Source organism: Arthrobacter sp. 10T425, assembly GCF_056393985.1.
On sequence record NZ_JBFTGZ010000011.1, the window covers coordinates 1 to 55554 of the forward strand.

Sequence of the window (55554 nt, forward strand, 5' to 3'; positions counted from 1 at the left end):
CGCCAGTACGAGGACCGGTACAGGAACTGCCAGGTGTCCTCGATCCGGTGCGGGTCCTTGCCGATCAGCAGCTGCGCGACGTGCTCCTTCAAATAGGCGGCCACGGCGAGCTCGCGCCCGTTCAGGGTCGCGTCCCCGATCCCGGTCACACCGTCCTCGGTGGTGATCCGCAGGGTCACGAAGTTCCGGGAGGGGCTGGTGACGAACACTTCAGCGGCAATGATTTTCACAACAGGTCCAGGCTTTCTTGGTCGGTGAATGTCGGGCGCGCCGGATAGCCGCCAGTGTGGTTCAGCACGGGTGGTTCAGCACGGGGGGCTTAGCGCTGGGTGGTTCCGCCCGGCGTGGTCGCGAGCAGTGCCAGCTCCGCACGGCCGGGCAGGCCTTCCCAGTCCCCCTCGGTGCTGACGGCGAAGGCTCCCGCCAGGGCGCCGCGCTGCAGGCGGCCGGCGACGTCGGCGCCGTCGAGCAGGGCGGACAGGTAGCCGGCGGTGAAGGCATCCCCGGCGCCCACGGTATCGATGCTGGTCACAGGCACGGCGGGCACTTCCCACCGCCCGTCGGCGGTGTGGACACCGGCGCCGGCGGCGCCGCGCTTGACCACGACTTCGCGGACGCCGCGCTCCAGCAGTTCGGCGGCCATGGCTGTTTCGGCGGTATCTGCATCTGTATCGGCATCGCCGGGGTGCGGTGATCCCTCCGGGCCAGCTCCCACCGGGTCAGCGACCAGCCCGAGCTCATCGTCGGAGGCGATCACGATGCTGGCGTGCCGGGCGAGCGGCGAGAGCGCGGCGCGGGCCTCCTCCCGGGTCCAGAGCTTGCTGCGGTAATTGACGTCGAGGGAGACCTCCATGCCTTCGGCGGCGGCGCGCTCGGCCGCGTACTCCACGGCCTTGCGGGCGTCGGGGCTGAGGGCGGCGGTGATGCCGGTCAGATGCAGGATCCGGGCCCCGGCCGCCAGGGCACGGTCCAGGTCCTCCCGGCCGAGGGTGGACCCGGCGGATCCGGCGCGGTAGTAGAAGGCCCGGGTGACATCCGCGGTGCGCTGTTCAAGGAACATCACCCCGGTGTTCCTTGCCGCGTCAATCCGGTGCCGCAGCCCGATCCCCTCGGCGCGCAGCTGCCGCAGAATGTACTCCCCGTGCGGGTCAGCGCCGACAACCCCGGCCCAGGTGACGCTGTGCCCGAGCCGGGCGACCCCGACGGCCACGTTCGATTCGGCCCCGGCCACGTGCATGCCGAGGCTGCCGCCGGCGGACAACGGGCCGGTGGACCGCAGCGAGACCATGGACTCGCCAAACGTCAGCAGGTCGACGCCCTCCCCAGCCAAAGCCGGGCCGACGGCGGCCATCACCGCAGGCTCTCCGCGCGGGGGCGGCCGAACCCGGCGGCCAGGGTCACGAAACCGCGGGCCCGCTCCCGCATCGGGGCGAGGTCGCCGCCGGAGCCGGCATCGCCGAACAGCGGTCCGCCGAGCCCCACGGCAATGGCGCCGGCTTCCCAGTAGCCCTCGGCTTCATCCAGCCCGACGCCGCCGACGGCGATGAACGGGATCCCGGGGAACGGGTCGCGGAGCGCCTTGAGGTAGCCCGGACCGCCGATGGAAGCGGGGAAGAGCTTGACGGCCGTGGCGCCGCGGTTCATGGCTTCGTGGGCTTCGCTGGGTGTCAGCGCACCGGCGAGCACAGGCAGTGCCAGCCGGGCCGACTCGGCAATCGACTCTGCCAGCGACGGGGTCACCATGAACTGGCCGCCCGCCTCGGCGACGCGGGCAACGTCCCGGGCCGTCAGCACCGTTCCGGCACCGACGAAGCAGCCCGCGGGGGCGGCCGCGCGGACTTCCCGGATGGCTTCAAGGGCCCGCGGCGTGGTGAGCGCTATTTCGACATACCGGAAGCCCTCCTCCATCGCCGCGAGGGCTGCCTTCGCGGCGGCCGCGCCGTCCGTGCCGCGCACAATGGCCACCAGCCGGCTTTCCTGGATCCCGGCCAGCAGCAGTTCGGGCGTCAGGGTGTTCTCCATGTCAGGCTTCTCCTTCGGGGCAAATACGTCAGGGCAAATACGCCGGGGCAACAGGTCCGGTCCCAGCGTTCCGGCGTTCACCACTCGGCGAAGGCGCCGTCGGGGTGCCGCCAGACGGGACCGCGCCAGGCATGCCCGCGCTTGTCCGCGGCCCGGACCACGGCCTCGTCAATCTCGATGCCCAGGCCCGGGCCGGTGAGCCGTTCGATGTGTCCGTCCACGAACTTCAGCGGGGACTTGTCCACCACGTAGTCCAGGACTTCGGCGCCCTGGTTGTAGTGGATGCCGATGCTTTGCTCCTGGATCAGGAAGTTGGGCGTCGCGAAGCCCACCTGCAGGCAGGCGGCGAGCGCCAGCGGGCCCAGCGGGCAGTGCGGGGCGAGCTGGACCTCGTAGATTTCGGCGAGCGAGGCGATTTTGCGGACCTCGGTGATGCCGCCGGCGTGGGAGAGGTCCGGTTGGGCCACGGCGATGCCGGCCTGCAGCGCGGGCAGGAATTCCTGCCGGCTGTAGAGCCGCTCACCGGTGGAGACCGGCGTCGTCGTGGAGGACGTGAACTCGCCCAGCAGGTGCGTGTTTTCCGGGACCACCGGCTCTTCGAGGAAGAAGGGCCGGTACGGTTCCAGCAGCGGCGCCACCCGGCGGGCGTTGGCGAGGCTGAAGCGGCCGTGGAAGTCCACGGCGACGTCGCGGTGGTCGCCGAGGACCTCGCGGGCGGCGGCGACGCGGCGGACGACGCCGTCGAGCTCGGCCACGGAGGCGATGGGGCTCATCCGGCCGCTGGCGTTCATCTTGACCGCCGTCAGCCCGACCTCCAGCTGCGCGCTGATCTGGTCCGCCACCTCATTGGGCTCATCCCCGCCCACCCAGCCGTACATCCGGATCCGGTCCCGGACATGGCCGCCGAGAAGCTGGTGCACGGGGGTGTTGAAGTGCTTGCCGGCGATGTCCCAGAGGGCCTGGTCCAGGCCGGACACGGCGCTGGCCAGGATGGGCCCGCCGCGGTAGAAGGACCCTTTGGTCATGACCTGCCAGTGGTCCTCGATCCGGAGCGCGTCGTTGCCGATGAGCAGCTCGGAGAGCTGGTCGACGGCGGTGCGCACGGTTTCGCTGCGGCCTTCGCAGCTCGCCTCGCCCCAGCCGACGATCCCGCTGTCCGTCTCGATCCGGACGAAGAGCCAGCGCGGAGCGACGAGGAACGTTTCAATCCTGCTGATGAGTGTCATCTGTTGCCTAGCCCTTGGTCGCGCCAGCGGTCATGCCGGAGACGATGTACTTCTGCGTGAAGAGCGCAATGATCATGATCGGAATGGTGACCACGGTGGCGGCCGCCATGAGTCCGCCCCAGTCGATACTGGCGTAGGAGACGAAGTCGAAGATCGCGACCGGCAGGGTCTTGGTCTTGGAGCCGGAGAGCACCAGGGCGAACATGAAGTTGTTCCACGAGAAGATGAAGGACAGGATGCCGGCGGTGGCCATGCCGGCGACGGAGAGCGGCAGGGTGATGCGGCGGAAGGCGCCGATCGGGGTGAGGCCGTCCACCTGGGCCGACTCCTCCAGCTCCAGCGGCAGGGAATCGAAGTAGCTCATCATGATGTACACGATCAGCGGCAGCGCGACGAACATGTGGCTGAGGATCAGCACCTCGAAGCCGCCCACCATCTTCAGGTTGGAGAAGACGTAGTACCAGGGCACCAGCAGGGAGACGCCGGGGATGACGCGGGCCATCAGGACCACAAGGGCCGAGCGGTGCATCGTGAACCGGCTCATGGCGTAGGCGGCGGGCACGCCCAGGACCAGCGACAGGGCAGTGGAGACGAAGGCCACCCAGAAGCTGTTGAAGATGAAGACGAAGTAGTTGTTCCGCTGCAGCACATTGGCGTAGTTCTCGAACGTCGGGGTGAACAGGAACGACCTGCCGGTGTCGTAGATGTCCACGTTGGTCTTGAGGGAGGCCAGCAGCATCCAGAACAGCGGGGCGATCAGGAACAGCACCACCGCCACCAGTGCCGCCACGCGGAACACTTTGTACGCGCGGGTGCCCAGCGGCTTCCGGGGGCGCGGCGCCGGTGTGGGCCGGGCGGGGTCTGCGGTCCGGGGTTCGGTGTTTTCTGTGTTTTCTGTCAGTACGGTCATTTGCTTACCGCTTTCTTGCGCATGGTCAGCAGCCACATGGAGCCGATGATGATCATGAAGAACAGGATCAGCACCGCGGAGGAGAGCCCGTACTGGTTGTAGTCGAAGCTCAGCCCGTAGGCGTAGACGTTGAGCGTTTCCACCTCGTGGAAGGACCCGCCGCCCTTGCCCTTGGTGGCGTAGAGGATGTCGAAGGTCTTCAGGGCGTCGATGCCCCGGAGCAGGATGGCGACGATCACGGTCGGCATCATGAGGGGCAGCGTGATGAAGAAAAAGCGCTGGAAGGCGTTGGCGCCGTCCATCCGGGCCGCCTCGTCGGGTTCCTCGGAGAGCGAGGTCAGTCCGGCCAGGAGGATCAGGACCACCATGGGGGTCCACTGCCACACGTCCATGAAGATGGTGGTGCCGAGCGCCGTGTCCTGGCCGGAGAGCCAGGGCTGGGCGGGAATCCCGACCATGCCGAGCAGCTGGTTGACGAAGCCGATGTTGGGATCGAAGATCAGCCGCCACATCATGCCGACGGCCACGGGAGTGGCTACGAGCGGGAGCAGGATGGCCACGCGGACCCATTTTTCGCCGCGGAACGGGCGCCACAGCAGCAGCGCAATGCACATGCCGAGGACCACTTCGCAGACAAGGGCAACGCCGGTGAAGCTCAGCGTGCGGCCGACGGCGGGCCAGAAGCGTTCGACGTCGGAGAGGACCGTGAGGTAGTTCTGCACGCCGACAAAATCGGAGGCCGCCCGGACCGAGCCCTGCGAATCGGTCAGGCTCAGGTACAGGGTCCAGCCGAGGGGGAAAACGATCAGGACGCCGACGAAGATCATGGCGGGGGCGGCGAAGAGCCATTTGCGGTGCCGGTTGGCCCAGCCGGAGAAGTTCTCGCGTGCACCGGGGGTGCGGGCGCCCTTGCGGCCGGACGGCGGCTGGGTCTGGGCGCTGCGGGGAGTGGTCAATACAGACATGGTTCACCTAAGGAGTTGGGGGTGAAGTGAAAAGCTGGCCGCGGCGGGACGGCATCGGACCGCCGTCCCGCCGGGCTGTTTGGTGCTCAGGCGCAGTGCTCAGGCGCGAAGCCTGGCTGGCGCGCCGGGGGCGCTACTTCTTTTCGCTGTCCAGGAACTTCTGGAAGGCGTCGTGCGCCGTGTCGGCTGCGGCGGACGAGTCAGAGCCGGTGATAGTGGCGACGATCGGGCCGCCCACGATTTCGCGGGCCTTGCCTACGGTGACAACCTCGGGACGGTCGTGCCCGACGCCGTTCTTGGCGCTGGCGGAGATGGCCTCGGCGAGGTCCTTCGGGTAGGTGGAGGTGCCGGCCTGGTCCGCCCAGACCGAGGCGCGGGGTCCGGGGACTCCGGCCTTCTGTGCCTCGAGGGTGCGTTCCTTGCTGGTGGCCCACTGGATGAACTTCCAGGCGTTGTCCTGGTTGCTGGATGCCTGGTTGATGGCGAGGCCCCAGGACGGGATGTTGTACGGCTTGGAGCCGGCGGGGCCGGCGGGCAGTGCGGCGAAGCCGACGGTGTCGGCGACCTTGGACTTGGCCGGGTCGGTGGCGTTCTTGTAGAGCGAGTCGGCCTCCGTGTAGAAGGCGGCCTTGCCCTGGGTGAAGATCGCCATTGCCTCGGGCCAGCTCATGTCGGTGCTGACGTTGGCGGGGCCGTAGTTCTTGATCAGGCCGCCGTAGAACGCGTAGGCCTTCTTCGCAGCGTCGGAGTTGACGGCGGACTTGCCGCTGGCGTCGGTGAAGTCGCCGCCGAAGCTGTACAGGAAGCTGGAGAACTGGGTGACGGCGGCGGACTTGCCGGTGCGGGCCACGAAGCCGGCCGTGCCCGGGGAGGAAGCCTTGATGGCCTTGGCCGCGGCTTCGAGCTCGTCCATGGTCTTGGGAACCTCCAGGCCGGCGGCCTTCAGCAGGTCCTTGCGGTAGTAGAGGACTTCGCGCTCGGTGATGATCGGGACGCCGACCACCTTGCCGTCAGCGGTGGTGGCCTTGACCGGGCCCTCCTGGTAGTCCTTCCAGTCCCACGCGGCGTCCGAGGAGACCTTGGACGTCAGGTCCGCGAGGTAGCCGTTCTTCGCGAACGCCTTTCCTTCCTGGAGCGGGCGGTACATCATGACGTCGATCTCGTCGCTGCCGGCGTTGAGCTTGACGTTGTACTGGTCCGAGAGCTGGTCTTCGCCCAGCTGGGTCAGTTCGACCTTGAGCCCGCTGGACTTCTCGAATTCCGGAATGGCTGCCTTGATGCCCTCGGTCCAGACGTGGTTGGCGAGGGTGACCCGTACGGTGCCGGAGGTCTTGGCGTCGGCGCTGCCGCTGGCCCCGCCGCAGGCAGTCAGGCCCAGGGAAAGGACGGCGGCGACGGCCGCGTACTTCGCAATTGAACGTCGCTTCATTACGACTTCCTTTGGTTTTCAGGGCTGGGCGTCTCTGTCCAGCCGGCTGCAAATGCATCTTTACATCTGCTCTGGAAGTGATCTTAGGTAAATAAAGCAGATTTATACAAGACCTTGGGGGCTCCCAGTATGATTTATTTATGAAAACTCCAAAGGCGGAGCCAACAGCAGACCTGCACGCCGTGCTGCTCCAGAACCTGGGGCTTGCCATCGCCGAAGGGACGCTGGCACCGCACTCGATCCTGCGCCTGGACGAGATTGAGACCCGGCACAACGTCTCCCGGTCCGTGGTGCGGGAAGCCACCCGCGTGCTGTCCTCCAAGGGGATGCTGGAGTCGCGGCGGCGGCTGGGGACGGTGGTGCAGCCGGAGGAATCGTGGAATGCGTACGACCCGCAGGTAATCCGCTGGCGGCTGGCCTCGTCAAAGCGGCTGGAGCAGCTGCAGGCCCTGAACGAGCTCCGCGGGGCAATCGAACCGGCGGCCGCCCGCCTCGCCGCCGGGAGGGCTTCCTGGGATGCCGGGAGCGACCTCGTCTCGCTGGCCGCACGGCTGTGGGCATCCGGCCAGCGCGGAGACCGGGACGAGTTCCTGCGGCTCGACATCGAATTCCACGCGTCAGTACTCCGGGCCTCCGGCAACGCCATGTTCGCCCAGCTGCATAACCTGGTCACTGAGGTCCTCACCGGGCGCACCCAGCACGGCCTCATGCCGCACTTGCCACACCATGAGGCCCTGCAGCTGCACGTCGATGTGGCCAGCGCCATTCAGCGCGGCGAGGCGGACGCCGCGCACGCCGCCATGAGCAGGATCGTGGAGCAGTCCACGGAGGAAATGGGCGACATCTGGTCCAGCTATCATGCCGGCGGCCCCGCCTCCCCGGAAGGGCAGCACTCCCCCGAATGACAGCGCGGGGTCACTTCCGGCCCATTTGCGCCCCCCGGACCGGCGCTAAGTGACCCCGCGTTGCCTTGTTAGCCCGTTGCCTTGTTAGCGGCCGCCCTCGAGCTTCCGGCTGCGCTGTTCCTGGGCCATCGGCCCGTACGGATAGACTCCGACGCGCGGCCGGCTGGCCTCGGTCAGCCGCTCCGTCTCCCCCGCGGTGAGCCGCAGATCCGCGGCCGCGAGATTGTCCGCCAGCTGCGCGGTGGTGCGGGCGCCCAGGATCACCGAGGTGACCGCCGGCCGGTCCGCCAACCAGGCCAGCGCCACCTGGGAAGGGCTCACGCCGTGGCGCCCGGCGGTCTGCTCCACCTCGGCAATCACGTCCCAGGTGCGGGGATCGGCGTTGCGGGCCGCCCAGGCCTCCATCCCCCGTTTCGGGTTTTCGCCCAGACGGGTGGCCCCGGCCGGCGGCTGGTCGCGCTTGTACTTGCCGGACAGCCACCCGCCGCCCAGCGGCGACCACGGCAGCAGCCCGATCCCGGCGTCGAGTGCGGCCGGCACAATTTCCGACTCGATCTCACGGACCAGCAGGCTGTACTGCGGCTGCAGCGTCACCGGGGCATTCCAGCCATGTGCCTTCGCCACATGGACCGCCTTGGTCAACTGCCAGCCCAGGAAGTTGGAGAAGCCGTAGTAGGCGATTTTGCCGCTGGTGACGGCGTCGTGCAGGAACCGGAGTGTCTCCTCGAGGGGCGTAACAGGGTCCCACGCGTGCAGCTGGTAGAGATCGATCTGTTCTACGCCGAGCCGGCGCAGCGAGTCATCGAGTGCCCGGACAAGGTGCCGGCGGGAGGTTCCGACGTCGTTGGGGGCCTGGCCCATCGGGAAGCGGCCCTTCGTGGCCACCACCGCCCGGTCCCGGACCTCGTCCCGGTCCGCCAGCCACCGGCCGATGATTTCCTCCGAAACCCCCGAGCTGTAGACGTCGGCGGTGTCGATGAAGTTGCCGCCCGCCGCGAAGTAGTCATCCAGGATCGCGCGGGATTGCTCCTCGGTGGCCTCGGCGCCAAAAGTCATGGTGCCCAGCGCATAGTTGGAGACGACGGCGCCGCTGTTGCCCAGGGTGCGGTATTGCATGGAGCTCCTCAAGTTGGGGTCAGTCTTCCGTGGGGGTGGTGCGCAGCGGGTGGTAGTTCCGCCAGGTGTGCTCCGGCGCGTAACCCAGCAGCCGTTTGGCCTTGTCGATCGAGAGCATGGTCTCGTGCTCGGCCAGGTCCTTGACCACTTTGACGTTCGGGAACACCTCGGCGGCCAGGCTGGCGCTGGAGCGGCTCATCACCGTGTCCTCGTTGGCGATGATGAACGCCTCGAACCCGGGCTTGCCGTGCTCCAGGGCTCGGGCCACGGCCTGGGCGCCGTCCCGGCCGTCAATGTAGCCCCAGAGATTCCACTTGCGCGCCCGCGCGTCGTGGTCGAAGGAGGGGAATTCCTCATAGTCCTCCGGGTCCATCACATTGGAGAACCGCAGGCCGGTGATGCTCAGGACCGGGTCCCAGCGGGTCAGCTGGATGGCCATCTGCTCCTCAAGGTGTTTGACCAGGGAGTACGTGCTTTCCGGCCGGGCGGGGTAGTCCTCGTCCACCGGGATGTAGGGAGGGTCGACGTCGAAAGGCAACCCCAGCACCGTCTCACTGGACGCGTAGACGATTTTCTTGATCCCGGCCCGCCGGGCAGCCTGGAACACGTTGTAGGTGGACTGCATGTTGTTCTCGAAGGTGGCGGCATCCGGGGCATGTCCCGGTGCGGGAATCGCGGCCAGGTGCACCACGGCGTCAAAGCCGGCATGGCGGTCCTCCAGGCCGAGGAACACGTCCACCACCTGGCCGTAGTTGCGCAGGTCCACCTCCGTGAAGCCCGGGCCGCGCACACCGGTGCGGTCAAGGTTGGTCACCTCGTGCCCGTCATCGCTGAGCCGCCGCACGACGTTTCGGCCCAGCTTTCCGCTTCCTCCGGTAACAGCAACTTTCATCAGGAACTCCTCGGGTGGCAGGCTCGGCTGACCGTCATGGTCAGGCCGGGGGGCCGGCACCTGCTCCGGTGCCGGCGGTCACCGTTCCACCCTAAGCGGAGGCGGCCACGGTGCCCAGCCCCGCGTGACTTTCGGCCCTAGGCAGTCCCGGGGGCAGGGGCAAGGCTGGGGACCATGAACGGTGATCAGCGCATTGTCGTGGGTGTGGACGGTTCCGAGTTTTCGACGACGGCGCTCCGCCTCGCCGGGCGCATGTCCACCGCTCTGAACATCCCGTTGGAAGTCATCACATGCCTGGGAACTTCCGATTTCTTCCTGGCCTCCCACCTGCCCGAGGACAGAACGCCCACCCTCGATGAGCTGGAGGAGACCGCCGAACGCCTCGTGGACCAGGCACTGGAGCGGGCCTTCGGCGAATCGCGTCCGGAAGGACTTACCCGCTCGGTCAAGTTCGGGGCGCCCGCCAAGGTCCTCGTCGAGGAAAGCCAGCACGCCGAAATGCTCGTGGTGGGCCGGCGCGGCAAGGGCGGCTTCCTCCATCAGGTCATGGGCTCGGTGAGCGCGGCCGTAGCGGCCCACTCCCACTGCCCGGTGGTGGTGGTCGGGCCGGAATCGGACGACCCCAGGGGCCGGACCAGCGCATGAGGTCCCTCGCGTGAACGGTCAGCACGTCCCCGGCCGGTTGCGCGGACCGCTCGCGGCGCTGGCTGCGGCATCGGCGGGCGCAGCCTACGTCCTGGCCGTCCGGCCGCGGCTCCTGCGCTGGGGGGCTACCACCCAGGAGGCCGCCGGCCCGCTCGCCGGGGACGAGATCGTGCCCGCCCCGCGCATGCAAAGCACCCGCGCGATCACTATTGCGGCCCCGGTGGCAGAGGTCTGGCCGTGGCTTGTCCAGATGGGCGCCGGGCGGGGCGGCTTCTACTCCTACGACTGGCTCGAACGCGGCGCGGGTCTGGGCATCCGGAGTGCGGACCGGATTCTCCCGGAGCTGCAACGCCTGAAAGTTGGCGACGTCGTTCCGCTGTCCCCCGACGGCGGCCTTCCGGTCCGGCTCATCCAGTCCGGGGCGGCGCTGGGGCTGGGCGGAACCATCGATCTGCGCACGGGGAGGATGTCGCCGGCAGGGGTCCGTCCCATCGGGCGCCGGCTGGACGTCGGCTGGACGTTCGTGTTGCGACCTGCTGGGCCCCAGGCCACCAGGCTGCTGTCCCGCACCCGGTACGACTTTTCGCCCCTGGCGGAGGGTCTGGCCCTGCGTGCACTGCTGGAACCGGTGCAGTTCATGATGGAACGGCGGATGCTCCTGGGGATCCGGTCCAGGGCAGAGGGCCGCCGGCGCTAGGGTCCGCGGGATTCGTGGTCCCGGCCCTCCCCGGTTCTGGCCACCTCAGACGCCCGCGGCCCCTCAGACGCCCGCGGCCCGCGCGCCGGCACCGTTCGGGGGCAGCAGGTAGTCGACAAACCAGTCCCGCGCCAGGATGGCCGCCGCCGCGAGCGTGCCCGGCTCTTCAAACAAGTGCGTTGCCCCCTGCACGACGGCGAGCTGGCTGGGACTGCGCATCATCGCCTTCGCCCGGCGGTTCAGTTCCAGGACCTCGTGGTCCAGGCTCCCCACAATCAGGAGCGTGGGCGCCTTGACGGCGGACAACCGCGGGCCGGCGAGGTCGGGGCGGCCGCCGCGGGACACGACAGCCGCGATCCGCGCCGACGGCTCCGACGCCGCCCACAGCGCAGCCCCGGCTCCCGTGCTCGCACCGAAGTACCCCAGAGCGCAGGAGGCCGTGTCCGCCCGGGTGGAAAGCCAGTCCGTTGCCGAGGACAGCCTGCGGGCCAGGAGTTCGATGTCAAAGACGTTGGCGCGGTGGCGCTCCTCCGCCGGCGTCAGCAGGTCCAGCAGCAGCGTGCCGAGACCGGCCTGCTGCAGGACGCCGGCCACGTACCGGTTCCGGGGGCTGTGGCGGCTGCTGCCGCTGCCATGGGCGAACAGCACCACGGCGCTGGCCGGCACCGGAAGGTGCAGCTGGGCCTGGAGCCGCACCGCGCGGGACGGGATCTCCACTTCCTCGTCGACGTCGGCGGCAGTGCCGGCGCGGGTCGCCGTCGAGGTCCAGAAGGGCGGCGGTGCGGCCTCGACGCGTTTGGCCGCAAGATCGAGCAGGCGCAACACCTCGTCGTCGTCAGTCGGCGAGAAGTCCCGGTAGTGGTATCCGACGGCGGTGAACTGGCGCGGCGTCGCCAGGCAGACCACTTCGTCCGGTTCCGTCAGGTCGGCGAGGGTCTCGGCGGGGGCAACCGGAACGGCCAGGATCACGCGGGCCGCACCCTGTTTGCGGGCGACCCGGCAGGCCACGCGGGCGGTGGAGCCGGTGGCGATCCCGTCGTCGACGATCACCGCGATGCGTCCGGTCAGGTCGTGCCGGGTCCGGCCCTTCCGGAACAGGACCACCCGGTTTTCCAGCACGCCGCGTTCGCGTTCTTCAACAGCCTGGAGTTCCGCACCGCTGATCCGCGCATGGGCCAGGACCTCCTCGTCCAGGACTTTGGCGCCGCCTTCACCGATAGCCCCCATGGCGAGCTCGGGCTGGTAGGGAAGCCCAAGTTTCCGCACCACAATCACATCCAGGGGAGCATCCAGGGCTGCGGCGACTTCGAAGGCCACAGGCACGCCGCCGCGCGGCAGGCCCAAGACCACAATGTCCTGGCCACGCAATTCCGCCAGACGCCTGCCGAGCTGCCTGCCGGCGTCGACCCTGTCTTCAAAAATGCTCATGGGCTATGGCTTTCAAGTCGAAGCGTGGGCCATCGGCCATCAGTCGTGTGCTGCTGAAACTGGTGCGCTCCTACGGGTTCCCCTAACCCGAACAGGACCAGGTGGCCGCTGACTCCAACTATCCGCCCGCGCCCGAAACCCTGTGAGGGCCTTTATGCCCGAGTTTGCGTCGGCGGCGCCAGCCCGGGCCACGGTGGACGAGCAGCGGCCTGGCCGCCGGGATGCTGAAGCGGGCGGCCCGGCGGCCGATGCGGTGGGTCTGGCCGCGGTGCCGGAGCGCCGCCGGCTCGCGTGAGACAGGCTGCTGGGCGGCCCGGGAGTAGAACCAGACTTTCGCCATTTCCACCAGCACCAGGTACACCACTGCCATCCCGAGCAGGGCGAGGAAGAATGGCACAGGCAGCGGATCGAAGCCCAGCACGCCGGCCAGGGGCGAGAACGGCAGGTACACCCCGAGGGCCACCACGCCCAGGGAGGCCCCGACCAGGCCCAGCGACGGCCTGCTCCGGAAAAAGGGCACGCGCCGGGTCCTGATGACGAAGATGATCAGCGTCTGCGTCACGATGGACTCGATGAACCAGCCGGCCCGGAATTCGCCCGGAACCGCGTCGAAGACGAAAAGCATGAGGGCGAAGGTCGCGAAGTCGAAGATGGAGCTGATGGGGCCAAACAGGAACATGAAACGCCGGATGAAGCCGATGTCCCAATGCGATGGGGCCACCAGCTGTTCCTTGTCCACCCGGTCGCCCGGAATGGCCAGCTGGCCGGCATCGTAGAGCAGGTTGTTGAGCAGAATCTGGCCCGGCAGCATGGGCAGGAAACTCAACACCACGGAGGCCGTGGCCGCGCTGAACATGTTGCCGAAGTTGCTGGACGTGCCCATGAGAACGTACTTGATGGTGTTGGCGAAGATCCGCCGGCCTTCCATGACGCCCTCGGCCAACACCCCCAGGTCCTTGTCGAGCAGCACGACGTCGGCAGCGTCCTTGGCGACGTCGGTGGCGCTGTCGACCGAGATGCCGATGTCCGCGGCATGCAGTGCGAGGGCGTCGTTGACGCCGTCGCCCATGAACCCGACGGCGCCGCCGCTTAGCCGCAGCAGCCGGATGATCCGCGCCTTCTGTTCGGGCGACACGCGGGCGAAGATGCTCGCCTCCCGTGCGGCGGCGGCCAGCTCCGGATCGGACATGGCCTCCACGGCGGCGCCGCTGAGGGTCCCGCCGGAGAGCACGCCGAGTTCGTCACAGACCTTTTCGGCGACCCTGGCGTTGTCGCCGGTGGCGATCTTGACCGTAATGCCGAGCGCCTCGAGCTGGTCAAGGGAGGCCCGTGCATTGGCTTTGGGCCGGTCCAGGAAGATGAGGAAACCGGCAAGGACCAGGTCCTTCTCGTCGGGCGGCGTCAGGTCCTCCAAGCCGCCAGCGGGTCGCGTTCCGACAGCCACCACCCGGGATCCGGCGTCGAACTGCTTGTCCAGCACCGCCTGCACGTCCGCCGGCGTGCCCACGCAGAGGGCCAGGACGTCTTCCGGCGAGCCCTTTGTGATGATGCGGGCAGGTCCGTTCGCTTCGCGCACCAGCACGCTGGTCCGGCGGCGCTGGTGGTCGAAGTCTATGACGTCCAGGCGTTCGTAGCGCTCCGGCCGGAAGCCCGCCGCGTCGGGTGATTCCCAGAGGGCGGCATCCAAGGGGTTCAGGCCGACCGTAGAGAGCCTCGCCTCGGCGTATTCGGCCTCTGTCGCCAGCAGTCCGAGCGTGAGCAGCTCAGCGGGCTCGATGCCCGCGCCGACGGGCAGCGCGGCGGTGAAGCTGATCCGGCCCTCGGTCAGCGTCCCGGTCTTGTCCGTGACCAGGATGTCCATGTCGCCCAGGTCCTCGATGCAGACCAGGCGCTTCACCAGGACCTTGCGCCGGGCCAGCTGCCGGGTGCCCGTGGCCAGGCTGGTGCTGACCACCGCGGGCAGCAGCTGCGGAGTGATGCCGACCGCGATCGCCAGGGAGAACAGCAGGGATTCGATCACGGGCCGGTGCAGCAGCAGGTTCGCGACGAAGATGAGCGAGCTCAGTCCGATGGCCACCTGCAGCAGCAGGAAGGAGAACCGCTTGAGGCCCAGCTGGAACTCGGTCTGCGGCTGCCGTTCGCCCAGGCCCAGTGCAATCCGGCCGAATTCCGCCCGGCCTCCGGTGGCTACCACCACTGCCGTGCAGCTGCCGGACTGGAGCACGGTCCCCATGAAGACGCAGCTGGTCAGGTCCGCCAGCGGGGCATCCTGCGGCACGGGCGCAGGATCCTTGGCGACCGGCAGCGATTCCCCGGTCAGGATGCTTTCATCACACAGGAGGTCCTTGGCCGTCAGCACCCGCATGTCCGCCGGAATGATCGCGCCGATCCCCAGGTGGACGACGTCGCCGGGCACCAGCGCGGTGACGTCGATTTCGCCCGGACTTCCGTCGCGGACGACGACGGCGCGGTGCGTGACGCGGGAATGCAAGGCCTCCGCAGCGCGTTCGGCCCGGTATTCGTTGCTGAACCCCAGCCCGACGCTGACCAGCAGGATCACGCCGATGACGATCGCGTTCGTGGCGTCCCCGAGAAACAGTGAAAGCCCGGCGGTGATGAGCAGGAGGAGCAGGATGGGGCTTGCCAGCTGCCGGCCCAGCACCGACCACCCGCTGGCCATGTGGGTCCGCACCGCATTCGGCCCGATTTCCGTCAGGCGCCTGCCCGCTTCGGCACCCGTCAGTCCGTTCCCGCCCGAGCCCAGCTCGGCCAACACGGCGCCAACAGGCCGGCCCGCGGCGCGGGCGATCGCCAGCGGGGCGGAGGGTAAGTCCTTGACGTCCAGCTCTGGCATACGGAATCCGTTCGCGACATTTCGCCTAAGGCACAGCTTATGCCCGGGACGAACGGTTCAGGAGCCGTCCGGCCCGGAGCCCTGTGTGGAACCTGCGTTTCCCGGATGTATATACTCTCCCGGTACGGTTTTGCAGCGAGCCGTTGGATTGTTCTTCGATCCGGCCGCTGCCGTATCCGCCCCTTGCCGCGGTGGGAAGCTCGGCCGGGTCGTCTTGACCTGAGTGAAACGGCACAACAGATAAGTGGTCAGCGAGTCAACCGCAAATTCAATAAACCAGCAGCTGCATGAACTGGTGCTCAGCAGCTCCGACGTCGAGGACTTCCTCGGGGAGCTGGCCCGCGTATCCGCGCGCAGCCTGTCCGAGCCCGGGGACGAGATCCTGTGCGGCATCACGCTTCTTCGGGAAAAGAAGGCGGCCACCGTCGCGAGCAGCAGCCCCGCCGCGCAGGCCATGGACGAAATCCAGTACACCTTCGGTGACGGCCCTTGCATGACGGCTTCCCGGGAACAGGTAACCGTCCACGTTGGGGACCTTGAACTCGATGGCCGTTGGCCGCAGTACGCCGCGGCGGTGCGGGGGCACGGCTTCCGGTCGATCCTGGCGCTGCCGTTCCTGCTGGAAGGCGAGACCCGGGCCGCCCTGAACCTCTATTCGCACCGGCCGGGCCGGTTCGATCACCGCGCCACGGAGCTGGCCCGTGACTTCGTCCACCAGACGTCCATGGCGCTGCGCCTCGCCGTCCGGTTCGCGCACAGCAGCGATACAGCCGCCAACCTCAAGGCCACTCTGGAGACGCGGACCGTGATCGACGTCGCCGTCGGCATCATCATGGCGCAGAACCGCTGCAGCCAGGACGAGGCGTTCGAGCTCCTGAAGTCGGCCTCGAGCGCCCGGAACATCAAGCTCCACGCCGTCGCGGCCGGGGTGGTCGAGTCACTCGGGCAGGGCCCCACCCGGACCCACTTCGACGTCTAACCCCGGCCCCGAGCAGCCAGTGCGGTCAGGCCGGGCTTCCGGGCAGCGGCTCGCCCGCCGCCGCGCCAAGGCCCGTAAACGCCAGAATGCCGTCCCGCACTTCGAGGGCCCGGTTGTGCTGGACGACATGCCCGGTTCCCTGCACTTCCAGCAGCCGCCCGCGGCTGGCGAGCCCGGCCAGCCGGCGGCACCAGTCTGCATCCGCGATGGGGTCGTTGGCGCCGCGCACCACGAGGACCGGTGCGCTGACGCCGGCGATCTTCTGTTCCATCGGGTACTCCATCATGACCTGCAGGGTCTTGAAGTACCAGGACGGGCCGCAACGCAGGTAGTCGGTGAAAACCAAGGCGTTCGAGGAGGGACTCTCGTAGAACAGGCAGTCACGGCCCAGCGCCAGGCCCATCTGTGCCACGGATCCGTGCCTGGGGTCCACCACGGGACCCATCAGCACCACATTCGAGATCTGTTCCGGCTGCTGAAGGGCCGCTTCCAGAGCCATCTGTGTTCCCATTGAGTGCCCCACCAGCACTATTTCCGCCACGCCAAGCTGTTCCATGGCGCCGAGGATGTAACGGGCGTGGTCGGCAATGGACAGCTGGTACGCGGGCTTGGGGGTGGCACCGAATCCCGGCAGGTCGATGGAGTAGGTCTCCCTCGACCCGGCCAGGAGCCGGTGCAGCCGGCGCAGGTAGCGGTGTGACGCGCCGATTCCGTGGATGAGCACGACGGCGGGCGCGGACCCGCCGGCCATTTCGCGCGAGGCGAAGACGTGGCCGGCGTGGCCCGCGGCTGAAATCTCCAGGCGGACCGGACCGGTCATGCTGTAAACGACCGCGGCGGGGAGCACGGGTACAGGAGGGACCGCGTGGCAGCTGCCGGGGTCATGAAGGGCTCGTTTCGTCGCCGGGTGGTCAGCCCAGTCTAGTAAGCCTGCTGGCTAGAACCCTGACGCCGTGCGGGGCGGCCGGCCCTTCAGGATGATCGGGCGGATCAGTTGTCCCGTTTGTCCCGCTCCTCGAACTCCTCATCGAGGTCATAGTGCCGGAATTCCGTCTCCGGATTCGGCTCCCCCTCCACCACGTACTCATAGTCCAGTTGGCGCTCGACTTGGCTGTCGAGTACCTGAAGATCCTTGTCCGGCAACTTGCTGAGATCCTCCGGGAAGTCATCTTCCGGGCTGAGGTGCAGCTTCTCGGTCATTGCATGGCTCCCTTGGCCAGGGGTTGGACTCGCGCTTGCACTGTCCTGGCTGCATTCAGGATAGCCCTTACTGCCGGCGCGGCCGAGGGCCCGTTTTAGGCGGGCTCGGAGCCTACGTTTACCAGCCAGTCCACACCAAACCGGTCCTTGCACATGCCGAAGACGTCGCCCCAGGGTGCCTTCTCCAGCGGCATGGCGACTGTGCCGCCATCGGCCAGCTTGTCGAAGTAGCCGCGGAGCTCAGCTTCGTTGGATCCGCTCAGGGACACGGAAAAGTTGTTGCCCGCGGTGTAGTCCATGCTGTTGGGCGTGTCCGCGCCCATCAGCACCATGCCGGCGTCCGTCCTGAGCTGGGCATGCATGATTTTCTCCTGCTCCGCCGGGTCTTCGCTGGCGTGGTATTCGGCGAAGGTACTCATGGTCAGTTCCCCGCCGAACACCGACTGGTAGAAGGTCATGGCGTCTTTCGCGTTGTCGCGGAAGCCGAGGTAGGGATTGAGCGTAGTCATGTCCGAAACTCCTTGCTGTTGGGGGCGCCGGCCGGGCGGCAACGACGACGGTGCACGGTACAGGGCATATCCTGCCGCAAAACCAACAGCGTGGGTAGGTGTCCGGCCGCGGAACCGGGCAGCCCGCGACTAACCAGGTGAACGGCCGGCCGAGGGCGTCCGACGGCGGCCGGTGCCGCCGTCGGACGCTGCGGCGGGAGTGCGGCTACGGCGTCTGGCCTGCGTGCTCGCCTTCGGCGATTTCCTCAAGGAGTTTGGCGTTGAAGGCCGGAAGGTCACGTGGGCTGCGGCTGGTCACCAGGCCCTGGTCCACCACGACCTCCTCGTCAGTCCAGATCGCGCCGGCATTCTTCAGGTCCGTCTGCAGCGTGTGGTAGGAGGTCAGGTTCCTGCCGCTGACCACGCCGGCGTCGATGAGCAGCCACGGCCCGTGGCAGATGGCGGCGACGGGCTTGTGCTGCTCGAAGAAGGCACGCGTGAACGCCTGGGCCTCCTTGTCGACTCTGAGGTGATCGGCGTTGACCACGCCGCCGGGGATGACCAGGGCGTGGAAATCAGCGGCGTCGGCCCGCCCCACGGCGAGGTCGACGGCGAACCGCTGCCCCTTTTCGGTGCCGTCATAGCCCTGCAGCTCTCCGGTCTTGGGCGAGACCAGGGTTGGCACACCGCCGGCTTCCTTGACGGCATCCCACGGGCTGGTCAGCTCCACTTGCTCCACACCGTCAGTCAGCAGGAACGCGACCTTCTTGCCGGAAAGATTGTGCTCTGACATGTGTCCTCCTCGTGCCGGGCGCGGGCCGGGCAATATTCGTTCAGTGCCGGCACCAGCGCAGTGTCCCACTTGGTTTGCAGTCTTAACTCTAGAAAGCCGCCAAGTCGTAAGCAAGCTGATGATGCATTGCAGGGACCCGCCGGCACCGGACGGGAAGCTGAGAGAATGGGCCCATGGAAGTCGCTTTCGGGCTGCTGGCCCTCGTCGCCATCGTCTGTGCCTGCAGCGCACTGGGCCAAAGGATCAACATCTCCGTCCCCCTGCTGCTGGTGCTGGCCGGCGTGGTGTGCTCGTTCCTGCCGTTCGTTCCGACCATCGAGCTGAACCCCGAAATCGTTCTGGTCGGGCTGTTGCCGCCGCTGCTCTATGCGGCGGCGCTGCAGACCTCGCTGTTCGATTTCCGTTCCAACCGCCGCTCCATCGGCCTGTTGTCGGTCGGCTACGTCATTTTCGGCACCGTCAGCGTCGGGCTGGTGGTCGCCTGGCTGTTTCCCGAGATCCCGCTGGCGGCCGCCATGGCCCTGGGCGCCGTCGTCGCGCCCCCTGACGCCGTGGCGGCGACGGCGATTGCGCGAAAGGTGGGCATGCCCCGCCGGGTTGTCACCATCCTGGAGGGCGAATCGCTGGTCAACGACGCCACGGCGCTGGTCTGCCTGCGTGCTGCCATCGCCGCGATCGCCGGAGTTGTCTCCGCCGCGGAGATTGCCGGCGGCTTCGTCCTGGCGGTTGGCGGGGGCGTGGCGGTGGGCGTTGCCGCGGCCTTCGTGCTCACGGCGCTCCGCAAGCGGATCCGCAACGTGGCCATCAACACTTCCACTTCCCTGATCGCCCCGCTTGTCGCCTACCTCCCGGCGGAAGCGATCCACGCCTCCGGCGTCCTGGCCGTCGTCGTCACCGGGCTGATCATGGGGACCAAGGCGCCGTCCATGCCAAACGGGGCGGCCCGGCTGAGCCAGCGCAGCAATTGGCACACGGTCCAGTTCCTGCTGGAGAATTCCGTTTTCCTGCTGATCGGGCTGCAGGTCCGGACCATCATCGAGGGCGTCCGGGATGACTCGCTGGGGCCGGAACGGATCTGGTTCGGCTGTGCCGCCGTGCTGCTGGCCGTGCTGGTCCTGCGCCCGGTCTGGGTCTTCCCCGCAACGTACCTGCCGCGGCTCATTCCCGCGGTCCGGCGCAAGGATCCCGCGCCGCCCTGGCAATTTCCGGCGATCGTCTCCTGGGCCGGCATGCGCGGCGTGGTGACGCTTGCCGCCGTCCTGGTCCTGCCGGCGGAGCTGGAGCACCGGTCGGTCCTGATCCTGATGGCCCTCGTGGTGGTGGCCGGCACGCTGACCCTGCAGGGTTTCACGCTCCCGGCGCTGGTCCGGTTGCTGCGCGTGAAGGGACCGGACCCGCGCGAGGACGCGCTCAACGAGGCGTCGCTGATGCAGATGGCGACGGCGGCTGGCGTGCAGCGGCTCCAGGAACTGCGTTCGGACGCCGATCCCCCCGAAGTCGTGGCGATGCTCAAACGGCGCACCCAGGAGCGCGGGCTGGCCGCATGGGAGCGGCTGGGCCGGCCGTCCGCCGAAGCCGCCACCCCCAGCCAGCGGTACGCCCAACTCCGGCTGGCGATGCTGGACGCCGAGCGCACCAAGGTCCTCGAGCTGCGGCGCGGCGGCGGATACGCGCACGAGGTCCTGGTCAACGTCCTTGACCGCCTCGACGTCGAAGAGTCCATGCTGGACGCCGCACTGGAGGAACCGGACGCGGACGGCGGCAGCGGCGGCGAGGGAATCGCCCGGCCCCGCGGCGTTTGTCCGCACCTGGAGTCCGCCCCCGATCTCACCGTCCCGACTGGTCCCTTCTGCGAGGCGTGCGAACGGGAGGGGACGACGACGGTGCATCTGCGGATGTGCCTGCAGTGCGGCAACGTGGCCTGCTGCGATTCCTCGCCGGGAACCCACGCGTACAAACACTTCCAGCTCAGCGGCCACCCCGTCATGCGCAGCGTCGAGCCCGGCGAGGACTGGCGCTGGTGCTACCCGGACGAGCTCCTGGGCTAGGCCGCAGGCGCCGGCCAGCGCCGTCCGGCCCCGGCATCCGGCGCCCCTGTTCACCGCACCGTGCCCTCCGTAGGCTGGAAGGGGACCTGCTGGAAGTGGACCCTGCGAAGAGAAGACTGCCTGCCGCCGTCGGACGAAAAGAGGACACCATGGACAATCAAGACATCCTGGAGCGCATCAAGGCCCTGGTGGAGGAGGAACACGGCCTCCGCGAAGGCTCAACCCAGTCTGGCGGGACCGGAGGCCCGGACATCCTCCGGCTGCAGCAGGTGGAAGAACAACTGGATCAGTGCTGGGACCTGCTCCGCCAGCGGCGCGCGAAAAAAGACTATGGCGAGAACCCCGACGAGGCGGAAGTGCGGCCGGTCAGCGAGGTCGAAGGCTACCAAAGCTAGCCCCCGGGCCCTGACGTGACAGGCAGGCAGGCAGGCAGTCCATGCTGATCGCGCTGCTGGGAGACGTCATGCTGGGCCGGCTGGTGAACCGGCACCTGGCAGCGGCCAGGCCTGCCTATCCGTGGGGCGACACGCTGGCGGTCCTGAAGCAGGCGGACGTCCGCATCGCCAACCTCGAATGTGTCCTGGCGGCCGGCGGCGAGCCCGAACCCGGCAAGATCTTCCATTTCCGCTCGGACCCGAAGAACGTCGCCAGCCTCCTCGCGGCCGGGATCGACGTCGTCTCGCTCGCCAACAACCACGTCCTGGATTTCGGCCAGGACGCGTTCGGGGAGATGCTGCCGGCGCTGGACGGCTGCGGCATCCTCCATGCCGGGGCCGGCCCCGACCTGGAGGCCGCCCGCCGCCCGGCCGTGTGGCGCGTGGGCGCCGTCGCCGTCGGATTCATTGCCTTCACGGACAACGAGCCCGGCTGGGAGGCGGGCACCGCGGCTCCCGGGGTCTACTACGTCCCGGTGGAGGATGTCCCCGTTGATGACGCCGGCCGGCGCGGCGGGACACGATTGGACGGACTCTTGGAACTGGTCGCCAGGACCAAGGCCCGCGTCCAGGTCCTCATCGTGTCAGCCCATTGGGGCGGCAACTGGGGCCACGACGTCCCGGCCGGGCACCAGGACCTTGCCCGGAACCTCATCGAGGCCGGGGCCGACGTCGTGTTCGGCCACTCGCCGCACATATTTCGCGGCGTCGGCATCCACCGGAACCGTCCCATCATCTTCAGCGCCGGGGACTTCATTGACGACTACGCTGTGGACCCGGTCGAGCGCAATGACCAGTCTTTCGTGTTCATGCTCGACACCGGCGCCGGCGCACCCCGAACGCTTCGGCTGCATCCGACCATCATCGACGGATTCCAGGCGCGCCTGGCCCGCGGATCGGCACCCGGCATTGCCGCCCGGATGCAGCGGCTGAGCGGTCAGCTGGGCACGCTGGGCTACTGGAACGCCTCCGGCCGCTGCCTTGAGATTCCGCTGGACCAAAACTGAATCGCTGTAGTGGGCCAGCCGGCGGGCTGATTGTCAGGCTGGTTGATTGCCGGTCCGGCTGCTTACCAGGGCGGCCGAGACCTCCCTGTTGACGGCGGGCATGATCTCCGTGGCCAGCAGTTCAATCGACCGGGCCGTCTCGGCAAAGGGTAGGCCGCCCAGTCCGATCTGGGCCAGGTATCGCGAGTTCCCCAGAGTCTGGTGGATCTCCAGGAGCTTCTCGGTGATCTGCTGCGGGCTCCCCACCAGCAACCCGCCGCCGGGCTCGGTCCAGGAATCGAAGGTGGATCGGGGGAAGTGGTCTACGGGTCGCGGCATGTTTTGTTCGAAGTAGGCCCGGTAGTAGGGGTAGAACGTGTCGCGCGCCTGCTGTGACGTCGGCGCCGCGTAGAAGTGACCGCCGGCCCCCACCGGCAGCGCGCCGGCATCGTGGCCGGCCTCGGCAGCGCTCTCGCGGTAGAGCTCAACAAGGCGGCGGAAACGGGCCGGCCCTGACAGCAGGGCGATGAAAAGAGGAAGCCCGAGCCTGCCCGCCCGGGAAAAACTCGCCGGAGTGCCACCGACGCCCACCCAGACTGGCAGCTTCGCCTGCACCGGGCGCGGGGCGATGTCCATGTCCGGGATGCTCTGAGTCAGTCTTCCGGCCCACTGCACTGTGGAGTTGTCCGGGGCGTTGTCCCGCAGTTCCAGCAGCAGGCGCAGCTTCTCATCAAACAGGGCGTCGTAGTCGTCGAGCCTGTGGCCGAACAATGGATACGACTCCACGAACGCGCCGCGGCCCGCAATGATCTCGGCCCGGCCGTCGGAGATCAGGTCCAGAGTGGCGAACTGTTCAAAGAGCCGCACGGGGTCCTGGGTGGAGAGCACCGTCACGGCCGTGCCCAGCCGGAGATTGGATGTTTCCCGGGCGATCGCGGCGAGGACGACTTCCGGGGCCGAGAGGGCGAAGTCGCGCCGATGATGCTCCCCCAACCCCAGGAATCCGAGGCCCGCCTGATCGGCCAGCTTGGCGAGTTCGACGATCTCTTTTAGCCGCTGCTGCGGGGACAGCGCGATGCCGGTGCTGCTATCGCGGGTGAGCTCGCCGAAAGTGAAGATACCAAAGTCCATATTTATTGAACATTCAATCATTTGAATTCATTCCTGGCCCACCCGGCAGCATCAAAACCGGCGGGCATATGAGGCCGCGTTTACATTCCTGAAACATGCCGGTCACGCGAACTTCACGCCGTCGCGATTCCCGTAACGTGCCCGCAACTTTTCGCCTCACTGCCGGAAACATGGCTCCGCGAGGATTAAATCCGGATCGGGGGCCGGCGGCGACGTGTCCCGGTACGGAAGACTGACGAGAAGGGACCCGCCGGTGGAGCTCACTGCTGGAAGCGTCTGGATGATTGTGTCGGCAGCGATGGTTCTGCTGATGACCCCGGCCCTGGGCCTGTTTTACGGCGGGATGACCCGGGCCAAGGCCTCGCTCAACATGATGATGATGAGCTTCGTCTCGGTGGGGATCGTCGGCGTGGTGTGGGTCCTCTGGGGCTACTCCATGAGCACCGGGCAAGGTGTCCTCGGCGTGTTCGGCAACCCGTTCGCGAGCTTCGGCCTGAGCAGCCTCATCGGTTCGCCGGACCTGATCAAGGCCGGCTACAGCGCCACTTTTGCCATCCTCACCGTGGCCCTCATCAGCGGCGCCATCGCGGACCGCGCGAAGTTCACCTCCTGGGCCCTCTTCGTCCCCGTCTGGATCACCCTCGTGTACTGCCCCCTGGCCTTCATGGTCTGGGGCGGAGGCCTCATGAGTGCCGGCGGCGCCGTAAGTGCCGTCTTCGGCCAGGTCATCGACTTCGCCGGCGGCACCGTAGTGGAAATCGCGTCCGGAACCGCGGCGCTGGTCCTGGTCCTGATCCTGGGCAACCGGCACGGCTTCGGCAAGGACCCCGGCCACCGCCCCCACAACATCCCCTTCATTATGCTCGGCGCGGGCATCCTGTGGTTCGGCTGGTTCGGCTTCAACGCCGGCGCCGCCACCACAGTGGAGCAGGCCGGCCTGATCTGGGTGAACACCCTGGCCGCCCCTGCCGCAGCCATGATCAGCTGGCTGGTGACCGAGAAGGTCCGCCACGGCCACCACACCTCCTTGGGCGCGGCGTCCGGCGCCGTCGCCGGCCTGGTGGCGATCACGCCGTCGTGCGCCAACATCAGCCCGCTCGCCGCGCTGGGCCTTGGCTTCGTGGCCGGTGCGGCCTGCGCCGTGTTCGTGGACCTGAAATTCAAGTTTGGCTTCGATGACTCGCTCGACGTCGTCGGCGTCCACCTCGGCGGCGGCCTGATCGGCACGCTCGCCCTCGGTTTCATTGCGCTCCCGGTGGACGGTGCCGGCGGCGGGCTGTTCTACGGCGGCGGGCTCCACCAGGTCATCGCGCAGGCCGTGGCCGTCCTCATCACGGTGGCCGTGTCCGGCCTCGGGACCGCGGTGATCGGACTCGCCATCCACAAGACGCTGGGTTTCCGGGTCAGCCGCGAGGACGAACTCGCCGGAGTCGACCGGTCCGAACACGCCGAGACCGCGTATGCCTTTGCCGAGCTCGGTTTCAGCCGGTTCAACCCGTTCGGCCACCACACCGGCGCGGCCCACGCCGCGACGCCTTCCCACGCCGCGACGTCCGCCCACGCGGCCGGCCGGGCACCGGCCGGCCGGGCACCGGAAAATGCCTCCGCGCGCGCAAAGGAAGACAGCCTCGTCTGAGCCGGCCGCTGGGGCCGGCTCAAGTTTTTCCAAAGGGCCCGGGTGTAAGACGCGGTCGGAGGCTTAAGATATGGGCGGGGGGCACTCGAATTAGCGAACTCGCTTAATGGGAGGCCACGATGTTCAGCCAAGCCAGCCGCAAGGCATCAAAACCGAAGCTAACATCGGTGGCGCGGACCCCGCGCAGACACCGGCGCAGCTCCCTTCCCAGACCGGACACATTTTGGTTCGGGCGCGGGCTGGCCTCGCTGGCGGCCTTTGCCCTGGCGGCGGGCGGCGGCCTGGTGGCGGCCGCTCCTTCGAACGCCGCCAACCCGGCACAAAACTACATCGTGGTGCTCAAGGACGGCGTCGTGGACGCCGGAGCGGCGGCGGCCGCCCAGCAAAGCGCCTACGGATTCACGGCATCGAAGGTCTACCGCAACGCTGTGAACGGCTACTCTGCCACCCTGACGGCGGCCCAGGCGCAACGCGTCAAGGCCGACCCCAACGTCGACTTCGTCACGGCAGGCCGGACCTTCCAGCAACCGCGGGATCTTGGAACCGCGGCCACCCAGGAGACGCCGTTTTGGCGCAAGCGGATCGCCGGAACCAGCTCAGACGTCCGGAAGGCCCTCGACCGGGGGCCAAGCCGGATCAACGTCAACGTAGCGGTGATCGACAGCGGCATCGATGCGACCCACCCGGACCTGAACGTCAAGGACGGCGTCGACTGCCAGTCCGGCTCGCCCGTCGATGTGACCCCCGTTGACGTCCTGGGGCACGGGACATTCGTTGCGGGCGTGATCGGCGCCCGGAACAACCGCCTGGGCGTCATCGGGACCGCCCCGGGCACTCCGCTGTGGTCTGTCCGGGTGGTTGACGACAACGGCCTGATCTCCGAGCAGAGCCTGATCTGCGCGATTGACTGGGTGACCTCGACGCGCAAGGACCATGACGACAGCAACGACATCGCCGTGGCCAACATCAGCATCGCCGGCGGCGCCGCGGACACGCCCAACTGCGGCAAGGGCACGGACCCAATGCACTACGCCATCTGCCGCTCGGTCCGGGCCGGTGTCACCTATGCCGTCGCGGCCGGCAACGCCGGTGAGGACTTCGCCAACACAGTGCCGGCCACGTACGACCAAGTACTGACCGCCACCGCCATGGGCGATTTCGACGGAAAGTCTGGCGGGGATGCCGCCCCGATCTGCGGCCCCGACGACTTTTCGAAGTACGGGCAAAAGGATGACCAGCCCGCGTTCTTCTCCAACTTCGCCACCACGAGTGACGACAAGGCCCACACCGTCTCCGGCCCCGGCGTGTGCATGCTCTCCACCTGGCCCGGCGGCTACAACGTAAGCAACGGCACCAGCTTCGCCAGCCCGGCCGTGGCAGGGTCGGTGGCCCTCTGCATCAGCCAGAAGGCCTGCACGGGTTCAGCCGAGCACGTCATGGAGCAGTACCTTGACCTGACAAAGTCGTACTCGAAGCGGCACCACGACTACGGCTTCGGCGGCGATCCCATCCACCCGATCTCGGGGCAGTACTACGGATACCTGACCCAGACGGTGAGCTTCTGACGCTGCGGCGGTGAGGAATCCGGCGGCGCAAGTCGCCGCGCCAGCGGCCCTCGGCGAGTCTCAGCCGGGGGCCCAGCCGGGTTTCGGCCCTGCAGCGGGTTTCAGCCCAGCAGCCGGCGTTCATAGGCGAAGGCCACCAGCTGGAGCCGGGTCCCGAGGCCCAGCTTGCCCAGCACGCTCCTGAGGTGTGTCTTGACTGTCGCCTCGGATACGAACAGGCTTCCGGCGATCTCACCGTTGGCCAGCCCCTTGGCCGCGAGCAGGAAGACATCCCGTTCCCGGACAGACAGCACCTCCAGCGCGGACAGGTCCGGTCCCCCGGCCGGCACGGTCCGGGCGGCATGCTGGAACAAATCCTGCACTGATCCCGGCGCAATCACGGAGTACCCGGAGTACACCGTCCGGATCGCGGCGAGGAGGAACTCCGGTTCGGCGCTCTTGAGCAGGTAGCCGCTGGCCCCGGCGTGCACGGCGTCAACCACCGCCTGGTCCCGATTGAACGTGGTCAGGGCGATGATCTTCGGCGCGCCGGTGCCCGCGGCCTCCGCCTGCCGCACGATCCGCCGTGTGGCGCCGACACCGTCAAGGACCGGCATGCGCAGGTCCATGAGCATCACGTCCGGGCACCGTTCGACGGCGAATGCCGCCGCCTGCGCGCCGTCGCCGGCTTCCCAGGCCATCTCCATGTCCGGCTGGCTCTCCACCAGCATCCGGATTCCCGCCCGGAACAGGGCCTGGTCATCGACAATCGCCACGGTAATGGCCGCCCCGGCATCAGCCACGGTCGCCGGCTTCGGCCAGCGGCATTCCCGGGCGCGCTGCTGGGCTTCCCGCGGGAACCAGGTCCGGCTCCGCGCTGGCGGCGGCAGCGGCAGCGTCGGCGTCGGCCGTCCTTGTGCCGTAGGGGATAAAGACGGTCACCCGGTACTGCTCGCCATCCGGGCCGGACGTCATCCAGCCTCCTGAGAGGTGGGCGCGTTCCCGCATCCCGGCGAGGCCGCGGCCCACCCGCGTTTCGGCGGCGGGGTCCGGGCTGTCCCTGCCTGTGGTCTCCGGGATCCCGGACGCCGCATGCAGGGTCAGCCCCGGGCCGCTCCAGTCCAGGTGCAGCCGCACCGCGGTGCCGCGGCCGCCGTGTTTCAGTGCGTTGGTCAGGCATTCCTGGATGATCCGGAATACGGCGAGCTGCTGCCCGGCGGAAAGCTCGGCGGGTGCGCCGGACTCGCTCTGTTCGATCTCGAGGCTGCCCTGCATGCGCGCCACGAGGGGCCCGACGTCGCTGAGCCGGGGCTGGGGCGTGACCATGCCGTCGTCGTGCACCCCCTCGATGACGCGCTGCGCGTCCACCAGGGCGCTCCGGGCCGACGTCGCAATGTTCTCCAGGGCGTTTAGGACTGCCCTCGGCTGGTCCTTGCTCAGGTAGCGGGTGCCATCCGCCTGCGCCGCGATCACGGCGAGTGAGTGGGCCAGCACGTCGTGCAGGTCCCGGCCGATCCGGGTCCGTTCCTGCTCCACGATCAGGTCCACCTCGGCTTCCCTGAGGCTGGTCTGGGCGATGGTCCTGGCCTGGAACAGGCTGCCGCGTTCCTGATACATCGCCAGCAGAAGTCCGACGGCGGCGCAGGCTGCCGCGATCACCAGCAGCAGCGAAAAGAGTTGCCAGCCGTAGGCTTGAAAGGTCCACCGGTCGCCCATGTACAGCGGAAGGAGCCAGCCGACGCCGTTGCCGTAGCGCCAGGACAGCATCAGGAAGGTCATGGCGCCGGCGAACACCACGTTGGCGGCCGCCGCGATGAAGCGTGTCCTTCGCCGGGCCGTCCATTGGATGAAAGCCAGGGACACGAACGCCCCGAGGTAAATGGCCCAGTGGTTGGCGTGCATCGCGGGAATGGCGTACCCCAGTTGGCCCGCGAGCAGCCCTGCCGTGAATCCGAGCGACGCGTAGGGCTTCCAGGCAGCGCAGGCAATCGCTGCCGTCATGAGGATCAGCGGCCACGTCCCCTCCCAGGTGTGGAGGCCGGGGCCCATCCGCCCGGCCTCGGCCACGCACCGCAGCGTGAAGAAGAGAACGGCCGCCGCGGGGGCGCCCCAATGCCGCAAAACTTTCAGTAGTGGTTCCATGCTGTCACCCTATCCACGGCGGCTGTCACAGGCAGGTCACATCCGGCCGCACTCCACCTTGGGGCCAGAAGATTCATCTTTCGAGCCAGCCCTCCGTCGATAGCGGGCGTAGTATGGCGGCCATGACCAAGGCAGCGGTTGAGGTCACAGCTCCCGCCGAAGCGGTGCCGTACTCCGTGCTGGACAGCGTGTTCTTCGTGGTGGGCGGCGTTGCGGCTGTGTGGCTGACCGCGCTGCTGGTGCAGTTGAGCTTCGAATGGGGCTGGGCGCAGGTCTGGTTCCTCTTCATCTTCTGGGCCCTGCTCGCCTATCTGGTGCTTCCCCGTCTGCACCGGATCCTGACCCGGCTCTACGTTCCGGACTACTTCATCGGCCGGGCGCGCACCAGCGACGGGCTGCTGGGCGATCCCGTGAACATAGCCCTGCTGGGATCGGAACCGCAGATCCATGGCGTGATGCGGTCCGCGGGCTGGACAAGGGCCGATGACGTGACCCTGGCCAGCAGCCGGCGGATCGTCTCTTCCACCCTCCTGCGCCGCAGCTATCTCGAGGCCCCGGTCAGTCCGCTGTTCCTGTTCGGCCGCCAGCAGGATTTTGCCTACCAGCAGGAAGTCGACGGCACCCCGGGCAAACGGCACCACGTCCGCTTCTGGCGTTGCCCGCCCGGCTGGCTGCTGCCGGGCGGGCTGGCCGTCGACTGGTTGGCGGCCGGCACGTATGACCGCAGCGTCGGGCTGTCCCTGTTTACCCTGCAGATCACCCACAAAATCGATGAGAACACCGACGCCGAACGCGACCATGTGGTCGGCGCCATTACCGGGGCCGATCCCGCGGCCGGGCTCAGGGTGATCCGTGATTTTTCCACCGGCTATCACGCGCGCAACGGCGGGGGCGACACCATCACCACCGATGGCAATCTCCCCATCGTCGATCTCAGGCAGACCGTCGCGGAGCCGACCGCTGCGGGCTCGCTTGGGAGCGACACGCCCCCGGGCGAGGGCCGCGCCAGGCGTCCTTCGACCACGATTGTCGGGGCGGTCTTCGTCGGTGCCCGCGCGGCGGCGGCCGCGCTGCTGGCACTGTCCCTGGTGCTCTTCAAGGACGCGCACGTCAGCTCACTGGTGCAGCCCGTAGCCGGCCCGGCGGTCACGGAAGCCCAGGCGGAATTGGCCGTCAGCGCCGCAACGGTGGTTGTCCTGCTCTTTGCCGTGGCCGAGATCCTGCTGGCGTGGTTCGTGTTCCTCGGCCGAAACTGGGCCCGGACGGTGGCCATGGCGCTGAGCACGGCCGCCATCTGCTTCCAGGCCGTCGATGTTTTCCACGGCGGCCCGGACATCACCCTGAAGTCCAATCTCCCCGGCCTGACCCTGGACATCCTGTTGCTTCTGGCGCTCTCCAGCAAGCGGTCCCGCGACTATGCCCTGCGCCCCCGCAAGGAAATCAAACGGGATTCCAGCCGTCCCGGCGGCCGGACGCCCGTCTGAATCCGCAGGATCCAGGGGCCCTTGACAGCTCTCTCGCTGCGGGAGCTAGATGTTCAAATAGCCAGCAATCCACCGCAGGAGCAGCTAAGGAGCGGACATGAGCGACGACTCACAGGCGCCGGAGCGTCACCACAGCGAGACCCCCGCCGAAGGTGATGCAACGGCTGAACCCTTCGACGACCGCGCCCATTCCCAGGACGCGGCAGAAGGCCCGGACACCGACGACGAACCGGGCCCCACGGCCTAGCCTCCCTAGGCGCTAGCCTCTCTACGAGCGAACTCGCCGGAACTCTGCGGGCTCGCCGGAACTTTCCGGCGAGCGGGGAGGCTTCCGGCGATTTGGACTCGCCTGCCCCGACCGGTGTCCTGTCGGTCCCCGGCGCACACAGTCCTGAACCGGCGAAATATCTTCGCTCGCCCGGGTGTTTCTCCGGCATGACAACAATCGGAATCATCGGTGCAGGACACATTGGCGGCCAGATCGCCCGCAAGGCCGTGGAGGTCGGCTACGACGTCGTGATCAGCAACTCGCGCGGGCCGGAAACTCTGGCGGAGCTCGTCGCGGAACTGGGGCCCAGGGCCCGGGCCGCAACGCCGGCCGAGGCGGCCGCAGCCGGCGACTTCGCCGTCGTCACCGTGCCGCTCAGGAGCCTCCCGGACGTCCCCGTGGAACCGCTGGCCGGCAAGATCGTCCTCGACACCAACAACTACTACTGGGAACGCGACGGGCATATCCCGGCCCTGGATGCCGGCGAGGCCACCACGTCCGGCCTGTTGCAGGAGCACCTTCCCCAGTCGAAGGTGGCCAAAGCCTTCAACCACATCATGTACTCCCAGATCACCACGGACGGGACGCCGGCCGGCACCCCGAACCGCCGGGCCCTGGCCACGGCGAGCGATTTCCCGGAGGCGGCTGAGCTGGTGACCAGGCTCTACGACGAATTCGGCTTCGACACCGTCAACATGGGCCCGCTCGCCGAGAGCTGGCGCACGGAACGGGACCGCCCGGCCTACGTGATCCGGCAGAACGCGGCCGAGCTCACAGAGAACCTGGCCAAGGCTCCGCGCACCATCTGACCCGTCCTGCCCCGGGCATCTGACCCGCCCTGGCCCGGGCGCGTGAATTCGCCGGAAGCTTGCGAGGTCGCCGGACTTTTCCGGCGGGCTCGCAGCCTTCCGGCGAATCCGGCCGGGGGTTAGGGGTCAGCGCTGGACGGCGGGCTCGAGCTTGAGCATCTTGGCGATGACGTAGTCGAGCTCGGAGTCGTCGAAGATCTTCTTCCAGTCGTCCTTGATGATGGTGTCCTTGCCATACTGGATGGCGATTTCGCACGCCTCGGAGAACGGGTTGGAGCCGCGCAGGGCGTTGGTCAAGGCGATCTGGACGTGCCCGAACAGCATGGCCTTGGCTGCTTCCTCGGGGACGCCGGCGGTGTGCACGGTTTCGTGCAGGGCTTCCTTGAGCAGGGTCCCGATCATGCAGGCGACGGTCTCCACGAGGGTGGGCTCGAGGATGGCGAGCTGCTTGACGGTGACCCAGTGGACGTCGATCACCGGGGCGTAGATCACCTTGATGGTGGCCTCGGCGGCGGCGCGGGCGGCATCGGTGGCGGCCTCGTCGATCGCGGCAACCACGTTCTGCGGGGCGCCCTGGCCGCCGAAGGTGTCGGCCCATTCTTCCTTGGTGGTGCGCTCGAGGAAGACCGAGGGGTGGCACGGGTGGGCCACGGCCTGGACGACGTCGTCGCGCTTGGCAAGCAGGCCGGCGTAGGCGGCGGCCGGGTCGAGGGTGAGCAGGATGGCGCCGGACTTCATCTGCGGAACCACGCCGTGGGACACGACGCCCAGGACGGTGTCCGGGACCGCGAGGATCACGACGTCGGCGTCCTTGATGGCGTCCTCGGTGGTGCTGATTTCCCGGCCTTCGGCGCGGACGCGGTCCTGGCCTGCCGGCGAGTTTTCGCTGTAGTAGACGGTGTGGGCGCTCTTCTGGAGGTTGGCTGAAACACGCAGCCCCATTTTGCCTCCGGCTCCGATGACGGCCACGGTCAATTGTTCTGCTGACATTTCAGTTACTCCTTAGGAAATCGAGGCTTTGCTGGGTCCACTGCTTTTCGAGGCGGAGGGTCTCTTCTTCGGAGGCCTGCCACGGCAGCCAGTGCTCGATGATCTGGTTGATGTTTCTTTCTTTGGGCTGCAGCTTCCGGGCCATGTAGGCATAGTCCAGGAGGCCTTCGCCGAGGGGAGCGCCGGAATACGTGAACCCGACCCATCCCTCCTTGCGGCTGAACGCAAAGTCTTTGATGTGCATGTTCAGGACATACGGCGCGACGGCGTCAATCACCTCGCGCGGGGATTCCAGCGCCGCCACGGTGTTGGCGGGATCGCTGCAGATGCCCAGGTTCGGGCTGTCCACGCGGGCGATGACCTCCAGGACCCGGGCTGTGGGCACCTGTTCGTAGGTCTCCACGGCGATCTTCACCCCTGCGGCCTCGAATTCGGGCAGGAGACTGGTGAAGATCGCCACGGCCTCGTCCGCGTCCGGGGTGTGGCCCGGGACGTTGAACATGGTCCGCAGCAGCGGCGCGGCCAGGATCCCGGCGATCCGCAGGAACTTCTTCAGATGCTCCGGCCGGATGCCCTTGGTGCCGAGCTCCAGGGAAATCCCCAAGGCATCGGCCGTGGCCCGGACGGCGGCCAGTTCGGCGTCCGTCATGGATTCGAGCGGGGCGTAGTCGCAGATCTGGAAGAGGTCCACGCCCAGGGCCGCGGTATCGGCCAACGCATCCTGGAGGGTCAGCGGCGCGGAGACCTGGTCCGAGAGCTGCCAGAAGAAGGCGTAGCTACTGAGACCGATTCGTGAACCCTGTCCGTTCTCTAAACCCTGCCCGTTCGTGGAGCTCATGGCCGGCCTCCCGCGGTCAGCAGGAGTCCGAATCGGGCGGCAGTTTCGTCCAGGATGGTCTTGAGCGCCTGCGGGTCGTGGGCAAAGCGGCCCAGGAACAGCCCGGCGACGGCGTCGTCGAGCCGGCCGATCAGGCCGGGGCCGGCGCTCCCGCCGTAAATGACCCGGCTCTCGGCCTGGCCGGGAAGGGAACGCAGATGCGCGTCCAGCCCGGTGATGACGGCGCTGATGTACTCCGGGGTGGCCGGTTCGGGGGCACCGATGGCCCACTGCGGTTCGTAGGCCACGATGGTCCGGGCCGCGGGTCCGAGAGACCGCGCCCGGTTGAGGGCGGCGTCGATGTCCGCAGTGCAGTGACGGACAGCCTGCTCCACGGAGCCGGGCTGCAGTTCCCCGACGCAAAGTACCGGCGTGAGGCCGTTGCGGTAGGCGGCGGCGGTCTTGAGGCCGACTGTCCTGTCATCCTCGCCGAAGATTCGGCGCCGCTCGGCGTGGCCCACTTCGGCGTAGCGGCCGCCGAGTTCGGCGACGGTCCGGCCGGAGACCTCGCCGGTGTAGGCGCCCTCGTCTTCCCAGAAGATGTCCTGCGCGCCGGCGCCCGCGCCGGCCACTCCGAGGACCCGGGCTGCCTCGGGCAGCGCGGGCAGGGCCGGCAGGACAAACAGTTCGATCTCGCCGTTCTGCACGGCGGGGTGTGCCAGTGCGACGACGGCGACCTCGCGGCAGTAGTCCAGCGTGCGCTGGTAGCCGAAGTACATTTTCAGGCTGACGCCGATGACGGCTTGCGGCTGCTTTGTACGGGCGGCACGGCCGGCGGCTTCGCCTGTACCGCCTGTGGCGGGGTTAGCAGGAAGTGACACCCTCGTAGTCCTTAATCAGTGTGACCTTCTCGGCCGAGGCGGAGGTTTCGTCGAACGTGTAGGTCAGCCATTCCCGGGCCAACCGGCGGGCCAGTTCCAGGCCGACGACGCGCTGGCCGAACGTGAGGACCTGGGCGTTGTTGCTGAGGATGGCCCGTTCCACCGAGAAGCTGTCGTGCGCCGTGACGGCCCGGACCCCCGGGACCTTGTTGGCGGCGATGGCCACGCCGAGGCCGGTGCCGCACACTAACAGGGCGCGGTCGGCCTCGCCGGAGGCGATGAGTTCGGCGGCCGCGATGGCCACGGAGGGGTACGGGGTGTGGCTGGTGGCGTCGACGCCGACGTCACGGACGGACTCGACGAGCCCGCTGGCTTCCAGGTCTGCCTTCAGGGCTTCCTTGTACTCGAATCCGGCGTCGTCGGCCCCGATGACCAGGCGCAGTTTGGCGCTCATGCGTTCTCCTTGACTGTTTTTCCCTCGACTGTTTCCGCGAGGAGAGTGTTGTGAATTGCTCGGACGATCAGTGCCATGGACACCGCGCCCGCGTCCGGGGTGCCAAGGCTCTTCTCGGCGTGCGGGCGGGCTCGGCCCACGAGCGGCAGGAGCTGGGCGGTGTCTTCTGCGGCCTGCTGCGCAACGGCGGCCGCGGCGCCCCAGGCCTTCGTGAGGGATCCCCCGGCGTCCACGCCGCCGGCGAGGGCGTCGCGGAACGGGACCAGGACGTCCACGAGGGTTTTGTCGCCCGGCGCGGCCTTGCCGAAGTCCATGATGGCGGCCGCGGCGCCGGCGACTCCGGCGGCGACAGCGCCGGCGTCGGGGGCAGCAGTGTTGCCGAGCGCATCCCCGACGGCCCGGAGGGCCATGCCCCACAGTGCGCCGGAGGTGCCGCCTGCTTTGTCGGCCCAAGCGTCGCCGGCAAGGTGGAGGGTGGTGGCTGCGCCGGCTCCGCGGGCGACGGCGGCTGCCGCGGCGTCGACGGCGGCGCGGACGCCGCGCTCCATGCCAATGCCGTGGTCGCCGTCGCCGGCGACCGCGTCGATCCGGCCCAGTTCCTCGGCGTTGGCGTCCACCACGTCCTTCGCGGCTCCCAGCGCGGCCAGGACCCGGACGGCCGTGGCGCGGGATTCGTCGGAGGCATCCGGGATAGCCGCCTCGATCTCGGCGAGGTCGGTGAAGTCCGTGGCTTCCAGGGCCGCCGCCGTGACGGCGCCGCGGCGGAAGGCCGGGGCGTCGGCTTGCGCGTGCCAGAGGGTCTCAAGTTCGTCGTCGAGCCAGAAGAGGGTCAGGGAGGTGCCGGCCATGTCGAAGCTGGTCACCAGCTCACCCACCTGCGGGTCGACGGCTTCCAGTCCGGCCTCGGCCAGGAGCTGGGCGACGCGGCGGTAGACCACGAACAGTTCCTCGTATTTGACGCTGCCCAGGCCGTTGAGGATCGGGACGACGCGCCGTGTCCCGCCGGAAGCCATCCAGCCTTCGACGCCGTCGGGAATTTCGGTGAGGAGTTTCGCGACGAGGAGTTCGGCGAGTTCATCCGCCGTCGGGACGCCTGTTTCGCCGATGCCGGGCTCGCCGTGGATGCCCATCCCGACGGCCATGCGGCCCTCGGGGACGGAGAAGAGCGGGTGGTCCGCGCCCGGCAGGGTGCAGCCGGAGAATGCGACGCCGAAGGAGCGGGTGCGGTGGTTGGCGCGCTCGGCGATCTCGACTGTCTGGTCCATGGTGTACCCGGCCTCGGCGGCGGCGGCGGCGACCTTGAAGACCGTGAGGTCACCGGCGATCCCGCGGCGCTTGGCGTGCTCGGCCGGCGGGGCGGACGAGACGTCGTCGGTGACGGCGATGCTGCGGCAATCGATGCCCTCGGCGCGCAGCCGGGCCTGGGCCTGGTTGAAGTGCAGGACGTCACCGGCGTAGTTGCCGTAGCCCAGGAGGACGCCGCCGCCGTTGCTGGCGGCCTTGGCCACGGTGTAGATCTGCTGGGCGGACGGCGACGCGAACAGGTTGCCCATCGCGGCACCGTGGGCCAGACCCTGGCCCACGAGCCCGGCGAAGGCAGGATAGTGCCCGGAACCGCCGCCGATCACGAGCGCCACGGTGCCCGGGGTGCTCCGGGTGTTGCGGACGACGCCGCCGGAGACACGCCTGACCCAGCGGCTGTGGGAGGCGACAAAGCCCTCGATCATTTCGTCAGCAAAGGCTGCGGGGTCATTGAACAGGCGGGTCATGGGGGTACTCCTGGAAGAGGGAAAGCTGCTTGGTGGGTGCCCGCCGCGGCTGTGTGGCACGCGGCGGGCACCGGATTGTTGGGAGCAGGCTGCGTCCGTTAGCGAACGGCGGCTGACTCCGCGGCCGCTGAGTCTGCTGCTTCAGGGGCGGCCGTTGCGTTGCCGGCGCCGTTGCGGGCCAGCACCATCATGAGGACGGCGGAGAGGAGCATGAAGCCGCCGACGACGAACATGGGGACGGTGTAGCCGCCGGTCCAGTCCTTGAGCCAGCCGGTGACGTAGCCCGCGCTGAAGCCGGCCAGGTTGCCCACGGTGTTGATCAGGGCGATCCCGGCGGCAGCCGCTGCCCCGGTGAGGAACTGGGTGGGGACGGTCCAGAAGTTCGGCAGCGCCGCGAAGATGGACATCGCCGTGAGGGTGATGATCGCGATCGTCGCCGCCGGCGAACCCGCAAAGAGGGCCAGCGGGATGCTCAGGCCTCCGACGAGGGCGGGGACGGCGATGTGCCACGTCTTGACGCCCCGTTTGGTGGCGTCCTTGGACCAGAAGTACAGGGCAAAGGCGGCCGGCAGGTACGGGATGGCCGTGATGAGGCCCTTCTGGACGACGTCGAACTTGGTGCCGTACAGGCCCTCAAAGCCGGAGATGATGGTCGGCAGGAAGAAGCCGAGCGCGTACAGGCCGTAGATGAAGCCGAAGTAGATCAGGGCGAGCATCCAGACGCGGCCGTTGCCGAAGACGGTGCGGACGCTGACGTGCTTGTTGGTGGCGGCGGTTGCGTTCTTTTCCTTCTCCAGCGCGCCGGTCAGCCAGGTCTTTTCGTCCGATGTCAGCCATTTGGCCTTGGCCGGGGAATCCGCGAGGTAGAACCAGGCGGCGACGCCGATCAGGATGGCGGGGATGGCGACACCGAAGTACATGACGCGCCAGCCTTCGAGTCCGAAGAGGCCATGCTGCTGGATGAGGAGGGCGGCGAGCGGGGCTCCAATGACCGTGGTCAGCGGCTGGGCCAGGTAGAACAGTGCCAGGATCTTGCTGCGGTGCCGCGACGGGACCCACAGGCTGAGGAAGAGGATGGCGCCGGGGAAGAATCCGGCCTCGGCCACACCCAGGATGAAGCGCAAAATGTAGAGCTGCTCCACGCTGCCCACCCAGGTGAAGAGCAGGGAGACAATGCCCCAGCTGACCATGATGCGGGCCAGCCACCGGCGGGCTCCGAATTTGTGCAGGGCCAGGTTGCTGGGGACTTCCAGCAGGATGTAGCCGATGAAGAAGACACCGGAGGCGAAGCCGAACTGGGCCGCCGAGAGGGCCAGATCAGTGTTCATGCCGTTGGGGCCGGCGAAGGAGATGGCCGTGCGGTCCAGATAGTTGATGAAGAACATGAGAGCGACAAACGGCACCAGCCGCACTGCCACTTTCTTGATTGCAGATCTTTCGACCACTGATTGCGTGGTGTCCACATTGACTCCTTGATGTCGGGATCCCGCAGCCTCCTGCGCTGGAAGCATGGGGATTGGTCTCATCGCGTAGTTCCAGGGAGCTGGCCAGGCCCAACTAAGCGTGTGATAAAAACCATAAGGCGTCCAACTCGAATTGGTCAACCGGTTGACATGTTTATTTACTGCGGCGGCCGTCGGCATGGCCCGGGCGGTGCGTGTTGTTACGCTTTGAAGGTGTCCGTTAACTCCGCTAACTCCGCCGCTTCGACGGCCAAAATCAGTGCCGCGCTCGGTTCTATGGAGCAAGGCTCTGTCGTGTCCGAAGTCGCGGAACGCCTATTGGGCTACTTCACGAGCGGTGAAATTGCCGTGGGAACCCGTCTGCCGGCCGAGCGCCAACTCGCCGCATCTCTGGGGGTCGGTCGCTCCGCGGTCCGGGAAGCCCTCGCGGCGCTGGAGATCCTCGGGATCGTCATTGTCCGGCCGGGCTCCGGAACGTACCTTCGCGACGGCATTTCCGAGCTCCTCCCCCGCACGCTGAGCTGGGGCCTTATGCTGGGCGCCCCCCGCACGCGCGAACTCGTGGAATTGCGCGGCGGGCTCGAGGTACAGGCCGCCCAGCTGGCGGCGCAGCGGATTACCGACGATGCCCTGGACCGGATGCGCGCCAATCTGGCCACGATGGACGGCAGCCTGGAGGACCTTGTGACGTTCGTGGAGGCGGATGCGGCTTTCCACCGTGAAATCGCCGCAGCCTCCGGCAACCAGGTCCTGCAGGAACTGCTGCAGAGCATCCGGTCGCTGCTGCGCATCTGGGTTGACCGCGCCCTGACGGACGAAGGGCACGCGGCATCGGCCCTGGCTGAGCACCGCGGGATCTTCCTTGCCCTGGAATCACGCGATGAGGCCGCCGTGACGGCGGCCATGCGCTCCCACATGGACACGGCCTCCCGGCGCCTCCTGGCCGGATTCGACGCGGACCAGGGCTCCGCCGGAGGCTGAACCGCCTAACGCCTTCGCCCCTCTGTTACTCCCCCCGACGCGCGAATTCGCCGGAAGCCCGCGAAGTCGCCGGACCTTTCCGGCGCTCTCGCAGCTATCCGGCGAATCCGGACGGGAGCGCGCGGCTACGCCACCGCAGTACCCGGGGAAACCCTGAACGGGGGACGACTCACGGATGGTCATTCCCCTATGCTGTAGTGGATCCATCTGGGGAGATGGGTTGCATGCAACGAGGGGGACAAGTTGCGTTCAGACTTTGGCGACCGGGGCTATCCGACTGCGGACGACTCACGCTTCCATGAAGGCGCCCCACGGGGCGGCGTCCGCCGCTCCGCCAGCGGGCGAATTCCACAGTGGGCAGTCGACGAGGCCCTGGGCAAGCTCGAGGACCCCGCCCCGTGGCGCGAAGTCCCCGGCACTGGCGGCAAAACTCCGAAAATTGTTCGGCCCCGCCGGAAGCGGCCACGGCGGCCACGTCAATGGGGCAAATCCGGCACCTTTGTTGCCCTTGCTCTGATGGTGGGGTTGAACTTCCTCCCTCCGCTGTTCGAGCAGTTTGTAATGGCCCCCGTGCGCCCCTACCTGCCCGGCGCCACCGCGCCGCCGCCCGGGGTTGACGCCGCAAATTCCCCGCTGGGAAGGCCGCCGGTCAGCAGCGGCTCGCATGCTTACGCACTGCATCCGGCTCCGGACGGCGTTCAGGGCTTCGCTGCCTACGACCCCTGCCGGCCGGTCCACTACGTCGTCCGGCCGGACAACGCGCCGCCCGGCGCAGAACGGTTGATCAGCGAGGCTGTGGATGAGGTTTCGGCTGCCACCGGGCTGCACTTCGCGGCCGATGGCGTCACCTCCGAGGCACCCACCGAGCAGCGCAAAACCTATCAGCCGGACCGCCACGGCCGGAGGTGGGCCCCCGTTCTGATCGCGTGGTCTTCTCCGGAGGAAGTCCCGCAGCTTGCAGGAAACGTTGCCGGGCGTGGCGGGAGCACAGCCGTGAGTGTCTCCGGACGCCCCGCCGTCCTGGTGTCGGGCCAGGTGGCTTTGGACGCTCCCGATCTCGCCAGGATCATGCTGCGGCCGGACGGTCCCGCCGATGTCCGCGCCGTCATCCTGCATGAGCTCGGGCACGTTGTAGGACTGGACCACGTGGACGATCCGACCCAGCTGATGCACGCCGAAAACAGTGGGCTGACCGGGTTCGCCGCCGGCGACCTCGCCGGACTGGCTTTGCTGGGCTCCGGACCCTGCGTCCCGGAACTCTGACGGACGCGACGACGACGACGGCGGCTGAACCTCCCGCCGTCGGGGTCCGCTAGCCGCGTCACCTGTCGCGGGCGGTCGCGACCTTCCCGAACCATGCACTGACCAGCAGCCACACGGACCACACGAGGATGAAGACAATCCCAGCGAGTGTAGGAATGGAGTTGGCCGGAGAGAAGCCTTCGGCGCCGACGATCCAGCCCTGCGCGAGGTAGGCGAGCCCGGACAGCGCCATAAGGTAGCCGATCAGCCGGGAGACGCGGCGCGCCCCGACAACCACGGCACCGGTCAAGACCAGGGCCACGCCCAGCACGAAGCTCTGGTAACTGCGCATGCCCCACTCCAGCCAACGGATACCCTCGGCCGTCGCAAACCGCGCAGCTTTCTCCGGTTCCGGAGCCGCAACCCAGGCGTCCACTGCGTGCTTGAGGGCAACGCCGTCGACGGCTTGGAGCGCGGCGTAAAGTGCCAGCGCGGCGACCGCAGCGACAGCGCCGAAGCGGGCCGTCCAGGCCATGGCCCCGTCCTGTGCTTTCAAGATCACCAGCAGGACCAGCAGCCCGGAGATGAGAAGCGCCATGCCGGCGAACTGGCCGAGGTGGACCGCCGTCCAAATACCGCTGCGGGCGTACTCCGCGAACGTCGCCGGGTGGTCATTTGCGCTGGCCGTATCGGCATGGAGCAACCCGGCGACCACGGACAGCGCGAAGCCGGCAAACGCCAGGGTGGCGGCCAGGCGAAGCGGTGCACGGTCTGATGCCGGGCGCCCAGACCCGGCCGAAGCCGCCGGCCGCGGATTATGATCAGTGCCGTATTTCTTCATGGCATCGCCCGTTTCGTGCCGACGCGCGGGTGCGCGAAGTGCGCGCCTAAGCGCAGGCTACGCCGATTGCGTCCCCGGAGCCACGGGCCTTTGACCGGCATGTGGCGGCGGCACGTGTGACCCGGCGGGACCGCCCGTTAATCTGGACACCGCCGCACCCACTAGGACTGCGCTCGTCCGTGGCCCAACCGCGCAGCGAAGCGCGCGACCGCGTCTTCCGGAGTTGGCGCGGGGCCGAAGAGTTCTGCCTGGCGGCTCGTGTTGGCCACGTAGCGGCCGGTTTCGAACCACGCCGCCATGGCTCCCATGTCGCTCATGCGCGAGCCGGACTTTCCCGAAATCTTGCCTATCCTGAGGAGCAGTTCGGTGGGAAGGGAGAGCACCCTAATTTTCTTGTTCGCCAGCCGCGACGCCAGTTCAGCGCCTTCCCGCATGCTGATGGGGCGCGTCCAGCCGATTTCGATGCGTTCGCCGTCGGCGATGTCGGCGTCGACGGCTTCGGCGAGGTAGGTTGCGAGGTCGCTGGTCAGAACGAACGTCAGGGGGACGCTCTTTGAGCCGAGCCAGATGATGCGGCCCTTCTCGAACGGGTCACCGCCGAGCCGGGCAATCTGGTCGAAAAATGCTCCGGGGCGCAGCGCGACGAACGGGACGTTGAGTTCTTCGAGCTTGTCCTCGGCGAGCTTCTTGTGCCAGAAATGCGGCACACCGGGTGTCTGGTCACTCGTGAGGATGCTGGTGAGCACGAAGCGCGGCACCCCGGTTTTGCTGGCGGCGATGGCGAGATTGGCGTTGCCACGCGTGTCGATCTCGTGGGCGTTCTTGTTCTTCCCGGTGTACCCGGCCGCCGTCGTGATCACAGCGGCGGCGCCGGTCATCGCGGCGACGAGCGAATCGAGGTCGAGCATGTCGCCGCGGGCTATCTCGACGCCCTTGGCCTCGAGTTTGCCCGCGTCCGAGCTCGGGCGGACAAGCGCCCGCACCTTCTTGCCCCGGTCAAGAAGCCGGTCGACGACCTGCCCACCGAGCGATCCCGTTGCACCGACCACCAGCACGGGTTCCTGTTCAGACATTGCTATCTCCTAGTTGTTTTCTCTGCGGCAGCTGCAATGGGCCGGCCCTCGAGTAATGAGCCCAAGGAGTTCGACGGCGCCCGTAGCCTGTGAGCGTTTAGTTCGGCGGCGCCTAGCCCGCCCCGCTCCACAGCCGCCGCCACCAGGGCCGCTTCGGCTCCGGCTCCGGAGGGGCGACGGCGGCCGCGGCAGCCCGGCGACCCCGCCAGCGGTCCAGTTCGGCGTCGACGTCCCGCGTTTTGGTGATCACGGGCGGCCCGCCCTGGAGCTGCCGCCGGGCATCGATGACCCGGGCATTGAAGTCCTCCACGATGTCGCGGACCTGCTTTTCGCTGAACTGGGCATCGAGCCGCGCGTCGAGCTCGGCGTCCTCGGTGCGGAGCAGGATCGCCTTCGGGGCCAGCCCGGAGATGTTCTCCCGCTGGATCAGGCCCTTGACCCACCAGTCAGGGTCGTACGCCTCACCCAGCCCGGGAATGGGTTTGCCGGCGTACTTGAGGTTGTCGAACTTGCCCTGCGCCATGGCATCCCGGATCAGGTACTCGGCCTTGGCGGCGTCGTCGATCTTGGCGCGCTTTTGCCGGAGTCCCTCCTCGGCGGCGTTGAGCTCGTCGTTCTCCTGCGCCGTGCTGCCCGAGGCCCGCACGGCCCGGAGTTCCGCGGCACGCTCCACCCGGCGCCGGAAAGAGCTGTTGGAACCACTGACCCCGCTGCTCATCAGTCACCACCGTCCTCGCCTGTCGAAATCGCGGATCTGCCTTCCAGTATGAGGAACAGCCGGGCGGCGGCAAAAGGTCCGCGCGGCGGCGAACCGCGACCGTTGCAACCTGCCCCCTCGCCGAGACGGGATCCTTACACTCCCGTAACCCGGTGTTAACCCACCCGTGCGAAGCTGGGGACTTCGGATAAAACTAAGCATCCTTCCCATCTCTCCTGCACAGCAGATCCCGAGGAGTTGCAGCCGTGAACAGCCAAAACCAGAGCGCGTCCGGAAGCCCCCTACAAACCAGCCGCGAGGAAGCGCCAGAGGATCAGAGCAGCACGCACGTCACGCATGTGCGCGAAGACGTGGCCATGGCGGGCGGGTGCGCCAACGTCCACCTGCCCACCGGGCGCACGTGCACGTTGCCCAAGCGCCACCCCGGCTCGTGCAATTTCGTCGGGCCCGAGGACGCGGAGCACGTTGCAAAGCAATAGATCAAAGCAGTAGGACGAAGCACACTCCCTCCGCAGTTTTGCGCAAGGATTCCGGCGGATCCGGTCACGGGTGCCACGCCGCGGCTACGCTGATCGGACATTGAGCACCGGATCTAGCTGAGGGAGATCACGTGCCTCGAGAGAATCTGCGTGAAGATCTGCGGCAGCGCGCCGAGAACGTATCGGCTCAAGGGCTGTCCGCCGGAACCACATCCGCTGCGCCGCGGCCCGTACCACTGGACGCCACAGCCCTGACCCGGGCCGGCATTGCCGGCTGGGCCGCCCGGCTCGGACCTCCCGGAGCGGAAGCACCGCGGTCCCGGAGGCTGGCCCATGTCGGCGGCATCGCGGCCATCGCCGCCCTGGTCCTCTACCTGACGTGGCGCGTCCTGTTCACGATGCCGTCGGGGGAATGGAACCTGGCCATCGCCTGGATCCTGGTTACCTTCGAGGCCTTGCCGCTGGCCGGCCTCATCCTAAAGGCGTGGTCCGTGTGGAACATTGACAGCCATCCGCCGGCGCCCGTGACGGAGGCCCCGAACGGCATGCGGGTGGCGGTGCTGATCCCCACGTACAACGAGCCCATCGAGGTTCTGACGCCCACGGTCGCGGCGGCCTGCGAGCTGGCCCCGGCGCATGAGACGTGGGTCCTCGACGACGGCGACCGGCCTTGGGTCGAAGAAATGTGCGTCGCCTACGGCGCCCGGTATGTCCGGCGGCCCGTCCACGACCACGCCAAGGCCGGCAACATGAACCACGCCCTGGGCCTGATGGCCTCGGAGAAGGCCGCCGGCGGCCCCGGCATCGACATTATCGCCGTCCTGGACTGCGACCACGTCCCGCTGCCCACTTTCCTCACCGCCACCCTGGGCTGGTTCGAAGACCCCGGGATCGCCCTGATCCAGGGTCCGCAGTCGTTCTACAACGGCGGCGCGTTCGACGACGACGGCATCACGGGTGAGCAGGGCACCTTCTTCAACGTCCTCATGGCGTCCCGCAACGTACCCGGCGCCGGACCCTTCTGGTGCGGGTCGACGTCGTTGTTGCGTCTGAGCGCCCTGCAGGAGGTGGGCGGCGTGGCGACCGAGACCATCACCGAGGACATGCACACCACGCTCAAACTCATCCGGCGCGGCTGGCGGACCGTCTACCACCACCAGACGCTCGCCGTCGGGCTCGCGCCGGCGACCCCGGACCAGTACCTGCTGCAGCGCCGGCGCTGGGGCATGGGTGCCATGCAGATCCTCGTCCACGAGAAGCTGTGGGCGGCGAAGGGGTGGCTGTCGTGGCGGAATTACCACGAGTACCTCAACGGCACGCTGTGGTGGCTGGAGGGCATCGCCACGCTCGTGGCCTTCCTGATTCCGGTGGTGATCATGCTGTCCGGGGCGCAGACCTCCACTGCCGGGCCGCTGCTTTTCACCGGGGTCTTCCTGGTCATGTTCACCGTGCGCCTGTGGGGCTCCAAGCAGCTGATGCGCAACGAAATCCACTGGCCCACGGCCTTCGCCCTGCGGATTTTCCGCGTCCCGGTCGGCCTGGCGTGCCTCTGGTGGCTCATGTCCCGGAACATCCTGGAATTCCAGGTGACGCCCAAGGGTGCCGCCGACCTCCGACTCCGGGGCCGGACGCCGCGCATCCTGATCGTGATGGTTGTCCTCATCTCCGCGGTGATTCTGTATGCGGCGGCCGGGTTGGCCGGGCTGGTGCCCTGGCGCACGACGCCCGGTTCTACGGTGGCGTCCGGTGCCTGGCTGGTGCTCGCCGGCGCGGTCCTGGTGCTCGGAACACGCAGGATCCGGGCCGCCGAATTCGCCACATCCCGCCGCAACGCCTACCGGATGGAGGTGTCCGCGCCGGTGGAGGCCGAGGGCACCGGCGGAGAGCTGCTGGACATTTCGGTCGGCGGCGCCGCAGTCCGCTTCCCCCACGGCACGCTGCCGGCTTCGGGGTCCGTCATGCTCCGGTTGCCGGAGGCCGCGCCGGTCCGGCTGCAGGTCATCCGCACCACAGGGCAACCCGACGGCACCGAGATCGCGTCCCTGCGGGCGGCCGACGACGACTGGGCCACCTACCGTGCGCTCTCGTTGTGGATCTTCCACACGCCCGCAGGGGCGTTGCCCGATTTCCCGCCCGGCGTCCCGGCCGCGGCGTCGCTGCGGGGGCGCTGAGGGCTGGAGGCCGGTGGTCCCGCCCGCTCATTCCCCCTCGAGGCAGAGGATGAACCCGGGAAACACATGCCGGCCGGGGCGTCCGCCCACCTCGTCGATGGCCCGGCGGATCTGCCGGAGCTGCTCCACGGTCATCTGCAGCGGTGGTTCGTCGGGCTGGTAGGTGGTGAAGATCGGATAGTCGACGCCGGGCTGCTGCGACATTTCGATGTGGCAGCCCAGGACATGGGTGACGGGGTGGGTGGCGCAGAACCCGATCAGCCGGTCGATGGTGCTCACAAACGCTGGCCAGTCCTGGATGTAGAGCCGGCCGGGATAGACCGTGTCACCGGTGAGCAGGAACCCGGTGTGGGGATCGTAGAACGTCACGGCCGCGTCGTGGTGCCCCGGACTGGGCCAGCATGCCAGGACGCGCCCGCCGAGGTCCACCTGCGCGGGCTGGACGGCGCCGCCGCCGCCGCCGTCCGGGGCACCCGCGGCAGTGAATCCGAAAAATTCCCAGGCATTGTCCCGGGCCGCGTCCACCAGAACGGTGTCGGGACGGCCCCCGAACTGGGCATCGCCCGCGACATGATCGCCATGCGGGTGGGTGTGGAGGACAAGGAGACCGTAGCCGTCGCGGGGATGGGCGGCAAGCCAGGCCTCCACAAGGCCGTCGACAACGCGGCGCAGCGGGAAGAAGTCCGCGGATGCGGTCGCGCCGGTATCGATGAGGACGGCCCTGGCGTTGCCGAACAGCAGGAACATGAACGGCGCCTCGTAGTTGACCGCCATGTTCTGGCGCAGGATGAACGTGTGCCCGTCGTAGGCGTGGACCTGGATGTCCGGGTCCGTATTGTGCTTCGCCGATTCCGAGCCGTGGATCCAGGCCGCCTCCAGGTCTCCCGACCGGGCGCCGCTTGCTGTGAAGTCGATCAGGTCCGGGGGCGTCTCCATGGGTTCTCCTAGGGGCGTCAGCGCCAGTGGCGGCGGGTGCGGCGGACGTCGGGTTCCGCAATGACGCACCAACACTCCATGATGACCGGTCCCCTTCCGGTCCTCAAACCCCGTCGGTCGCTCCGTAAATGCCCTTTTGACGAGTGATTACGGCACTTACGGATCAATCGATGGGGCCCCGGCAGCTCTGGAGACCTCGCCTTGGTCCGTAGACCTAAAACGGGTCGCGTAATTTAGGAGCTTTTCCATACTTTCGGCGATGCCTGCTGGATAGGCTGAGGTGTCCGGACAAAGCCGTCCGGGAAGGGTGCCAATGTCAGAAAGAAGCCCATGGCCGCAGCTACAGTGGACGACATCCTCGCGGATCTTCCGCTGGGTTTCGCCAGCCTGATGCTTCGGCCGTCCCGCACGGATGCTGCGATCGAACGCTTTCTGATCGTCGACGCCGACGACGAGACCGCCGACGGCGCGACTGCGTTCGTCCTGCTGATCGGCGTCCGCGGACGCTCCGCGTTGCCCGCGGTGCGGCGCCTCTTGAAACGCCCGCCCCTGGTCCTAGCCGTCAAGGGCAGCCCCGACGAACTGGCGGAAGCCGAAGAGCTGCTCCGCGCCGCCGGAACCGGCCTGCTGCTGGTGGACCCGGCGGCAGACTGGGACCGATTGCTGTCCATCGCCAAGGACCGAATCCAGCCGCCCAGCTACCAGCGCGAAGTGCTGACCCTGCTCGAAGAAGACCTCTTCGCCATCGCCCAGACCACGGCCCGCCTGACCTCCAGCCACGTGGTGATCGAGGACGCCGCCAACAAGGTCCTGGCCTACTCCACGGTCACCAACGCCATTGACGAACTGCGCAAGGCCTCGATCCTGGCCCGGCGCGGCCCGCGCAAATACGAACTCCTGCTCAAGGACCTCGGCGCCTACCGCGAGCTGCACCGGACGCGCCTGCCGGTCCGGGTTCCCGCCCGGCCCCAGGACGGCCTGCGGGAGCGCGTCGCCATCAGCCTGTTCGCCGGCGACCGCATCATGGGCTACATCTGGCTCCAGGAAACCGGTGCGGGCTTCGGCGACGACGTCGACTATGTGCTCACCGGCTCAGCCGCGCGGGCCTCCGCCGAGCTGATCCGGTACCGTAACCAGCAATCCGTGCACATGCGCGAGGACCGGATCGTGCGCCTACTTTCGGGTCCCGCGGAGGCTGCGGCGAGCGCGCACAGCGAGAAAATCCCTGCGGACCGCCCCGCGGCCCTGATCCTGATTGGCCTCTCGGCGTCCGAAGCCCAGGAGAACGACGCCGCACTCAAACACGGCGAGCTGGCCAACCTCGCTTCAATCCATGCAGCCGCCTACAAGCCCTCAGCCATCGTGGGACAGTTTCACGGCGACACCGCCGTGATCCTTCCCGGGCTGCAGTCCGCCAACGCGGGGGCCGGTCTGCGGAGTCTGGCCGAGGCAATCGTCAAGGACGCCAACAAGCACCTCGGCATCAGCCCCTTTGCCGCCGTCGGCCCCGCTGTTCCCGATCTGCTATCAATCCATTCCGTGACCGGAATATGCGAAGCGCTGCTGGGCTGCATGCGCCGCTCCGGCGAAGTTTCGGTTGCCACGGTGGACGACTTCGAAGCCGAGATCCTCTTCCACGACGCCGTGGAGAACTTTACGACGGCGGCCTTTCGGCACCGCAGCCTCTGGGCCCTCCTCCGCGACGACGCGGAACTGGCCGTAACCCTGCGTGCCTTCTTCGACGCGTCACTCGACGTGGCCGAGTGCGCGAAGCGGATGCAGCTGCATAAGAACACCGTCTACTACCGGATCGGCAAGGTCAGCCGGGTCACCGGCCTGGACTTCGGCAATCCCCGCCATGCACTGGTCGCGCTGCTGCATGTTCAGGAGTGGTCCGGCACGCAGAAGGAGCATGTGGGCAAGAAATGATGACAACACTTGATTCGCCGCCGCTTGCCTTATTACTGGATGACATTGTCCGCGGCCACCGGCCCCGGACGGAAGCGGGGTCAGTCCCCGCAAACATTCCCCACCTGCAGTCCCCGCCGTTCGACCGTTTCGGCATCGCGGTTGCCACTACGTCCGGGGAACTATTCAGTTCCGGCGACGCCGATCTTCCGTTCTCGATCCAGAGCATCTCCAAGGTCTTCACCCTGGCGATGGCGCTCGGCGCCGATGACTCCGGCTCGTTGTGGTCCAGGGTCCTTCGCGAGCCTTCAGGCACGTCCTTCAACTCTTTGGTCCAGCTTGAAGTCGAGCACGGGATCCCACGGAACCCGTTCATCAACTCGGGCGCCCTGGTGGTCACCGACCATCTGATGGAAAGAACTCCCGACGCCGCCGCCCAGGTCCTGCGTTTCCTCACCGGCCAGGTGGGTCACCAGAATGGAAGACAGGGTCCTTTCATCGACGAAATGGCCGCAAAGAGTGAACTCTCCAGCAGCAGCCGCAACCTGGCCCTCGCCCACTTCCTGAAGGAATTCGGCAACCTGCGGCGGCCCGCACAGGCAGTGGTGGAGAACTACGTCAGGCAGTGCTCAATCATGATGACCTGCGTGGAGGTGGCCAAGGCGGGTCTATTCCTCGCGCAGGATGGTCGTGGAGTACAAGGCGCGGTGATCTCCAGGAGCGAGGCTAAGCGCATCGGCTCCATCATGCTGACCTGCGGCATGTATGACGCAGCCGGCGAGTTCGCCTACCGCGTGGGACTTCCCGGGAAAAGCGGTGTAGGCGGCGGCATCCTGGCGATCGTCCCCGGGGAGTGCGCCATCTGCGTCTGGAGCCCCCGGCTGGATTCCAAAGGAAATTCCCTGGCAGGCACGGCGGCTCTCGCTGACCTGTCCGACCGGACCGGGTGGTCGATTTTCTGATCTGACGCCCGGCTGTCCCCACAATCTCACTCCAGAACCCCATTTAGATCTCTGACAGATCGAAAGGAACACCCATGCCCAACAACCCCAATGACGAGGTTGGCTTGTACCAGGCCGATGGCGGCCACGCCCACGCTTCGGATGCCCTGATCCACGCGGAGGACTCGGGCTATCACAAGAGCCTGAAGCCCCGGCAGATCCAGATGATCGCGATCGGCGGGGCCATCGGAACCGGCCTGTTCCTGGGTGCCGGCGGCCGGCTCAACGCGGCCGGCCCGTCATTGGTCATCGCCTACGCCGTCTGCGGCTTCTTCGCGTTCCTGATCCTGCGCGCCCTGGGTGAACTGGTGCTGCACCGGCCCTCGTCAGGATCGTTCGTGTCCTACGCCCGCGAATTCTACGGAGAGAAGGCCGCGTTCATCTCCGGCTGGTTCTATTGGATCAACTGGGCCACCACCACCATCGTGGACATCACCGCCGCGGCCCTCTACATGAACTTCTTCGGCAAATACATCCCCTGGATGGGGGCCGTACCGCAGTGGGCGTGGGCGCTGATCGCCCTCGTCGTGGTCCTCTGCCTCAACCTCGTCTCCGTCAAGGTGTTCGGCGAGCTCGAGTTCTGGTTCGCCCTGATCAAGGTCGCGGCCTTGGTCGCGTTCCTGTTGGTCGGCACCTACTTCGTCATGTTCGGCACGCCCGTGGAAGGCCAGGAAGTCGGATTCAGCCTCATCACCGACAATGGCGGCCTCTTCCCCAACGGCCTGCTGCCCATGATCATCCTCATGCAGGGCGTGCTGTTCGCCTACGCCTCGATCGAACTGATCGGTACCGCCGCCGGCGAAACCGAAAACCCCGAAAAAATCATGCCCAAGGCCATCAACTCCGTGGTCTTCCGGATCGCCGTCTTCTACGTCGGCTCGGTCATTCTGCTCGCCCTGCTGCTGCCCTACACCTCGTATGAAAAAGGCGTCAGCCCGTTTGTGACGTTCTTCGGATCCATCGGTATCCAAGGCGTGGACGTCATCATGAACCTCGTGGTCCTCACAGCCGCCCTGTCCTCGCTGAACGCCGGCCTATACTCCACCGGCCGCATCCTGCGTTCCATGTCAGTGGCCGGATCGGCCCCGAAGTTCGCCCAGCGGATGAACAAGGCCGGTGTCCCCTACGGCGGCATCGCCATCACCGCCGGAGTCTCCCTCCTCGGGGTCCCGCTGAACTACCTGGTCCCCGGCCAGGCTTTCGAGATCGTCCTGAACGTCGCCGCCGTAGGCATCGTCGTCACTTGGGCCACCATTGTGCTCTGCCAGATCCAGCTCAAACGGTGGGCAGACAAAGGCTGGCTTGAGCGCCCCTCTTTCCGGATGTTCGGCGCCCCCTACACCGGGTACCTCTCCCTGGTATTCCTGCTCGGCGTCCTCGTCATGGTCTTCATCGATTCCCCGCTCACATTGCTGGTGACCCTGGTGGCCTGCGCGCTGATGGTAGGCGGCTGGTACGCCTGCCGGAAACAAATCCACGACATCGCCGAAACCCGCGACGGCTTCACGGGCGCCGCGCCCGTGCTGGCCAACCGGACTCCAATCCGCTAATCGAACATCCCAGTGCCGACCAATCCCGCAACCCGGCACCCAACGCGAAAGCCTTCATGAAGCCACTAAACCCGCTGAGTCCCGGCCGAACCAGCACTCTGCAGGAACGCCACCCGCCAGACGCGCACAAGGACAAGCCGCCGGCGTCGAACGACAGTTGCGAGGACGGCTGCTTCTTCTGCACCGGACCGGAAACAGACTAGCCACCGTTCCGCTGGATTCAGTGGACATGCCATGCCCGCCAACCCAACCCAAGAAGACAAGTAGTGATGAAAACCGAGTCTGCATCCACAATGACCGCAACCGACACGCACCCAGTTGAAGGCGACACCATCAAACCCCTGCAGACGGCCCGAGGGGCTGTCCTGGATAACCGCAACGGCGCCAGCACCCTCAAGTCCGCCGGCCACGTGATTGTTGATTCGCTCGCGGCGCACGGGGTGGAACGCACGTTTGTTGTCCCGGGGGAAAGCTTCCTGGACGTCCTCGACGGGCTGCACGGCTCTGAGATCGAGACCGTGGTCTGCCGGCACGAGGGCGGCTCCGCCTACATGGCCGAGGCAGACGGCAAGATGAACCAGCGCCCCGGCGTCGCCATGGTCACCCGCGGCCCCGGGGCAGCGAACGCCCACGTGGGCCTGCACACCGCGTGGCAGGACTCCACCCCGATGCTGCTCTTCGTCGGACTGATTCCGTTCGCGCACCGGGACCGCGAGGCGTTCCAGGAGTTCGACATCAAGGCGTGGTTCGACACCGGCGCCAAACGCGTGATGGTCCTCGACCACCCCGAGCGGGCCTCCGAAATTGTCGCGGAGGCAATGTTCGCGGCCATGAGCGGCCGTCCCGGGCCCGTGGTGGTGGGCCTGCCGGAGGACATCATCCGCGCACAGATTGATCCGGCCCTGCACCCGGCCATCCCGGTTGCCGCGGGCGGCATGAGCAGCACCGATGCCGGTGCGCTGGCTGAGGCGCTGGCACAGTCGAAGAAGCCGCTCTTTGTCACCGGCGGGAACGACTGGACCCAGGAAGCCGCCTCGGAACTAACCCGCTGGCTCGAAAAGCACCACATCCCGGCCGCGGCGGAGTGGCGTACACAGGGGACCGTCTCCTTTGATTCGCCCAGCTACGTGGGGCCGATCGGCTACGGCCGGCCCCGCCCGACGTATGACCTCCTGGAGGAAACCGATCTGCTCGTTTTCGTCGGGACGGTCCCGGGGGACGTGATCACGGACGGTTTCGTCTGCCGGCAGGACTGGAACAAGAACAACTTCCTCGTCTCCATCGATCCCTCGCTGCGCGGCCGCTCCGGTCCGGTCTCCCGCCAGATCCTGGCCAAGCCGGACGCCTTCGTCCGGGACTTGGTCAACATCGACCTGCCCGTCAGGCAGGAGTGGAAGGCGTGGACGGCCCGGATGCGCGCCGAGCAGTGCTCCTTCGCCAGCCTGCCGCCGTCCGTCCCCGGTGCCGGTCCCGCGAAGATGGACACCCTGATGGCGAACCTTGTGCCGCTGCTGCCGCAGGACGCCCTGGTGACGTTCGGGGCGGGCGAGCACACCAACTGGGCGCACCGGTACTTCCCCACCCGGCGCTACGCCTCGATGATCAGCGCCCGGAACGGTTCCATGGGGTACTCGGTGCCCTCGGCCATCGCCGCATCCCTGGCTAGCCCGGAGCGCCGGGTGGTCACCATCGCGGGCGACGGAGAATTCCTCATGAACGGCCAGGAGCTCGCCACGGCCGCCCAGTACGGAGCCACGCCGCTGATCATCGTGATGGATAACCAGGAGTACGGCACCATCCGCACCCATCAGGAACGCCACTACCCGTCCCGGGTGTCAGGCACTCAGCTGAAGAACCCCGACTTCGGCATGATGGCCCGGGCGTTCGGCGGTTTCGGCATCACCGTCACCGAGGATAAGGATGTGCCGGCCGCCCTCGAGGCGGCGCTGGCCGCCATCGACCGGGACGGTGTGTTCGCCCTGGTCCACCTCATCGTCGAACAGCGGGTCAAGGCCTACTAAATCCACCCTGCCTAACCTGGTTGCGCTATCAGTCCTGGTCGTCATTCGGCGTCCATAACCGCCAAGACTGATAGCGCAACGGGTGAGTGGGTGGAGGGGCGCCGCGAGGCTACTCGCCCGTTTCGCCGTCCACGGCCTCGCGGAGGAGGTCGGCGTGGCCGTTGTGCCGGGCATACTCCTCGATCATGTGGCACAGGATCCAGCGCAGGCTCGGTGCCGAACCGTCCGGCCACGGGCGACGGGCTAATTGGTCCAGGCCACCGGCGGCCAGGGCCTCCGTGACGCTGGCCCGGGACCGGTCCACGGCGTCCTGCCACAAGGTGCGCAGCTGGTCCGGGGTGTCCTCGGCGGCGGAATGCCACTCCCAGTCCGGGTCAGCCTTCCAATCCACGGCGGCAAACGGGGCCTCCCGGTCCCGGGCGTGCAGGGAACGGGAGAACCATTCGCTCTCCACATAGGCCATGTGCTTCAGGAGCCCACCCAGTGTCATCGATGAGGCAGCGGTAGTAGCCACAAAGCCGGCCGCGTGCAGCCCGGCGCATTTCCACGCCAGCGTGGCCCGCTGGTAGTCCAGGAAACCCAGGAGGGTCGCGGTTTCATCGGCGGCAAGGGGAGGCTCCGGGCGGCCTTGATCGTCCACAATTGTCATGCGCGTGAGTCTAGCCGCCCGGCATCCACGTCGCCGGAAACCGTCCGCTTCGCCGGAAAAGTACGGCGTGCCGGCACGCTTCCGGCGACTTCGACGACGGCGGCAGCAGGCATGGGGACGACGGCGGCAGGTTCGGGCACGGTCCGCCTGGAGCGCACGGTCCGCCTGGAGCGCACGGTCCGCCTGGCGCGCCGGTGGATGACGTACTCCGCCACCGCAAGGTTGATCACCCAGGCTGCCCCCAGGAGCACAGCCCGGGTCGGCTCGTCGGGCGGGCCCACCAGCAGCATCCACGGCAGCCCCGTCAGCGCCTGCGTTCCCGCGGCAACGCCGATCGCATAGCCGCGGGTCATCCACGCGCCGTGCCGCACAAAATCCCGGCGCACAACCGCCACGACTCCCAGGACAATGCTCGCCGCCATGGCCGAGCCGAAGACCAGCCGCAGCACCAACAGCGCCGGTCCGTCCCCGGGCGGCAGCGGATAGAAGACGGCCATCCACAGGCCGGACAGGGCGGCCAGCAGGCCCGCCGGCGCGAGGATGCGGCCGGCGATGCGGTGCCAGCCCCGGCGGCCCCGCAGCGCGGGGAGGAACTGGAACGCACCGAGCAGGCTGTAGGTGGTGACACTGAGGATGTGGGTCACCACGGGCACGGGTGAGGCGAAGAACCGGGCGTTCTGGGCGGTGACGGCGGCACCGCCGGTCAGTTCCGTCAGCCGCGCCGCACCGGCGATCACCGGGATGAGGCTGAGAAGGATCAATCCGGCTGGCACTGGCCACTGGGGGCGGCGGCGGACTCGGGGGACGGGGGCGCTGCTGGCGTGTGTTGTCACGGCGTGGTCCTTGGCTGGGATGGCTGGCGGCGGCGGTACATGAGACGCGAGGTGTACGGCGTACACCTGATGCGGCCACGTTAGGTGTACGGCGTACACTTGTCAATAGGGAACCGTTAGGGAAGGGTGGCCGGATGACCCAGCAAGCGGAGCGAACGCGCCGGATTCCGTTGAGCCGGGACCGCGTCCTGGCTGCCGCCGTCGTGCTGGCCGATCAGGTGGGGATCGAGGCGCTGAGCATGCGCCGGCTGGCGCAGGAACTCGGCGTCGTGCCGATGGCGCTTTACAAGCACGTGGCCAACAAGGAGGAACTCCTTGACGGCATGGTGGACGCCCTTGTCAGCGAGATCGATCCTCCCGTCCGCGATGCCGGCTGGAAGGACGCCGTGCGCCTGAGGGTGCTCTCGGCGCGGGGGGCGCTGCTGCGGCATCCGTGGGCCCGGCAAGTGCTGGAATCGCGCACGAATAAAACTCCAGCGGTCCTTGGCTACATGGACTCGTTCATCGGCATGTTCCTGGCCGGAGGCTTCTCCGTGGACCTGACCCATCACGTCATGCACGCCCTCGGCAGCCGCATGTGGGGGTTTACCCAGGAGCTGTTCGACGACTCCGCCGGCGGGAACGCCGCAGGGCTGGCCACCCTTCCGCCGGAGGCGCAGGCGGCCATGTTCCAGGAGATGGCCGAGCGGTATCCGAACATCCTGAAGGTCGCGACCGCCTCCGCGCACCAGGACTCCGTGGTGGGCCAGGGGTGCGATGACCAGTTCGAGTTCGAGTTCGCCCTGGATCTGTTCCTGGACGGCTTCGAGCGGCTGCACCGGCAGCACTGGACCTCCAGTCCGGCACAGACCAGCCCGGCACAGACCTCGACGCCGGCGAGGCCCTGACCGGGCCCTACTCCTCCAGGAACCGCAGCAGGTACGGGAGAGTGGTCCGCATGGCCCGCAGGTCGCCCCCGCTCGCGGCCAGCTCGCCCAAATAATCGCCGTGGGTACCCGGCACGATCATCAGGCGCGCCCCGGGAATGACCCGTGACATCCGCACGGCGTGGTCAGCGCTGACGACGTCGCGGTCGGCGCTCAGCACCAGGGTCCGGGCCGTGATGCGGCGCAGGTCCTCGTCCGACCATCCGGGGAAGCTCAGGATCCGCTGGCGGTCCAGTTCGAACATCCGCTCGAGGTGTCCGGGGTCCGGGTTCAGCCGGCGGTCCGCGTCCTGGTACACCTCCGGCATGTCATCGAGGGTTGCCTTTTCCATCCCCTCCCAGAATTCATCGCCCACAGCGTCGCGGCTGGCGAAGGTGGAGGCGGCAATCAGGCACCGCACCATGGACGGATGCCTCATGGCCAGCGCGAGCGCGGTGTGGCCCCCGGCGCTGAACCCGAGCACGTCCACGGAGTCCACGTTGAGCTCATCGAGCACGGCCTTGATGTCCCCTGCCGATCCTTCGGCGGTGAGCGGCCGGGCGGTAGCCGCGGTCCGGCCGTGGCCTTCCTCTTCGACGGCGATCACCTGCAGGCTCTCGGCCAGCAGCGCGGGGATGAGGCCGGCGAAATTGGTCTCGATGCTCGAGCCTCCGCCGGGAATCAGCAACAGCGGGGGCTCGCCGACCCGCGGGTGACCGTGGACCTCGTAGTACATGCGGAGGTCGCCGTTGGCCGCGTAACCGTGGGTGAAAGTCACATGGCATGTTACCGCCGCTAATACCGGGCTGAACAGGGCCTTGCGGACGACGGCGGGAGATTC

The 55554-nt window shown here is 67.8% G+C and carries 50 protein-coding genes and 1 pseudogene; 20 read left to right on the forward strand and 31 right to left on the reverse strand.

Features of this window, described 5'->3' with window-relative positions:
* From AC1DDH_RS13625 to AC1DDH_RS13655, 7 genes and pseudogenes are all read right to left on the reverse strand, one after another.
* A pseudogene (locus AC1DDH_RS13625) lies at positions 1-230 on the reverse strand (bifunctional D-altronate/D-mannonate dehydratase); the annotation flags it as partial.
* 89 nt (positions 231-319) lie between these two features.
* The gene (locus AC1DDH_RS13630; RefSeq protein ID WP_476871357.1) at positions 320-1351 is read right to left on the reverse strand and encodes a sugar kinase; all 1032 of its coding nucleotides are present in this window, start codon (positions 1349-1351) and stop codon (positions 320-322) included.
* A complete protein-coding gene (locus tag AC1DDH_RS13635; RefSeq protein WP_476851730.1) occupies positions 1351-2022 on the reverse strand; it encodes a bifunctional 4-hydroxy-2-oxoglutarate aldolase/2-dehydro-3-deoxy-phosphogluconate aldolase in 672 nt (223 codons plus the stop codon). The genes AC1DDH_RS13630 and AC1DDH_RS13635 overlap by 1 nt, the downstream gene beginning before the upstream one ends.
* A 77-nt stretch (positions 2023-2099) precedes the next feature.
* Positions 2100-3248 carry a galactonate dehydratase gene (gene dgoD / locus AC1DDH_RS13640; protein ID WP_476955617.1) on the reverse strand — a complete coding sequence of 383 codons (1149 nt, stop codon included), beginning with the start codon at positions 3246-3248 and terminating at the stop codon, positions 2100-2102.
* A 7-nt stretch (positions 3249-3255) separates the two neighbouring features.
* Positions 3256-4158: a carbohydrate ABC transporter permease gene (locus AC1DDH_RS13645; RefSeq protein ID WP_476871358.1), complete on the reverse strand. Its 903-nt coding sequence runs from the start codon at positions 4156-4158 to the stop codon at positions 3256-3258.
* The gene (locus tag AC1DDH_RS13650; RefSeq protein ID WP_476851732.1) at positions 4155-5123 is read right to left on the reverse strand and encodes a carbohydrate ABC transporter permease; all 969 of its coding nucleotides are present in this window, start codon (positions 5121-5123) and stop codon (positions 4155-4157) included. Before AC1DDH_RS13650 ends, AC1DDH_RS13645 begins: the two co-directional genes overlap by 4 nt.
* 133 nt (positions 5124-5256) lie before the next feature.
* Positions 5257-6552: an ABC transporter substrate-binding protein gene (locus AC1DDH_RS13655; RefSeq protein WP_223913573.1), complete on the reverse strand. Its 1296-nt coding sequence runs from the start codon at positions 6550-6552 to the stop codon at positions 5257-5259.
* A 140-nt stretch (positions 6553-6692) separates the two neighbouring features.
* Between AC1DDH_RS13655 and AC1DDH_RS13660 the strand changes: the two genes are divergently transcribed.
* Positions 6693-7457 (forward strand): FadR/GntR family transcriptional regulator, encoded by a 765-nt coding sequence (locus tag AC1DDH_RS13660; protein WP_476955618.1) that lies wholly within the window; start codon positions 6693-6695, stop codon positions 7455-7457.
* A gap of 84 nt (positions 7458-7541) precedes the next feature.
* Here the strand turns inward: AC1DDH_RS13660 and AC1DDH_RS13665 are convergent, their stop codons facing one another.
* Together AC1DDH_RS13665 and AC1DDH_RS13670 are read right to left on the reverse strand one after the other, a co-directional pair.
* The gene (locus tag AC1DDH_RS13665; protein ID WP_476955619.1) at positions 7542-8573 is read right to left on the reverse strand and encodes an aldo/keto reductase; all 1032 of its coding nucleotides are present in this window, start codon (positions 8571-8573) and stop codon (positions 7542-7544) included.
* Between the two features lie 19 nt (positions 8574-8592).
* A complete protein-coding gene (locus AC1DDH_RS13670; RefSeq protein WP_476887560.1) occupies positions 8593-9465 on the reverse strand; it encodes an NAD-dependent epimerase/dehydratase family protein in 873 nt (290 codons plus the stop codon).
* 174 nt (positions 9466-9639) lie between these two features.
* On the opposite strand from AC1DDH_RS13670, the gene AC1DDH_RS13675 reads away from it, so the two are divergent.
* Positions 9640-10110 (forward strand): universal stress protein, encoded by a 471-nt coding sequence (locus tag AC1DDH_RS13675; RefSeq protein ID WP_223913569.1) that lies wholly within the window; start codon positions 9640-9642, stop codon positions 10108-10110.
* Positions 10111-10120: 10 nt separating this feature from the next.
* Complete coding sequence (locus AC1DDH_RS13680; RefSeq protein WP_476955620.1) at positions 10121-10807, forward strand: SRPBCC family protein; 687 nt, start codon at positions 10121-10123, stop codon at positions 10805-10807.
* A 63-nt stretch (positions 10808-10870) separates the two neighbouring features.
* Here the strand turns inward: AC1DDH_RS13680 and AC1DDH_RS13685 are convergent, their stop codons facing one another.
* Complete coding sequence (locus tag AC1DDH_RS13685) at positions 10871-12235, reverse strand: phosphoribosyltransferase family protein (protein ID WP_476873386.1); 1365 nt, start codon at positions 12233-12235, stop codon at positions 10871-10873.
* A gap of 118 nt (positions 12236-12353) precedes the next feature.
* A complete protein-coding gene (mgtA, locus tag AC1DDH_RS13690) occupies positions 12354-15089 on the reverse strand; it encodes a magnesium-translocating P-type ATPase (protein WP_476955621.1) in 2736 nt (911 codons plus the stop codon).
* 244 nt (positions 15090-15333) lie between these two features.
* On the opposite strand from mgtA, the gene AC1DDH_RS13695 reads away from it, so the two are divergent.
* Entirely contained in the window at positions 15334-16068 is a 735-nt protein-coding gene (locus AC1DDH_RS13695) for a GAF and ANTAR domain-containing protein (RefSeq protein WP_476851739.1), read from the forward strand.
* A 25-nt stretch (positions 16069-16093) separates the two neighbouring features.
* Here AC1DDH_RS13695 and AC1DDH_RS13700 read toward each other — a convergent pair whose 3' ends face one another.
* The 4 genes from AC1DDH_RS13700 to AC1DDH_RS13715 form a co-directional block, all read right to left on the reverse strand.
* Positions 16094-16915: an alpha/beta fold hydrolase gene (locus AC1DDH_RS13700; protein WP_476887564.1), complete on the reverse strand. Its 822-nt coding sequence runs from the start codon at positions 16913-16915 to the stop codon at positions 16094-16096.
* Between the two features lie 143 nt (positions 16916-17058).
* Positions 17059-17268 carry a hypothetical protein gene (locus tag AC1DDH_RS13705; protein WP_028276113.1) on the reverse strand — a complete coding sequence of 70 codons (210 nt, stop codon included), beginning with the start codon at positions 17266-17268 and terminating at the stop codon, positions 17059-17061.
* A gap of 95 nt (positions 17269-17363) precedes the next feature.
* Positions 17364-17777, reverse strand: a complete 414-nt coding sequence (locus tag AC1DDH_RS13710) for a VOC family protein (RefSeq protein WP_028276112.1) — start codon at positions 17775-17777, stop codon at positions 17364-17366.
* 205 nt (positions 17778-17982) lie between these two features.
* Positions 17983-18549 (reverse strand): type 1 glutamine amidotransferase domain-containing protein, encoded by a 567-nt coding sequence (locus AC1DDH_RS13715; protein WP_476931899.1) that lies wholly within the window; start codon positions 18547-18549, stop codon positions 17983-17985.
* Positions 18550-18722: 173 nt separating this feature from the next.
* On the opposite strand from AC1DDH_RS13715, the gene AC1DDH_RS13720 reads away from it, so the two are divergent.
* The 3 genes from AC1DDH_RS13720 (at position 18723) to AC1DDH_RS13730 (ending at position 22038) form a co-directional block, all read left to right on the forward strand.
* Entirely contained in the window at positions 18723-20597 is a 1875-nt protein-coding gene (locus AC1DDH_RS13720; RefSeq protein WP_476931900.1) for a Na+/H+ antiporter, read from the forward strand.
* A gap of 149 nt (positions 20598-20746) precedes the next feature.
* On the forward strand, positions 20747-20992 hold the full coding sequence (locus AC1DDH_RS13725; RefSeq protein WP_223913561.1) for a DUF2630 family protein: 246 nt from the start codon (positions 20747-20749) through the stop codon (positions 20990-20992).
* Between the two features lie 41 nt (positions 20993-21033).
* Positions 21034-22038 carry a CapA family protein gene (locus AC1DDH_RS13730; RefSeq protein WP_476955622.1) on the forward strand — a complete coding sequence of 335 codons (1005 nt, stop codon included), beginning with the start codon at positions 21034-21036 and terminating at the stop codon, positions 22036-22038.
* A 33-nt stretch (positions 22039-22071) separates the two neighbouring features.
* Here the strand turns inward: AC1DDH_RS13730 and AC1DDH_RS13735 are convergent, their stop codons facing one another.
* Positions 22072-23148 carry an LLM class flavin-dependent oxidoreductase gene (locus AC1DDH_RS13735; protein WP_476955623.1) on the reverse strand — a complete coding sequence of 359 codons (1077 nt, stop codon included), beginning with the start codon at positions 23146-23148 and terminating at the stop codon, positions 22072-22074.
* A gap of 253 nt (positions 23149-23401) precedes the next feature.
* On the opposite strand from AC1DDH_RS13735, the gene AC1DDH_RS13740 reads away from it, so the two are divergent.
* A complete protein-coding gene (locus AC1DDH_RS13740) occupies positions 23402-24784 on the forward strand; it encodes an ammonium transporter (RefSeq protein WP_476955624.1) in 1383 nt (460 codons plus the stop codon).
* Positions 24785-24903: 119 nt separating this feature from the next.
* A complete protein-coding gene (locus AC1DDH_RS13745) occupies positions 24904-26349 on the forward strand; it encodes a S8 family peptidase (protein WP_476955625.1) in 1446 nt (481 codons plus the stop codon).
* A gap of 101 nt (positions 26350-26450) precedes the next feature.
* Here AC1DDH_RS13745 and AC1DDH_RS13750 read toward each other — a convergent pair whose 3' ends face one another.
* Both AC1DDH_RS13750 and AC1DDH_RS13755 read right to left on the reverse strand, forming a co-directional pair.
* Positions 26451-27131, reverse strand: coding sequence for a response regulator (locus AC1DDH_RS13750; RefSeq protein WP_476947924.1), 681 nt, complete (start codon positions 27129-27131; stop codon positions 26451-26453).
* Positions 27124-28470 carry a sensor histidine kinase gene (locus AC1DDH_RS13755; protein ID WP_476955626.1) on the reverse strand — a complete coding sequence of 449 codons (1347 nt, stop codon included), beginning with the start codon at positions 28468-28470 and terminating at the stop codon, positions 27124-27126. Before AC1DDH_RS13755 ends, AC1DDH_RS13750 begins: the two co-directional genes overlap by 8 nt.
* Positions 28471-28583: 113 nt before the next feature.
* Here AC1DDH_RS13755 and AC1DDH_RS13760 point away from each other — a divergent pair, with 113 nt between their 5' ends.
* From AC1DDH_RS13760 to AC1DDH_RS13770, 3 genes are all read left to right on the forward strand, one after another.
* The gene (locus tag AC1DDH_RS13760; RefSeq protein ID WP_476955627.1) at positions 28584-29954 is read left to right on the forward strand and encodes an LssY C-terminal domain-containing protein; all 1371 of its coding nucleotides are present in this window, start codon (positions 28584-28586) and stop codon (positions 29952-29954) included.
* A 97-nt stretch (positions 29955-30051) separates the two neighbouring features.
* Positions 30052-30201 carry a hypothetical protein gene (locus AC1DDH_RS13765; RefSeq protein ID WP_164468554.1) on the forward strand — a complete coding sequence of 50 codons (150 nt, stop codon included), beginning with the start codon at positions 30052-30054 and terminating at the stop codon, positions 30199-30201.
* A 188-nt stretch (positions 30202-30389) separates the two neighbouring features.
* Positions 30390-31031: an NADPH-dependent F420 reductase gene (locus AC1DDH_RS13770; RefSeq protein WP_476955628.1), complete on the forward strand. Its 642-nt coding sequence runs from the start codon at positions 30390-30392 to the stop codon at positions 31029-31031.
* Positions 31032-31157: 126 nt separating this feature from the next.
* Here AC1DDH_RS13770 and AC1DDH_RS13775 read toward each other — a convergent pair whose 3' ends face one another.
* The 6 genes from AC1DDH_RS13775 to AC1DDH_RS13800 all read right to left on the reverse strand — a co-directional run bounded on the left by AC1DDH_RS13775 (position 31158) and on the right by AC1DDH_RS13800 (position 37405).
* Entirely contained in the window at positions 31158-32021 is an 864-nt protein-coding gene (locus AC1DDH_RS13775) for a phosphogluconate dehydrogenase C-terminal domain-containing protein (protein ID WP_476955629.1), read from the reverse strand.
* 1 nt (position 32022) lies between these two features.
* On the reverse strand, positions 32023-32859 hold the full coding sequence (locus AC1DDH_RS13780; protein WP_476857995.1) for a sugar phosphate isomerase/epimerase family protein: 837 nt from the start codon (positions 32857-32859) through the stop codon (positions 32023-32025).
* Positions 32856-33719: a triose-phosphate isomerase family protein gene (locus tag AC1DDH_RS13785; protein WP_476955630.1), complete on the reverse strand. Its 864-nt coding sequence runs from the start codon at positions 33717-33719 to the stop codon at positions 32856-32858. Before AC1DDH_RS13785 ends, AC1DDH_RS13780 begins: the two co-directional genes overlap by 4 nt.
* Positions 33703-34173, reverse strand: a complete 471-nt coding sequence (locus AC1DDH_RS13790) for a ribose-5-phosphate isomerase (protein WP_079551080.1) — start codon at positions 34171-34173, stop codon at positions 33703-33705. The genes AC1DDH_RS13785 and AC1DDH_RS13790 overlap by 17 nt, the downstream gene beginning before the upstream one ends.
* Positions 34170-35942 carry a dihydroxyacetone kinase family protein gene (locus AC1DDH_RS13795; RefSeq protein WP_476955631.1) on the reverse strand — a complete coding sequence of 591 codons (1773 nt, stop codon included), beginning with the start codon at positions 35940-35942 and terminating at the stop codon, positions 34170-34172. The genes AC1DDH_RS13790 and AC1DDH_RS13795 overlap by 4 nt, the downstream gene beginning before the upstream one ends.
* A 98-nt stretch (positions 35943-36040) precedes the next feature.
* Positions 36041-37405, reverse strand: a complete 1365-nt coding sequence (locus AC1DDH_RS13800; protein ID WP_476857999.1) for an MFS transporter — start codon at positions 37403-37405, stop codon at positions 36041-36043.
* Between the two features lie 294 nt (positions 37406-37699).
* On the opposite strand from AC1DDH_RS13800, the gene AC1DDH_RS13805 reads away from it, so the two are divergent.
* Positions 37700-38386 (forward strand): FadR/GntR family transcriptional regulator, encoded by a 687-nt coding sequence (locus AC1DDH_RS13805; protein WP_476858000.1) that lies wholly within the window; start codon positions 37700-37702, stop codon positions 38384-38386.
* 561 nt (positions 38387-38947) lie between these two features.
* Positions 38948-39649: a matrixin family metalloprotease gene (locus AC1DDH_RS13810; RefSeq protein ID WP_476955632.1), complete on the forward strand. Its 702-nt coding sequence runs from the start codon at positions 38948-38950 to the stop codon at positions 39647-39649.
* 58 nt (positions 39650-39707) lie between these two features.
* Here the strand turns inward: AC1DDH_RS13810 and AC1DDH_RS13815 are convergent, their stop codons facing one another.
* The 3 genes from AC1DDH_RS13815 to AC1DDH_RS13825 form a co-directional block, all read right to left on the reverse strand.
* Complete coding sequence (locus tag AC1DDH_RS13815) at positions 39708-40469, reverse strand: DUF4386 family protein (RefSeq protein WP_476955633.1); 762 nt, start codon at positions 40467-40469, stop codon at positions 39708-39710.
* A 161-nt stretch (positions 40470-40630) separates the two neighbouring features.
* Positions 40631-41542 carry an SDR family oxidoreductase gene (locus AC1DDH_RS13820; RefSeq protein ID WP_476858003.1) on the reverse strand — a complete coding sequence of 304 codons (912 nt, stop codon included), beginning with the start codon at positions 41540-41542 and terminating at the stop codon, positions 40631-40633.
* A 112-nt stretch (positions 41543-41654) separates the two neighbouring features.
* On the reverse strand, positions 41655-42260 hold the full coding sequence (locus AC1DDH_RS13825) for a DnaJ family domain-containing protein (protein ID WP_476955634.1): 606 nt from the start codon (positions 42258-42260) through the stop codon (positions 41655-41657).
* Positions 42261-42870: 610 nt separating this feature from the next.
* Between AC1DDH_RS13825 and AC1DDH_RS13830 the strand changes: the two genes are divergently transcribed.
* Positions 42871-44910, forward strand: coding sequence for a glycosyltransferase family 2 protein (locus AC1DDH_RS13830; RefSeq protein WP_476955635.1), 2040 nt, complete (start codon positions 42871-42873; stop codon positions 44908-44910).
* A gap of 27 nt (positions 44911-44937) precedes the next feature.
* Here the strand turns inward: AC1DDH_RS13830 and AC1DDH_RS13835 are convergent, their stop codons facing one another.
* Positions 44938-45846 (reverse strand): MBL fold metallo-hydrolase, encoded by a 909-nt coding sequence (locus tag AC1DDH_RS13835; RefSeq protein ID WP_476955636.1) that lies wholly within the window; start codon positions 45844-45846, stop codon positions 44938-44940.
* 330 nt (positions 45847-46176) lie between these two features.
* On the opposite strand from AC1DDH_RS13835, the gene AC1DDH_RS13840 reads away from it, so the two are divergent.
* The 4 genes from AC1DDH_RS13840 to AC1DDH_RS13855 all read left to right on the forward strand — a co-directional run bounded on the left by AC1DDH_RS13840 (position 46177) and on the right by AC1DDH_RS13855 (position 52326).
* A complete protein-coding gene (locus AC1DDH_RS13840) occupies positions 46177-47775 on the forward strand; it encodes a PucR family transcriptional regulator (RefSeq protein ID WP_476947929.1) in 1599 nt (532 codons plus the stop codon).
* Positions 47772-48716 (forward strand): glutaminase, encoded by a 945-nt coding sequence (locus tag AC1DDH_RS13845; RefSeq protein WP_476955637.1) that lies wholly within the window; start codon positions 47772-47774, stop codon positions 48714-48716. Before AC1DDH_RS13840 ends, AC1DDH_RS13845 begins: the two co-directional genes overlap by 4 nt.
* 74 nt (positions 48717-48790) lie before the next feature.
* Positions 48791-50305, forward strand: coding sequence for an amino acid permease (locus AC1DDH_RS13850; RefSeq protein WP_476851757.1), 1515 nt, complete (start codon positions 48791-48793; stop codon positions 50303-50305).
* A gap of 269 nt (positions 50306-50574) precedes the next feature.
* Positions 50575-52326 (forward strand): thiamine pyrophosphate-dependent enzyme, encoded by a 1752-nt coding sequence (locus tag AC1DDH_RS13855; protein WP_476955638.1) that lies wholly within the window; start codon positions 50575-50577, stop codon positions 52324-52326.
* 109 nt (positions 52327-52435) lie between these two features.
* Here AC1DDH_RS13855 and AC1DDH_RS13860 read toward each other — a convergent pair whose 3' ends face one another.
* Positions 52436-52975: a DinB family protein gene (locus tag AC1DDH_RS13860; RefSeq protein ID WP_476955639.1), complete on the reverse strand. Its 540-nt coding sequence runs from the start codon at positions 52973-52975 to the stop codon at positions 52436-52438.
* Positions 52972-53808: a DUF2306 domain-containing protein gene (locus AC1DDH_RS13865; RefSeq protein WP_476955640.1), complete on the reverse strand. Its 837-nt coding sequence runs from the start codon at positions 53806-53808 to the stop codon at positions 52972-52974. The genes AC1DDH_RS13860 and AC1DDH_RS13865 overlap by 4 nt, the downstream gene beginning before the upstream one ends.
* A 134-nt stretch (positions 53809-53942) precedes the next feature.
* On the opposite strand from AC1DDH_RS13865, the gene AC1DDH_RS13870 reads away from it, so the two are divergent.
* Entirely contained in the window at positions 53943-54695 is a 753-nt protein-coding gene (locus tag AC1DDH_RS13870; RefSeq protein WP_476955641.1) for a TetR/AcrR family transcriptional regulator, read from the forward strand.
* A gap of 7 nt (positions 54696-54702) precedes the next feature.
* On the opposite strand, the gene AC1DDH_RS13875 is transcribed toward AC1DDH_RS13870, so the two are convergent.
* Positions 54703-55491 carry an alpha/beta fold hydrolase gene (locus AC1DDH_RS13875; RefSeq protein WP_230009667.1) on the reverse strand — a complete coding sequence of 263 codons (789 nt, stop codon included), beginning with the start codon at positions 55489-55491 and terminating at the stop codon, positions 54703-54705.
* Positions 55492-55554 lie beyond the last annotated feature (63 nt).

Excerpts from the sequence above, each read along its gene's own strand:
- AC1DDH_RS13635 (WP_476851730.1), bottom strand. The coding sequence starts at position 2,022 with ATGGAGAACACCCTGACGCCCGAACTGCTGCTGGCCGGGATCCAGGAA.
- AC1DDH_RS13835 (WP_476955636.1), bottom strand. The coding sequence starts at position 45,846 with ATGGAGACGCCCCCGGACCTGATCGACTTCACAGCAAGCGGCGCCCGG.
- AC1DDH_RS13825 (WP_476955634.1), bottom strand. The coding sequence starts at position 42,260 with ATGAGCAGCGGGGTCAGTGGTTCCAACAGCTCTTTCCGGCGCCGGGTG.
- AC1DDH_RS13730 (WP_476955622.1), top strand. The coding sequence starts at position 21,034 with ATGCTGATCGCGCTGCTGGGAGACGTCATGCTGGGCCGGCTGGTGAAC.
- AC1DDH_RS13820 (WP_476858003.1), bottom strand. The coding sequence starts at position 41,542 with ATGTCTGAACAGGAACCCGTGCTGGTGGTCGGTGCAACGGGATCGCTC.
- AC1DDH_RS13845 (WP_476955637.1), top strand. The coding sequence starts at position 47,772 with ATGATGACAACACTTGATTCGCCGCCGCTTGCCTTATTACTGGATGAC.
- AC1DDH_RS13765 (WP_164468554.1), top strand. The coding sequence starts at position 30,052 with ATGAGCGACGACTCACAGGCGCCGGAGCGTCACCACAGCGAGACCCCC.
- AC1DDH_RS13715 (WP_476931899.1), bottom strand. The coding sequence starts at position 18,549 with ATGTCAGAGCACAATCTTTCCGGCAAGAAGGTCGCGTTCCTGCTGACT.
- AC1DDH_RS13860 (WP_476955639.1), bottom strand. The coding sequence starts at position 52,975 with ATGACAATTGTGGACGATCAAGGCCGCCCGGAGCCTCCCCTTGCCGCC.
- AC1DDH_RS13755 (WP_476955626.1), bottom strand. The coding sequence starts at position 28,470 with ATGGAACCACTACTGAAAGTTTTGCGGCATTGGGGCGCCCCCGCGGCG.
- AC1DDH_RS13685 (WP_476873386.1), bottom strand. The coding sequence starts at position 12,235 with ATGAGCATTTTTGAAGACAGGGTCGACGCCGGCAGGCAGCTCGGCAGG.
- AC1DDH_RS13850 (WP_476851757.1), top strand. The coding sequence starts at position 48,791 with ATGCCCAACAACCCCAATGACGAGGTTGGCTTGTACCAGGCCGATGGC.
- AC1DDH_RS13675 (WP_223913569.1), top strand. The coding sequence starts at position 9,640 with ATGAACGGTGATCAGCGCATTGTCGTGGGTGTGGACGGTTCCGAGTTT.
- AC1DDH_RS13655 (WP_223913573.1), bottom strand. The coding sequence starts at position 6,552 with ATGAAGCGACGTTCAATTGCGAAGTACGCGGCCGTCGCCGCCGTCCTT.
- dgoD (WP_476955617.1), bottom strand. The coding sequence starts at position 3,248 with ATGACACTCATCAGCAGGATTGAAACGTTCCTCGTCGCTCCGCGCTGG.
- AC1DDH_RS13790 (WP_079551080.1), bottom strand. The coding sequence starts at position 34,173 with ATGAGCGCCAAACTGCGCCTGGTCATCGGGGCCGACGACGCCGGATTC.
- AC1DDH_RS13705 (WP_028276113.1), bottom strand. The coding sequence starts at position 17,268 with ATGACCGAGAAGCTGCACCTCAGCCCGGAAGATGACTTCCCGGAGGAT.
- AC1DDH_RS13870 (WP_476955641.1), top strand. The coding sequence starts at position 53,943 with ATGACCCAGCAAGCGGAGCGAACGCGCCGGATTCCGTTGAGCCGGGAC.
- AC1DDH_RS13735 (WP_476955623.1), bottom strand. The coding sequence starts at position 23,148 with ATGGACTTTGGTATCTTCACTTTCGGCGAGCTCACCCGCGATAGCAGC.
- AC1DDH_RS13720 (WP_476931900.1), top strand. The coding sequence starts at position 18,723 with ATGGAAGTCGCTTTCGGGCTGCTGGCCCTCGTCGCCATCGTCTGTGCC.
- AC1DDH_RS13770 (WP_476955628.1), top strand. The coding sequence starts at position 30,390 with ATGACAACAATCGGAATCATCGGTGCAGGACACATTGGCGGCCAGATC.
- AC1DDH_RS13630 (WP_476871357.1), bottom strand. The coding sequence starts at position 1,351 with ATGGCCGCCGTCGGCCCGGCTTTGGCTGGGGAGGGCGTCGACCTGCTG.
- AC1DDH_RS13725 (WP_223913561.1), top strand. The coding sequence starts at position 20,747 with ATGGACAATCAAGACATCCTGGAGCGCATCAAGGCCCTGGTGGAGGAG.
- AC1DDH_RS13840 (WP_476947929.1), top strand. The coding sequence starts at position 46,177 with ATGGCCGCAGCTACAGTGGACGACATCCTCGCGGATCTTCCGCTGGGT.
- AC1DDH_RS13775 (WP_476955629.1), bottom strand. The coding sequence starts at position 32,021 with ATGTCAGCAGAACAATTGACCGTGGCCGTCATCGGAGCCGGAGGCAAA.
- AC1DDH_RS13645 (WP_476871358.1), bottom strand. The coding sequence starts at position 4,158 with ATGACCGTACTGACAGAAAACACAGAAAACACCGAACCCCGGACCGCA.
- AC1DDH_RS13670 (WP_476887560.1), bottom strand. The coding sequence starts at position 9,465 with ATGAAAGTTGCTGTTACCGGAGGAAGCGGAAAGCTGGGCCGAAACGTC.
- AC1DDH_RS13815 (WP_476955633.1), bottom strand. The coding sequence starts at position 40,469 with ATGAAGAAATACGGCACTGATCATAATCCGCGGCCGGCGGCTTCGGCC.
- AC1DDH_RS13665 (WP_476955619.1), bottom strand. The coding sequence starts at position 8,573 with ATGCAATACCGCACCCTGGGCAACAGCGGCGCCGTCGTCTCCAACTAT.
- AC1DDH_RS13795 (WP_476955631.1), bottom strand. The coding sequence starts at position 35,942 with ATGACCCGCCTGTTCAATGACCCCGCAGCCTTTGCTGACGAAATGATC.
- mgtA (WP_476955621.1), bottom strand. The coding sequence starts at position 15,089 with ATGCCAGAGCTGGACGTCAAGGACTTACCCTCCGCCCCGCTGGCGATC.
- AC1DDH_RS13810 (WP_476955632.1), top strand. The coding sequence starts at position 38,948 with ATGGCCCCCGTGCGCCCCTACCTGCCCGGCGCCACCGCGCCGCCGCCC.
- AC1DDH_RS13660 (WP_476955618.1), top strand. The coding sequence starts at position 6,693 with ATGAAAACTCCAAAGGCGGAGCCAACAGCAGACCTGCACGCCGTGCTG.
- AC1DDH_RS13855 (WP_476955638.1), top strand. The coding sequence starts at position 50,575 with ATGAAAACCGAGTCTGCATCCACAATGACCGCAACCGACACGCACCCA.
- AC1DDH_RS13745 (WP_476955625.1), top strand. The coding sequence starts at position 24,904 with ATGTTCAGCCAAGCCAGCCGCAAGGCATCAAAACCGAAGCTAACATCG.
- AC1DDH_RS13760 (WP_476955627.1), top strand. The coding sequence starts at position 28,584 with ATGGCGGCCATGACCAAGGCAGCGGTTGAGGTCACAGCTCCCGCCGAA.
- AC1DDH_RS13710 (WP_028276112.1), bottom strand. The coding sequence starts at position 17,777 with ATGACTACGCTCAATCCCTACCTCGGCTTCCGCGACAACGCGAAAGAC.
- AC1DDH_RS13650 (WP_476851732.1), bottom strand. The coding sequence starts at position 5,123 with ATGTCTGTATTGACCACTCCCCGCAGCGCCCAGACCCAGCCGCCGTCC.
- AC1DDH_RS13780 (WP_476857995.1), bottom strand. The coding sequence starts at position 32,859 with ATGAGCTCCACGAACGGGCAGGGTTTAGAGAACGGACAGGGTTCACGA.